Here is a 57,671-nt window from a genome sequence, read left to right as displayed (position 1 = left end):
CCTGTCGTCGGATAATCCAATGCTTGACCTTCCCATGTAACAATTCCGTCTTTCACGTAAATATTCCAGCTACATGAACCAGTACAGTTCACACCATGTGTTGAACGGATGACTTTATCATGTTGCCACCTTCTGCGATAAACGTTCTCCCAATCTCGATTACCTTCTTGTAATTGACTATGTTTATTAGAATACGTTTCTTTTGGTTTTAAATAATTTAGTCGTTGCCAAAGTGGAGACGGCTTCTTCCCCATTGTGATCCCTCCAGTAAAATACTCATTCTTTCTACGTACATTAAAGCATTTCATTTTATTCCACGTTGTGAAAAACATCACACCTTTGTTTACTGTCAAATTTTGGTCAAATTTGTACATAATCGTTTATTCATAAAAACGTCACAAATTATGTGATGTTTTTCACTTAATAACAAAAAAGAAAGGATTAAACTGTAGTCATAAACAAACACTAGGGTTAAATGAATATTATTTATAAGAAGGAAGGATGTATTATGAAAAAACCTGGATTGCAATTAACTTTGCAAACATCAAGCTTGTTTATAGGATTTATGGTATGGGTATTAATTTCATCACTTATGCCCTACATTACAGCGGATATTCCATTAACGTCCGGACAAGCATCCATCGTAACGGCAATACCTGTCATATTAGGATCATTCATGCGTATTCCAATTGGTTTTTATGCAGACCGATTTGGGGCTAGAATTATATTTTTAATCAGTTTTCTTATTTTACTATTTCCTGTCTTCTATCTAAGTATTGCTAACTCTTTTTTAGACTTAGTAATTGGAGGACTCATACTTGGTATTGGTGGGGCCGTGTTTTCCATCGGGGTTACGTCGCTTCCTAAATATTACCCAAAAGAAAAACATGGATTTATCAATGGGGTTTATGGTATAGGTAACATTGGTACTGCGATTACTTCGTTTGGAGCCCCTATATTTGCTGAATCTATTGGCTGGCAAGGAACCATTCGTATATTCCTAATCATATTACTTTTATTTGCTGCTTTAGTTTTCATTTTTGGTGATAGAAAAGAAACCAAAGTGAAAAAATCAATGATGGAACAAATTAAAGGCGTATATAAAAATGCAACTTTATGGTTCTTAAGCTTATTCTATTTCATTACATTTGGGGCATTTGTTGCTTTTACAATGTTCCTCCCAAGCTTTTTAGTAGATAACTTTGGCTTAGATCCAGTTGATGCTGGGATTCGGACAGCAATCTTTATTATCATTGCTACATTGTTAAGACCAATAGGAGGACTATTAGCTGATAAATTTAATGCTTTCATTATTCTAATGTTTGTTTTTATAGGTGTTGCTTTTTCCGGAATTTTACTTTCTTTCTCTCCAGGAATTGCTTGGTACACTGTTGGAGCATTAGCTGTAGCTGTTACAGTAGGTTTAGGAAACGGTACGATTTTTAAATTAGTTCCTCTCTACTTTTCCGAACAAGCAGGTATCGTAAATGGTATCGTTTCTGCGATGGGTGGTATTGGAGGATTTTTCCCACCATTATTACTTACAGCAGTAAGTAATCTAACTGGCCATCATGCCATTGCTTTTATGTTAATGTCTGAATTTGCTCTAGTAAGTTTTGTGATTGTTATCTTTATGTTTTATCAAGATCGTGTAAATGTGGAAGGAAAAATTATTGAAGGCGTTGCTGAAGGTATGATGATCACAAATAAAAATAAAATCATTCAACATGTGAACCCTGCCTTCACTAGAATTACGGGCTATAGTCAAGAAGAAGTAGCTGGAAATACTCCTAAAATTATTAGCTCTGGAAAACATGATAAAACTTTTTATCAAGAAATGTGGAAATCCATTCATGAGAAAGGTTTCTGGGAAGGAGAAATCTTTAATAAACGTAAAAATGGTGAAGTTTATAAAGAACTTTTATCCATTAGTCCTGTTAAAAATAATGTTGGTGATATTATCCATTATGTCGGAGTATTTAATGATATCTCCTCTCAGAAAACTGATGAAAATAACGATAAACAAAAATCCTGAGTTTTGATTAACTCAGGATTTTTGTTTGGAAATGGTAGTTTTTTGGGTAAATTACTCAGCTATTGCGAACCTAAAAAAAGTAAGGGAAGATCTCTATGATAAAGATCTTCCCTGTTTTTTAGTTATGTTGTCCTCTATAGTTATCTCTTGATCGGTATTGTTGTGGTGATCTCGCTGGATATCTTATTGGAAAACTAAAGATATGAACTAAGCGTGTAAATGGGATTGTTGCAAAGAAAGCAAATGCCGAAGCTACATGGATTTTTAAAATCCATGGTATCCCAATCATTAATTCATACTTAGGCATAAAAACAAATAAACTACGAAACCATGGTCCAATGGTTGCCCGATACTCATATGCAACTACAGTAGTATTGTAAATAATTGACATATATGTTCCAGTACCAGCTACAAATAGTAAAGCAAGAACAGAGAAAAAATCAGCAAACGTTGCTTTAATCCGAACTGGATCAATGGTAATTTTTCTAATTAATAAGATCACAAGCCCTACTACTACCATTAATCCAGCTATACCACCACCCCACATAGCTCCAATATGGTATAAGTGGTCTGAAATACCAATTCCTTGGTAGAACTCCATTGGAATGACCATCCCCATGACATGTCCAATAAACGCGAAGATAATCCCATAGTGAAATAAAGGTGATCCGATGCGCAACCACTTTTTCTCAAGAAAATTGGTTGATGGTGCTGCCCATGTTAGTTGTCTAAACGTGAAACGATAAAGGAGACCTAAAATCATGATGGTTAGTGCAATATACGGGAATATGACCCACCAAAAAATTCCGGCCATCTATCTCCCTCCTTTATATTAAATGGATACCTCTACCAATTAGAGTAGATGTAAAGATCCTAGTGAAATTTATTCTTTAAAACAACCTTTTGAAATAATTAGGTTTATTTGTACATAATAGGGTATGGTAGTTCTTCTAAGTCTGCTTCTTCTCTACCTGCTTCTAATTGCTTCATTTCCTCTTCAGTAGGAGGTGAGAATACGTACTTCATTAACATAGAAAGAATTCCAGCATATGGATTTTCCTTCTCTATGTGTTCTAGCATGTAGTTAATAGCTACTGAAATGCGTTTTTCTAAACGTTCCACTTCCTTTGTTTTTGGAGATAATGCGAGAAACTCCAGCAACATTGGAATGTAATCTGTCAATTCTTCTCCTACTCTTTCGAAGCCTGCTTGACTAATTATTTTTTGTAACTTAATTAATGCAGCTCCGCGCTTATTGCTATCCCCTAGTTCATGAGCAGTTAAATAGAGACCTAATTTTGATTTTAAATCAAAGGTTTCAACATACAATTCTTGAACGTCTATGGATTTCACTTTTCCTAACGGTGCATAACAATTTTTTAATTCTTCTTTTACCGTTTCATCATTAATCGTTTCATCAATGAGTTCATCCATATCCTTCATTAGTATGTGAAAATCTTCGCTAGGATATCCAAGTAATCGAGAAGCCATCACTAGAATGACTCTTTTATTCTCGTTCATAGATTGTCTCTCACTTTCATCATGCCGAATCTTGGATTAACCCCTTCTTGCGGCGCCAAATCCTCTAAACTACATGTTCCTTGTTTATAATAAAGATCATCATCCATTTCCCTTCGTCCAGTTGGAATGACATACCGCTCATCATATTTTGCCACACCTAAAAGTCTGGCCATTTCTTCTAATTCTTCTGGAGAAGTGTTCGCCGCTTTGACTAACTCGCTCTGACGAAATTCGTCAATCCCACCAACAGTTTTACCACGCATGTAGACACGCATAGCAGACAATTTCAATAACACTTTTCGAACTACTTCTTTATCGTCTGCAGCTAGAATGGATGCTAAGTACTCTATAGGAATACGCATTTGGTCTACTGCTGGAATATAACCGTCCGTATCTAGCTCCTCCTCATTTGTAATGTGGTTCATGATTGGGCTTAATGGAGGAACATACCAAACCATTGGCATTGTCCGATATTCTGGATGTAATGGTAGAGCAATCTTCCATTTCATCGCCATTTTATAAACCGGAGATTCTTTAGCCGCTTCTAGCCAAGAATCATTTATACCAGCTTCTCTAGCCTTTTTTTGAATTTCTGGATCAAAAGGATCAAGGAAACAAGAAAGTTGTGCCTCATACAAATCTTGTGGGTCTTCAACTGAAGCAGCTTCCTTCACTTTATCTGCATCATATAGAACGACTCCGATATATCGAATTCGTCCAACACATGTTTCAGAACAAATAGTTGGCAATCCAGCTTCTGTTCTTGGATAACAGAAATTACACTTTTCTGCTTTATGCGTATTCCAATTGTAGTAAACCTTATGATACGGGCAGCCATTTTGACAGAAACGCCAGCCACGACATGCATCATGGTCTACTAATACGATTCCGTCTTCATCACGTTTATATAAAGCGCCTGTAGGACACGAAGCAACACATGATGGGTTTAAACAGTGTTCGCAAATTCTTGGTAAATACATCATAAATGTTTTTTCGTATTCCATTTTAATATGTTCTTGCAGTTTTTCTACATTTGGATCAAGGGGAACAATTTCACTTCCCCCTGCTAAGTCATCATCCCAGTTTGAACCCCATTCTGGCTTATCCATATACTTACCTGTAATTTCCGAATAAGGTCTCGCAACAGGAAGATTCTCTCTCTTCGGACTATGAATTAAATTATCGTAATCATAGGTCCAAGGCTCATAAAAATCTTCCATTTCAGCCATATTTGGGTTGTAGAAAATATTGGCAAGCTTGGAAATCGGTCCTCCAGCACGTAGCTTAAGTTTGCCGTTTTCTAATTTCCATCCACCCTTATAGCGATCCGTGTCTTCCCATCTTTTCGGATACCCTGGACCCGGTCTTGTTTCCACGTTATTAAACCACATATACTCTGTCCCAGGACGGTTTGTCCACGTTGTTTTACAGGTTACAGAACAAGTATGGCATCCAATACACTTGTCCAAGTGCATAACCATGGCAACTTGTGCCTTAATTCTCAAGCCAATCAACCTCCCTAAGCGGCCTAACTATAGCCATCGTATCGCGCTGATGACCTGTTGGACCATAATAGTTAAAGCCGTAACTCAATTGTGAATAACCACCGATCATATGAGTTCCTTTTAATGTGATTCTCGTAACACTGTTATGGGTTCCACCACGTTTTTTATTAACGGCAGTTCCAGGCACCCCCATTGTTCGATCTTGCGCATGGTACATATAAACCATACCTTTTGGAATACGATACGTCAGAACAGCACGGGCAGCAATTGCTCCATTTCGGTTATACACTTCAATAAAGTCATTGTCTTTTATACCAATAGAATGTCCATCTTCTTCATTCATCCAAACAACTTGCCAGCCTCTAAATAGTTGTGCCATGTGTTTTGCTTCCGTAAACATCGTATGAATTCCCCATTTTTGGTGTGGGGTTAAATAGCGAACCGTAATAGACTTTCCATTTTCTTCTACACCTTTATCTGTTTTAATAAATGGACCTTTATTTAATGGTGGTAAATATAATGGAAGCCCCTCACCGTAATCTAACATCACCTCGTGATCTAAATAGAAACTTTGTCTTCCTGTAAGTGTGTGCCATGGAAGATTGTATTCCGTATTCACTGTAAATGGCGAATAGCGTCTTCCATCCTTTTCCATCCCACTCCACATTGGGGTAGAAATCGATGTTCGTGGTTGGACAGTTATTTCTTTTAAGGTAAAATCTTCTTCTTCTCTTGCTTCTGCAATTTCAGTTAACTTCTGACCTGTCTTAGCTTCCATCGATTTCCAGCCCTCTACAGCACGTTTTCCATTAGAAGCACCAGACATTAATAAAATCGCATTAATCGCTTTTTTATCTGTTGATAGATCTGGATTTCCTTTTCCAATACCTTCGCGTTTGGAAACCCCGAGTCTACTCTTAAGCTCCTCAAAGACCTTTTCACCTGGTATTTTGACGCCTTTTCCACCATAACCGTTCTTTAAATTGGGACCAATAGTTGTCATTTTTTCATAGGTACTTGGGTAGTCACGCTTAATAACGTGCAAGTTTGGCATCGTTTTTCCAGGTATGGCTTCCACTTCGCCCTTTCGCCAATCTTTAATTTTACCGTGAACTTGAGCGATTTCATCAGGTGAATCATGTGCAAGTGGTTTCATCATCAATTCTTCTGTTTCTGGTAAATGTTCTTTTGCTAGATTAGAAAATTCTTTAGCAATCTCCTGGAACGTATTCCAGTCACTTTTCGCTTGCCATGGTGGTGATATGGCAGCATTAAATGGATGAATAAATGGATGCATGTCCGTCGTACTAATATCAAATTTTTCATACCATGTGGCTGCTGGTAAGACGATATCTGAGAATAATCCTGAACTTGTCATACGGAAATCTATCGCAACAAAAAGATCAGTTTTCCCTTCTGGAGCCTCCTCAGAGACGTTTACCGTTTCTGGTTGCCAAGAATTCTTTGTATCGGTCATAACCTGGTTTTCGCCACCAATAAGGTGTTTAGCAAAATATTCATGACCTTTTCCACTGTCACCAAGAAGGTTTGATCGCCAGTTAAAGAAAACCCTTGGGAAATTACGAGGGTCATTCGGATTTTCAATGGCCCATTCCAAATCTCCAGACTTAATTCGTTGTACGACATGATCAATAACTTCTTTATTTGAACTCGCCCCTTGTTCTCTACTTTCCTTCACAATATCAATAGAGTTTTGTGAGAACTGTGGGAACGATGGTAGCCATCCTAACCTAGCAGAGAGAGCATTCATATCTGCCGGATGCATATATGAGTACTTACTTCCCCAATTCGTTTCCTTTTCTTCAACCTGTTCTTCATAACGGAATTGTTCGGTTGCAAAATAGAAAAATGATGTTCCGTTTTGATGTCTTGGTGTAGCTCCCCAATCATTCGCAAAAGCAACCACGCTAAAACCTTCTATAGGACGTACTTTTTCTTGTCCAACATAATGGGCCCAGCCACCACCATTCACACCTTGGGAACCGGTTAAGAGAATCAAGTTTAAAATGGAACGATAAATTTGGTCACTATGATACCAGTGGTTTGTTCCACCACCCATTGCAATCATAGACTTACCTTTCGTTCTGGCAGCATTGTCCGCAAACTCTTTTGCTATTTTAATGACATGGTTTTTATTTACACCTGTTATGCTCTCTTGCCATGCTGGAGTATACGGTTTCGGATCATTATAATCTGTAGGATAATCCCCTGGAAGATGCCGATCCACACCAACATGTGCCATCATTAAATCATAGACAGTTGTAACCTTTAATTTGTTCCCTTTTATATCCGTTACATATTTAATTGGAACACCGCGATGAACAGTTCCACCTTCTTCTTCCGCAAAGTAAGGAAATGAAACTTGGGTAACCTCGTCTGAGTCATCAATGAAACTCAATTTTGGATCAATTATGGAACCGTCTTCCTTTTGGAGTTCGAGATTCCACTTACTACCATTGTCCCATCTATGGCCTTGGGTGCCATTTGGAATTTCCATTTGGTTTGTTTGTTCGTCCCAAACCACTGTTTTCCATTCACCTAATTTTTCCGTACCATTTAAATCTGATGCTCTTAAGAAACGATCGGTACGATACTCATCTCCATGTTCACGTAAAATAACAAGAAATGGCAGATCCGTAAATTTCTTAACATAGTTAATGAAGTACGGTGTCTGTTGGTTAACATAAAATTCTTTCAAAATAACATGTGTCATTGCCATCGCAAGAGCTCCGTCTGTACCAGCTCTAGCGGGAAGCCACATATCAGCAAACTTCTCATACTCTGCATAATCCGGACTTACCCCAACCACTTTTGTTCCGTTATATCTTGCCTCTACCATAAAATGAGCATCTGGCGTACGCGTTTGCGGTAAATTGGTACCCCAAATAATAAAATATTTCGTATTATACCAATCAGCACTTTCAGGTACATCTGTTTGATCGCCCCAAACTTGTGGAGAAGCTGGAGGAAGATCTGCGTACCAATCATAGAAACTCAGGATGGTACCACCAATTAAAGAAAGAAATCTTGTTCCCCCCGCATAGCTGACCATGGACATTGCAGGAATTGGACTAAATCCTACAACCCGGTCTGGTCCATACTTTTTAATCGTATAAATGATGGAACTAGCTATCATTTGGCAGATATCTTTCCAATCTGCACGAACGAATCCACCTTTTCCACGTGCTTTTACATACTTCTTACGCTTTTCAGGTTCATTTTGAATGTTTTCCCATGCTTTTACAGGGTTCTCAGCTACAGCTATTTCAGATTTCCATAATTCATATAGATCACTACGAACATATGGATATTTCACCCTTACTGGGCTATATGTATACCATGAGAAACTGGCACCCCTTGGACAGCCACGTGGCTCATATTCTGGAAAATCATCACCTGTAGATGGGTAATCCGTTTGTTGCGTTTCGGATGTAATAATCCCGTCTTTCACATAAATTTTCCAACTACATGAACCTGTACAATTTACACCATGCGTAGATCTCACAATTTTATCATGTGCCCATCTGCGACGATAAATATCCTCGGCATCCCTTGAACGTGGACTTTCCTCCGTCCAACCATCGTTAATTTTTTTTCCACGTTTAATATACTTGAAATGTTCAAGTAATTTATTTTTTTTCGCCATTAGAATAGCCTCCTCCAAGCATGGATTCAATTGGATTGAATCGTTCACCAACCATTCGGAAATTCCCTTCTCCCGCTTCCATTTCTTCTAAAAAAATCCCTAAAGTTGGTGCGTTTGCGGCAACTAGGATTAAACGTTCTATCGTGTTTAAATCATCAATCATGTAAATGGCTTCAACTATACCAGGAGCTATATCACCAAACCGCATTCGCAATACTTGCAACAAATCTTCACGATCCTGGACAAAATCAGCTTGATTTTCGAATAAAAACATTTTTTCTCCTCCTTCATATGGAGTGCCGGTTATTTTAAGCAAAATTAAAACAATTAAGGTGCCATTTTATTAAAATAGTCATCAATCATCACTTGCTTACACGCTTCCCCAACTTCTTCCACGAATGATTCTAAGACTTTTTCATCTTCTAACATTTCATTCGTTAGAAATTGATCTTTTTCATTGTTGTAATGCTCACCAAATCTTACAAAGAGATGGATTCCATTTTCTTTTGTGATTGCACCTGCTTGAAGGTCATAGGAATGAATATGGTATCTTTTTTCTAATTCAGATGTAATATACCGATAAAGTTTAGGGGAAACCGAAATTAATGACCGTACTTGATTTTGACTCTTTTTCGTTTTATTACTCAAAACTATCACCTCTTACGGCCTAATGGTGGGGTAGTATTCTCTCTTCTTCTTGATTATGAAAGGCATCAACATGTACTAAAGTGTGGAGCATTTCCAGAACACCTTGATTAAATCCTTCCGTTTCAAGTGATTGTTTAATTTCTTTAACTAAAAAACGTAATATGTCATGATCCCTAGTTAGTGCAACAACGTCATTTTTTAATTCTGGAGATTCCTCTACAAGCTCCTTATATAACCCTTCTTCTTCCGCATCTGCATGACGTAATGTTCTTGTCTCCCAATGTTCAACAGCTATATATGCAATTTCTAACGCCTTGTCCGTTTGATTATTGTTTACTAATTTACCAAGGATTCCATTAAGTTCCCTTGCCTCTTCTAAAGCCGCCTCATGTATAGCGGAATGACTATCCACATGCTTTAATCCCTTACCCGACATATGCTTCCCTCCCTTTAGATTAATCACGTAAATGATATACATAATCCATTATGAGTTTCCTTTTCCTTTTTTATACAAAAAAAGAAGTTATTTATAAGAAGACATTTCTCAATTCATTTTTGAATATCTCAGGGAATTCGACAAATTTCACGAAATAAAAATAGCGACTTAACTTGAATATTAAGTCGCATTTTTTCTTATCTTATTCCGTTTACCTTTTGCCTTTTTTCCTCATTACTTTAGGTATATATACACAGTACGGTTCACTTTCCATATAATCTCCTGTTGCATTATATGCTCTAGATCTTGAACCACCGCAAACATGTCTAAATTCGCAAACCCCACATTTCCCTTTATATTTGTCTGGATTTCGAAGATTTTTAAATACCTCGGATTCTCTATAAATTTCTTGTAGTGGGTTAACACGAACGTTTCCTGCCTTAATTGGCAATAATCCACTAGGGTATACATCGCCAATATGAGAAATGAATACAAATCCATTCCCATCATTTACTCCTTTAGGTGCACGACCTAATCCATCAATCTGTCCGGTTTTTCCCTGATTTACAGCATCTTCATAAAAGATATGTTCCTTATCACTCATTCCCTTGTGTTCACGCATCTTTTGTTGGATCACTACTCGTCTGTAATGTTGACCAGCGGTTGTTTTAATATCAAAAGGAACTCGCTTGGATAATTGATATAACCATCTAAACACTTTTTCATGTTCTGCAGGAGAAATCATATCTGATTCTTTTCCTCTACCTGTCGGAACAAGGAAAAACACACTCCATAATACGCAGTTTAGGCTCTCGACCATTTCTGCCATTTCCTCTAAATAATCAAGATTATATTTAGAAATAACCGTATTAATCTGTAAAGGCATCTTTAGTTCATGCAAATATTGAATTGCTCTCATTGTTAAATCAAATGATCCTTCAGTCCCACGAAAGTGATCATGGATTTCTTTACAGTGACCATCGATACTAAATGCCCATCTAGCAAGACCAATATCTTTTGCTTTTTTCATTGCTTCTTTGGTAACATTTGGTGTTGCGGAAGGCGTCATGGAAACACGTACACCTTTTTTAATGGCATGTTCTGCAATATCAAATACATCTGGCCGCTCCAGTGGATCGCCCCCTGTGAACACAAGCATGGGATTATCCATGTCATAAATATCATCAATTAATTTCTTTCCTTCTTCAAAAGTTAATTCGAGTGGATGTCTATGGTGTTGAGCTTCTGCACGACAATGCAAACAATGCAATGCGCATGCACGTGTTAATTCCCATATTACAATAAATGGATTTTGATTATAATCTCTATTAAACATAATTTCCCATCCTTTAGTTACACGTATCTGTGAATATAAGTCCCTGTCTAACTCAAGGACTTATTCGGTGTTATTTTTTCTTAATTTTCACTTGCCACAAGTCGGGGCCTTCTTCTAAATACTCCCAACTAAATTGATTTTTTCTTTCCATTAAAAATTGATAATATAATGGTTTCGGATTGTGGTCATTGGACAGATGCATTATTTCACCAGATTTTAATTGGTCAAACGCTTCAAATATTTTGGGATGTCGAATTTTTGGTTCAATGTCTGGTGCATGAAGTTTAATGGTATAGTGTTTTTCGTTCATGTGAATCCCTCCGTTTCTTTTCATAATCATTTGCTATATTTTGGAGTAAACTAATTTTGGAATTTAGGTACTCCTCCTATGAAGAAGACTTCCATCGGTGAGGGGCTCCTTCATCCCCCATTGATGGTTAGTTGCACTTATCGGACCTTTACGGGCAGTTGATCTCCTTCTTTCCCAAGAAGCTTTAGGTGAGAGTCTTACTGCACGTTTAGGGTGGCATAAATTTAAGATACAATATAATAGCTCCATTCATTGTGACAAAACGCACTTATGAAACGTGATTTTACTCACGGTTAATATAGAATGATATTTCTCACAACATAAGAATTATCTTCGTGATAGGATATTTATAAAGAAGACTTCTATCAGTGGGGAGTCCTTCATCCCCGCTAATGGTTACGGGCAGTCGATCTCCCACCTACCTTCTTTGTTCCCCAGGAGCTTAAGGTGAGATAAAATTTGACATAGAAAGGTGGAGTGAAATGTATCCTGAATCGATAAAAAAATTACTACAGCGTTTCCCACTTTTTAAAAGTTTAGAGGATCACGAAATAAATCATGTAGTTGAATTAGCAAGAAATCGTAACTACCCACATGGAACACACATATTTATGCAGGGGGATCCATTAGAGAATGTTTATTTTATTCATCAAGGTAAGATTAAAATTTATCGAACAGACATCCATGGAAAAGAGCAAATTATTAATGTTTTAAGTGCTGGAGAAATGTTTCCTCACCAAGGATTCTTTAGAAATGATAATTACCCTGCACATGCGGAAGTAATGGAGGATGCTCATTTAATCTATATTCCCATTCATTTATTTGAAGATTTTCTTATTAATAACCCTGAGGTCAGTGTTAAAATCTTCCGAGTATTAGGTGATAAAATTGTAGATTTACAAAATCGATTAGAAGATAAGATTCTTCGCAATACATATGAACAGATCATCCTATTATTAATTCGGTTAGGGAAAAAACACGGTAGAATGAATGGAAATGAAGAAATTACTCTGCTAACACAGTTTACCAATAAAGATCTTGCTAACATGATAGGCTCTAGTCGTGAAACGGTTAGTAGAACATTAACCCAATTAAAGAGGAAAAAGTTAGTTTTTACGGATACAAAAGGAAGAACCGTTCTTGATACAAAGAGATTAAAGGAAGAATTGTTTTAATAATAAAGGTATTCCAATCCAAAAGGAATGGTATACCTTTATTCATTTTCACTTTCTTCTAGGCTATAATCTTTTATAAATAGAGATTGAACAAAATAAATGAAGAGACATAAACCTATTAGTAAAAATGTCCAGCCAAGTGCTTTTTGTTCTACGATGAGGTAATTGTTACATATTTGTGTAGGAATAGCGATGTATAACCAAGCCATAGCACTTGATATTAAAATCAAACAAATAAAAATGATATTTTTTCCTAAAGTATTAAGATTACTCCAGCTATCCCGTAAAGGTATTCCTGCTAAAAATGGCAAGCTGATAAATTTAAAAATCTCAATAGTTGATATCGCAAGTGCTTCATCCATCGCACGAGGAATCATCCAGTAGATTACGATAATCATAAATAGCATGATTCCTGGTATTCCATTATAATTCCAGTTCTCAAAAACATTAGGAAATCTATCTTTTAAATACGGTGTAAATAGCATTCCAACTATTACGAGAAGCGGTATTTGCATATGCATATGGACGACCATAATAGATTCAGATAATGTAATTACCGGTGGGAGCATAAGAAATAGATACAGTACTAAACCATATATAGCTTGCTTCATTACTTATCACCTACCTCATTTTCAAGAATGCTCATTAGCTTGCTTGCTGCTTCATCCACCTTTTGGTAATCCATTACATCTACTAATTTCCCTTGTGGGTTGACAAGATAAAAGGCAGAGTTGTGAGTAAAATTACCTTGATTATCGGGAATAACAATAACGCCAAATTCATCTAGTAAACTATGCAATTCTTCAGCATTTGGTACTCTTGCCATTCGCCATGTTTCCCCGTCACTTCCAAAAAGGCGACGATACTTTTCTAAGGTTTCAACATCATCACGCTCAGGATCAAAACTAATACTTAAGAATACAATATCTTCCCCTATATATTTTTCTGGTACTTGATCATAGACATTAAATAGATTCATCTCTAATTCTGGACATACAGATGTACATGTTGTGTAAACAAATGTTATCATTACGTATTTCCCTTTGAATTCAGAAAAGGAGTATATATTTCCCTTACTATCCTCTAATGTTACATCTGGAAATACCGGTTGTTCCTCTACCAATTTCATGGTTCTTGCCGATTCCGTAGTAAAAGCTTGAAATCCATCTGTTTCAATAAAAAACAGAACAACTCCAAATAAGACAACTACACATAAGGATATTGTATTTTTATTTTTGATCATCCGATCACACCCTATATTTTTTAAGGAAATTAATGCTTCAAAATTTTATCTTTCTTTATCTCTTTATAAAAATGGAGAGGTTGGGACAAAAATGTTTTATAAAAAGAGAAATCCGAACTTTACAGAAGTTATGGAGTAGATAAACCGCTTCGGAAATATACTCCGCTAATTCTGTGGGATTCTTCGTCATTTGAGTTAAACATTTCGTTATGTTCCAACCTCATATCCTCACTCTTTAAAAAGAAGAATGTTTGTTTACCAAGTCCTAAATGGCGGGGATCCTGGTGGTGCATTAACGATAATATCCATTAATGGCACTACATATCCCATAGCTACAATTGCCAAAAACATAACAATCCATAACCCCCAGCGCTCTGTCCATTTTGGAGTCGGCATTACATTTTCTTCAGCTTCCGCAATCGGGAATTCAGTTTCTCCTTTTGGTGCAAAGAACATTAAGTGGATTGCGATATAAAACATGAGGATAACTCCAATGATAAGTAGTGTTCCTCCAATAGCTAATAAGAACAAATACGGATCCCAACTTAAAGCAGTTGCTTGATCACCATAAGTAGAAAAAGAACTTCTTCTAGGCGCCCCTAATAATCCAACCCAATGCATAGAACCAGACATAAAGATCATACCAACTGTCCAAATAATGGTTTGATAAATACCTAATCGATTGATTCGCGGTGTTAATTCACGCTTGGAAAGATGTGGAATTAACCAATAGGCGATTCCAAAGAAGGTAAGAACTACTGTAACACCAACTGTTAAATGAAAGTGACCCGTTACCCATAACGTATTATGGACAACTTGATTTAACTGATTATTTGTTTGTGCAATTCCACCTGCACCACCAAATATAAATGCAACCATCGCAATAAATGGTGCTAAGAAGCGGACATCACCCCAAGGTAATTTCTTGAACCAACCTAATAATCCTTTTGCTCCTTTTTTTCTTCCTGTCCGTTCAAATGCAGCAAACATTGCAAAGGCCGTCATCAAGGATGGAAATGCAATTGATAGGCTCATAAATACATGAATAAATTTCCAAGTTTCTGTAATACCAGGATCAATAATTTGATGGTGAAACCCACCTGGGATATTTAATATAACTAACAAAATAACAACTAATCGAGTTAAGCCATCACTAAATAATTTACCGCCAATAACCTTTGGTACAACAACATACCACGCTGAAATAGCAGTTAAATACCAAATATTAACTAATGTATGACCAAAGCTCCAAAACAGCGTACGGCTAAGCATAACATTGACGGTTTCCGTCCAACCGAAAGCCCATGGAATAAGCATGAACACTTCAACAGTTACTCCAATACTTCCGAAAAATAGTAGTACAAATACACCAGTTGCAAAAAATGCTAATAATGGAGTATGTTTTCCACGATGATTTTTTCTCCAATTGGCGATATTTATAAACGCTCCAAATGCAGCAATCCAAATACCTAGAACAACAAAAACTAAACCAATATAAAACCACGGGGAAGCTTGCATTGGTGGATAAAAGGTATATAAAACGGATGCATCCCCCATAACAATAGTTGTTGCAACAAAGGCAACCCCAATCATCATCATTCCAAATGCAATCCAACCCATTTTCCGAACTTTAGGTAATAGGCCGCCTAACGTATGGGATAGAGCTGCATAAAAATAGCCGACTGTAAATAATGTTGTAAAGACTAATAATAATAAAATGCCATGTGCTGTTAGCGTTTGATAGTAGTCAAACCAACTTGGTAACTCCAGCAATCCTGCTCGATTTAATCCTTGAAATAAACCTAGAAAACCTCCAATTAATAATACGAGAAATGCTACTGCGAGATACGTTAAGCTGAGTCGAGCATCATCTTGATGAAATCCAGCAACATAGTTTATTTTTTTTGAAAGATTACGTTTTTCCACTAATTCCATCCCTTCCCCTCCTTTATTTAACGGTTATCGTCGTTGCCATCAACTGATGACCTGCTCCGCAATATTCATTACAAAGTACAAGGTATTCACCAGGTTCATCGAATTTTTGCGAGATTCGTTGAATATAACCTGGCGTTACCATTGCATTAATGTTCGTTCCAGCAACTTGAAAGCCATGAACGACATCTTTAGAAGTTAACGTAAAATGAACTTCAGAACCCGCTGGTATTTCAATTTCATTTGGAGTAAAACTAAATGCTTGTAGTGTCATAACTACTTCATATTCATTTTCTCCTATTTCAAACACACCTGGATTATCAAATGGAGCATGTTCATCTACCTTTTGTGGATCTAATGTTTCCGTATTACTTGGTGGTGCCATTCCTTGGGCAAACGCTTGGTATCCAGTAAACACCATGGAAAGCACAAGAATAGCTACACCAACAATTAACCAAATTTCTTCAGCACGATGCATTTTCATCAGGTTAACCTCCTTCATTTAGATTCGAATCATATAAAAAACGATGAGTAAGACGATAAAAGCTACAATCGTTCCACCAACAAATACAATAGAAGAAAATAATGCACCTTTTAATGAATTTTCATCTTTATAGAGATCATTTTTCGGAATAACACCTTTATTTCTTTCCACTTTTAATCCCTCCCTTATCCTCTTATCTATATTGTAGATTGAAATGATAGAGGGAAAAGTGAACCAAATCACAACTTTCATGTGATTTACCGCACACTTGTGAAATTCATTCATTTTTTTGGTAATTTGAAACTTTATTCAGTAGGGGGGTTTGTGTGGGGGGGTGGGTACTTTGTCTGTTGGTTGGTACTATCACGGACATTTCGAGGTATTTTGAATGCAACTTTGTTCGTGACAACCTCTCATGGACATTTCAGGCTATTTCGAATGCAGTTTTGTCCGTGATAGCTCATACACCTGCTTCTGTCAAGTAGACAGTACCAAAGTGTCTCAAAAAACTTTTCACAATACCTTTGTTTCCGATAGTTTGAGCTATGATCATATACGCCACCCTTGCCAGGCATTTGGGTTCGTGGTGGTGAATAAAGTGGCGAATCGGGAAAAATAAAGCTATTAAAGCTCCCTATTCGCACACAGAGCGTACCACGAACCATCTCTTCTAAGTTCTCGCTGGTCGGGGGCCCCTATCCCCAACACACCGAATCACTAAGAAGAGGCATGCCAGGCAAGGGCAAGCAGCTCCGCTGTGGTTCCCTGCGGTGCATTTTTAGCTTGCGTAACGCTTGATATATTTTACAGGACTCGTTTGTAATTTTGTGTTGATTCGATTATGATTAAAGTAATGGATATATTGGTTTGCCGCATTTTGAACTTCGAATACAGTCTCTGTGTTTTCAAAAAAACATTCTATTTCACACTTGTAATGACTAAAGAAGTTTTCAATGCATGCGTTGTCCCAGCAGTTGCCTCTGCGGGACATGGATGGGGTGAGGCCCATCTCTTTGACACGCATTTGATAACCAGCGTTTGTGAACTGTGTGCCTTGATCACTATGTAAAATGGCACCTTTCACAAACTTTTTTTCTTTTAAACGATCTAACGCTTCGTATACAAGCTCTATATCCTGACGTTGACTAATAGAATACGCCACAATCTCGTCATGAAATAAATCTTTAATCGCACACAAATAAAGATTCTTGTTTGGCCCCTCTATCACTGGTAAATAGGTAATATCAATCGCAAACTTCATTCCGGGTTTCTTTGCTTGAAAGTTTCGATTTAATATATTCGGTACTTTTTTATTTATCTCGTTACGCTTAACAAAGCGCCTTTGGCGGATCTTACAACGAATACCATATTTCCGCATGATTTTAGAGACACGCATCTCTCCAACCTCAATGTCATATTCCTCCTTTAATGCCATTTTCATTCTTTTTCTTCCCAATGTACCACGGTGTTTATGATGTAATTGGATGATATAGTTGTATAATTCTTCGTCCTTTTGTGCCTGCACACTACCCCCTCCACGTTTTTTCCATTTGTAATAACCAGATCGTGATACATCAGTCAGTTGCACTAACATCGTAACAGGATAATCTTTCTCATTTGCTTCTATAAAGGCAAATTGTACCTCTTTCTGCTTTCTCACATCCTTTCCAGCTCCAAAAGCTTTTTTAAATATTCGATTTGTAATGCTTGTCGTTCGATAAGCTCATCTTTGGTTTCCTCTTCTTTTCGTTTCTGTTTACCTATGCTTTTCATACCTCTTGTATCTTTTAACGCTTCATAACCTCCTTCACGTACCTTATTAACCCACCGATTCGCTACTCGAGGTGCACTAATGTTATATTCCTTTATCAAATCTCGGATTGCATACCCCTCAAAATACTTTTCAACCACTTTTTTCTTTAATTCATAACTGTATCTTTTTAGTTGTCTTGTCATATTCATCCCCTATTTTCTATCTAATTCTATATATAAGATTATCAAATGAATAGGACACTTTCTAAAATTGTCTACTTTATAGATACAATATCATCATCTCATGGACATTATGAACTATTTTGAAGGCAGTTTTATCCGTGATACCCTCACGGACATTTCAAATTTTTTTGAATGCAGTTCTGTCCTTGATACCCTTCCCACAGACAAAGCTGCTACTTTAGCGCATAACAAAAAACAGGTGAAGAATCTAGATTCTCCACCTGTTTTTCCGAAAGTATACTTTTTCATCATGAAACGGTTACGCCGTTTACTTTTTCCTCCAGTTGAATCATTGCCTGTACAACTGAATCGCTTGTAATCGCTCCAGGTAGGACGTGAATAGATTCTTCTGGTTTAACAGCTTTTTCAGCAACTTGAATTAAATTCTCTTCATCTATTGTTTGTACACCTAGATATTTAAGTGAATTGGGTAAATGTAATTTTTGATAAAATGGTAATATCTCATCGATTTCCTTCCATTTATCTTCTAAAATGAGTTGGATTAAAATACCATATGCAACCTTATCACCATGAAGCGCTTGATGTGTTTCCTCGAGAGCAGTTAATCCATTATGAATGGCGTGGGCACCAGCAACCCTTCCATAATGATCACCAAATCCTCCAACCATTCCACCAATCATAATAATGGTTTCAGCAACTTTAATAAAATCATCATTCAAGACACCACTCTTCACCGCTTCAATCGCATGTTCTGAATGCTCAAGCAAGTTTTCTTTACACAGTTTCGCAGCATGATAAGAAATTTCCAACGCCGCTGATTTTGTATTCATTTTCCCTATTTGTACTTCGGCTTCATACCATTTTGCTAGGGTATCCCCGATTCCTGCAATAAACATATCAAGTGGTGCATGTAATAATATCTGTGGTTCTATTAACACGAGACTTGCATTTTCAGGGTATAAATCAAAACGTACAAAGGAACCATCATCATCATAGATCACACTAATCGGTGTCCAAGGAGCACAATTTGATGCAAGTGTCGGGATTAAAACATATGGGGTATGTGTGAGATGGGCTGAAGATTTTACAAGATCAAGAACCTTTCCTCCCCCAACACCAATGACAGCATCCACTTCCGCTTCCGTTATAACGTTAGATAAGGTATCGATTTCATTTAAGGAACATTCCCCATGATATAGGTATGCTTCACTTGAAATTTCTGAAAAAGAATTCCAGTAAGGCTTAACAGCTTCCCAAGACTTGGTTCCATGAACAATCAGTACCTTACGAAATCCACGCTCGATTAATTTATTTTCTAATCCGTTTAAAATTCCTTCTTCTAATATGTATTCACTTGGTGCTCCATGCACAGATATTGTATTTGTCATTATGCTCTCTCCTTTGTATATGAAAAAGGAGAAGGCTTAAGCCCCCTCACTCTTAACCATAAGAATAATCATTACTCAGTCATCCAGCTTGGTTTTCCAAACCCTTCGAATTCCTCATCAATCACTTTTTCAAATTCGTCTGATTCTACTACCTGAACAAGGTCCTTCGCTAGTTGACTATCTTCATTTTCAGCTTTAACAGCTATAACATTTCGATATTGATCTAACATATCTTCTAATGCTAAAGCATCAAGTAAATCCATATCTGCCGCTAAAGCATAGTTACCTGGTACCGCTGCTAAGTCAGCACTATCAACTGCACGAGGTAATTGACCAGCCTCAATTGGTTGGAATACTAGTTTTTTCGGATTTTCTTTAATATCTTTTTCTGAAACAGTTAATTCATCAGCATTTTCATCTAGTTTAATTAATCCTTCATCTTGAAGTGTATTAAATGCTCTAGCCCCATTCGTTGGGTCATTAGGAACTGCAACAGTTGCACCATCTTCTATTTTATCTATAGAATTATATTTGTTAGAAAATATTCCCATTGGTGCAGTTGGAACAATTTTCAATGCGGATAAATCCATATCATTCTCAGCTTCAAAGTTTTCCAGATAGATAGTATGTTGGAATAGATTTGCATCGATATCACCATTATTTAATGCGTTGTTCGGTTGGATATAGTCACTAAATTCAACCACTTCTACGGAATAACCCAAATCCTCTAGGCCTGGTTTTAACGCTTTATTTACCATATCACTGTACGGGCCAGGAGTAGCACCAATTTTAATTTCTTTTGAATTCCCTGTAGAACTATCGCTAGAACTTTCTTCACCATTACCGCCACCACAAGCAGCAAGCAAAGAAATAGCGATTAGAGCGATTAGTATAAAAATTTTCTTTTTCATTTTTCTTTTCCTTCTCCCTTATATTATTTATTAACAGCCTTGGCAATTTTGTCGCCAATAATCTGTATTAATTGAACAAGTACAATCAATATAACAACGGTAGTAATCATGATGGTGTCATCATAACGGTAGTATCCAAAACGAATGGCAAGGTCTCCAATTCCTCCACCACCGACAACACCAGCCATAGCTGATGTACCAACTAAACTTACAACAGTAATCGTAATCCCTGAGATAATCCCAGATTTTGCTTCAGGTAACAATACATCTTTAATAATCATCCATGGTGTACCCCCAGCTGCAATAGCGGCTTCAATCACACCATACTCAATTTTTCTAAGGGATGTTTCTACTAATCTCGCAAAAAACGGGATAGCCGCAACCGATAATGGAACCGATGCAGCTTTTGGTCCAATCGTAGAACCTGTAAGTTTAATTGTTAATGGAATAAGTGCCACTAATAAAATGATAAATGGAATGGACCGTATCATATTGACGATAAATCCTACAATCTGATTTACAAATCTGTTTTGCAAGAATAGTCCTTTATCTGTTACAAATATTAAAATTCCAATTGGCAATCCGAAAATCACTGCTACAAGTAATCCAACTGATATCATATAAAGTGTTTGAAGAAACACAGTGTTTAGCTCGGGAATTAATTCGATAATATGATTCACATCAAATTCCATCTTTTATCACCTCCACATGTGCTGAACGATTTTCAATATATTGGACCGCCTTGCTTACTTCATCCTTTTCCCCATTAAGCTCCATGACAAAAATTCCTAGCGGTGCGTCTTGAATATAGTCGATAGATCCATGCAAAAAATTACCTTTCACTTTAAATTTCTGTACCATGTCGGAAATAATACTTTCCCCGGCAATTTCCCCTTTAAAAATAACTTTCACTAATGTACCCGTCACCTTTTCTAGTACGGGAGCTGGTAAATCAAATGAAATAACACTTGAAATAAATTCCCTCGTTAATTCATTTTTAGGACTTGCAAAGATTTCATACACATCACCTTCTTCAACGACTTTTCCAGCTTGCATGATCGCCATTCGATGACATATTTCCTTTACTACGTCCATTTCATGTGTAATTAATACGATCGTAATATTCATCTCTTTATTAATCTTCTTTAATAATTGAAGAATCGATTTCGTTGTTGTAGGATCTAAGGCAGATGTTGCTTCATCACATAAAAGAACTTTTGGATCATTAGCAAGTGCTCTAGCAATCCCAACCCGTTGTTTTTGTCCACCACTTAATTGGCCTGGATAAACATCCCGCTTATCACTTAACCCAACCATCGCTAATAATTCCTCTACCCTTGACGCAATTTGATTGGAAGGAACTTTTGCTGCTTTTAGCGAAAAAGCAATGTTTTCAAAAACCGTTTTTTGACTAACCAGATTAAAGTCTTGGAAAATCATACCGATTTTTAATCTAGCTTGTCTCAGCTTTTCACTTTTTAATTTAGTTAAATCAACACCGTCTACTGTTATATTTCCTTTAGTTGGACGTTCTAATAAATTGATACATCGTACAAGGGAACTTTTACCAGCACCAGAATAACCAACGATGCCATAGATTTCACCTTCATTAATGGTTAGTGAAACATTGTTAACGCCACTAACTTCTCCTTTTTTCGTCTGATATACCTTTGACAAATGATTAATGTTTATCATCTATATCCCCTCGCTCTTTTTACAGCCAATATGACATATTTTTACGAAAAAAAATACTCCATTCATCTGAAAGGAGCATCGACACAAACAATGTATCTTCCGCTTATCTTCCAGAATGTGATCATTCTGTTGGACTTGGCACCTTCCCATAAGGGGGTTGCCGGACGTCATTGGGCCAATCCCTCGGTCACTCTTGATAAGTTATATGAAAATTATTAAGTTAAAATTTATTATACGGCTAGTTAGTAAAACTCGGGAGTTTGACACCCTAAAATAAAAAAAACGCGCAAAAGCCTTGGTACGGCTTTATTTTTTTGTCAAATTTTTCATAATTTTATTGCGTAACATTTCGTAATATACTATAATTAAGGTAACATTAGCTGCTTTGGGGGTAATTTTATGCGTATTAAAGTGAGTCGTTCTAAAAATTCCAAGTCTTATTTTGTAATTAAAGATATTTATCGGGGCAATAAAAGGACAACCAAAGTTGTTGAAGCCTTGGGAAATGACAAAGAAATTTTAGAAAAGCATCCTGGTGTGGATCCCTATACCTGGGCAAAAGAATACGCTAAAAAGTTAACACTGGAAGAAAAGGAACGAAACTATAAAATCGTCACCAAATACAGTCCTGCCAAGCAAATACCATTGAATAAACAGACGCTATTTAATGCTGGTTACCTCTTTTTACAATCTATTTACCATGGGTTAAAACTGGATAAAATTTGCCAGAAGATATCTCAGGAGTATGAATTCAAATATGATCTGAATGAAATACTTTCGCGCCTTCTTTATTTACGGATTCTACATCCGACCTCTAAAAAAGGAACGTTTGAACATTCGAAAGACTTACTTGAACCTGCACATTTTCAGTCACATCAAATTTATCGGGCACTTGGTGTCCTCGCCGAGCAATCAGATTACATAGAGGAAATGGTGTATAAAAACAGTCTAAATGTAGTGGATAGAAACACACAGATTCTATATTATGACTGCACAAACTTTTTCTTTGAAATCGAAGAAGAAGACGGTTTAAAACAATATGGAGTTTCTAAAGAAAATCGCCCCAACCCAATTGTTCAAATGGGACTGTTCATGGATGGGTCAGGCCTTCCACTTGCTTTTAGTATGACACCTGGAAATAGAAATGAACAAACAACCTTGAAACCGTTGGAACGTCGTATTTTAAAGGACTTTAACCTTTCAAAATTTGTTGTATGTACAGATGCCGGTCTATCTTCAAATAAGAATCGGATATATAATACTCGAGGAAAACGCGCCTTTGTAACTACGCAGTCTATCAAAAAACTGAAGAAATTTTTGAAGGAATGGTCTCTGGATCCTGAAGGGTGGCGAATACCAGGAAGTAATAAAAAGATAAATTTGAATGACATTCGCAATCTCGAAAATGACCAGAGAACGTACTACAAAGAGCGTTGGATCAAGGAAAATGATCTAGAACAAAAGTTAATTGTCACCTACTCCCCTGTTTATCAGCGTTATCAATCATCCATTCGAGCTAAACAAGTTGAACGAGCGAAGAAAAAGATGGAAAATCCAAGCTCGTTGAATAAACATAATCAGAATGACCCAAAGAGATTCATTAAAGCGACACATGTAACAGACAATGGTGAAATTGCGGATAAGACGCAAGCAACTCTGAATCAGAAACAGATTGATAACGAATCCATGTATGATGGATTTTATGCCGTATGTACCAATCTAGAATCAACTATTGAGGAAATAATTAAGATAAATCATGGGCGATGGGAGATTGAGGAGACATTCCGAATACTAAAAAGTGAATTCCAGGCTCGACCAGTTTACTTGCAAAGAGAAACCCGAATAAAGGCACATTTTCTAACATGCTTTTTGTCCTTATTGATCTATCGCATTCTAGAAAAAAAGTTGGATGAAAGATTTACATGTCCTGAATTAATTAGTACGTTAAGAAATATGAACATGCTAGAATTGGATGGAGAAGGATACATACCTGTATATACTCGAACAGAAATTACGGATGCATTACATGATGCATTTGGCTTTAGAACTGACTACGAAATAGTTACTCAAAAAAATATGAAAAAAATTTTTAAACAAACCAAAAGGGAAAAATAGTACGCAGTTTTATGCCTTAAAAAAATCGCCATAAACATTGATTTAGCAGTGTTTTTGGCGATTTTTAGTGTCAAACATGAGATTAAGTTAAAATTTATTATACGGCTAGTTAGTAAAACTGTCAATGAAGATTCGACATTTTTCTACAATTCCTAATTCATTAGTAACTTGGTAAAACAAAATTCTAACAACAACTATATGCTAATAAAGCATGTTAAAACCTGAGCTTCTTCATCATTGACTGGCACAAAGAGATGAGGTTTTTCCCCCTTGAAATAAGCACTATCCCCTTTTTCCATATAATAATTTTCCCCATCATAAAATAGATAGATAGACCCTTCCAAGATATATATAAACTCATCTTGTAAATGGGTATAAGTCTCCGTACGTAAATTTCTATGTTTAGGAGTGACATGAACAATGGTTGGTTCAATACTACTGAATTGAGAACGGTTTGCTAATAGCTCATAGGAATACCCCATATGTACATCACCAATTTGGGATTTCCTTTGTGATCTCTTCTGCAAAACTAATGAATCCTCTATTTTATCATCTAAAAGCCATGATAACGAAACATGTAATGCTTCACTTATCTTAGATAAAGTAGCTACAGCAGAAGCAGTTTGTCCGTTTTCAATTTTGGATAACATGCTTTTAGATATTCCACATTCGTCTGCAATTTGCTGTTGTGTTTTCTTTTGACGTAATCTTAATTCTTTTATTTTATGACCCAAATTTTTTAAATCGATAGAGACTCAGTCCTTTCCATTTAATCCCTACGAATACCAATGTTTTAATCATAGAATAGTACTTGATTCATAGTCAAGAAACTTCATACAACACGCTTCATTAAACGCATTTAAAAAGATGCTATTTATCGCTTAAATAAATAACATCTCCTCTCATTTAAAGACCACTTGCCAATAATGATCTACTAGGTAAAATCTTACCTAATTGATTTTGAATATACAAGGATGCTTCTTGTATTCTCTTTTCGTTAATACCGGTTTCAACCCCCATCCTATGAAGGAGATATAACACATCATTCGTCGCAACATTCCCTGCTGCCCCTGGTGCATAAGGGCATCCACCTAATCCTCCAATGGAACTATCAAATCGATAAATTCCATAATTCATAGCTGTCATAATATTCGCGATAGCCATTCCCCTCGTATCGTGAAAATGGAGAATAACTTTTTCAGTAGGATATCTTTTCAATATGTCATCCAGTAATGTTTCTACCTGTGATGGAACAGCAGAACCAATGGTATCCCCCAACGAAAGGTCATCAACACCGTACTCTAGTAATTTTTCACATATTGAAATTACAGCATCTGGTTTCATGTTCCCTTCATATGGACAGTCAAATACAGTTGATATATAAGCCGTAACGTGTTTGCCCTCTGCTTTCGCCTCTTCTATTACTTGTTTTAACACTGGGTACGTATCCTGTATCGTTTTATTTATATTCTTTTGATTATGTGTTTCACTCGCTGACATAAAAACAGATGCGCCATCAATTCCTGCTTCAAGTGCATATTCTAATCCTTTTTGGTTTGGAACCAAAGCAGAATAAACGACATTCGGATTTCGACTTATTTGTTTTCCAACCTCACGTGCATCTGATAGTGCTGGAATCATCTTTGGATTAACAAATGAGCTAAACTCTATTTCTTTTATCCCTGTATTTGATAACATATTTATCCAAGCAATTTTGGACTCAGTAGATACCCATTTTTTCTCATTTTGTAAACCATCCCGTGGCCCAACTTCCTTAATTTGTACAAACTTAGGGAGCTTCCCCATCATTAAGCCTCCTGTTTTTTAACATTTTCATAACTTAAAATGTTGACATTCCATTGATATTCTATGTTATGAGGTCATCAGGCAATTGGTGTTACATAGGTCTTAGTCATTCATTTCACCTTAAGTATTACAGTATATTCACTAGCGTTTATTATTATTCAACATTGTTGAATAAAGTATAACCGATTGTCAAAAGGAAAGTCAATGAAAGCAGAATCATATACTTATGTAAAAAAAATAACCCAGTCACGTTAAGAACTGAGTTACTAATTCAGCTATTTACCAAGGTTTTCTTGAACTACTTTTTCCATTCCCTTTTCCTCTTCTTCCCATCCTTTACAGACATCTACCCAATTCTTTGCGTGGGAATAAGTGAATATTTCATCGTTTGTTAATTCAATTGCACTATTTGTACTTCCGCACGCTGGATAAAGTGTGTCAAATCTTTTCATGGATATATCTAAATACACTTCCAAATCATTTTTCAAACCAAATGGACAAACACCGCCAATTGCATGTCCGGTTTGTTCTAATACTTGTTCTGGGGATAGCATTCTTGCTTTAAATCCAAACGTTTTACGAAATTTTTTATTATCAACTTTAGCATCTCCCGCTGCCACAACTAAAATAGCCTGTTCTTCTTCTCCTCTAAAGGATAACGTTTTTGCAATTCTTGCAGGTTCCACCCCGATTGTATCAGCCGCTTCTTGGACAGTGGCACTGGACGAATCGAATTCTAATATATCTTGTTCTCGATTAAATTGTTTAAAATGACGTTTCACACTTTCTATTGACATTCCTCTAACCTCTCCTTTAACCCTTATCCTAATCCGTAACATCATTTATACTGAAATTCGATATAATAGTCAAACTATTTGCCCCCTTCTGCAAATTACATATGTTGAACTTCTTACCATATTTATTAGAGTGGCGTGTTCTGCCCACAATCCCGTTTATGCTTCACTTCTATCCAGCCCATAAAGTATGTTATTTTAATCATAATAGAAAAAAGCAATCATCTAGGGAGTTAATTAAATGAAGGATATTATTATAAAAAAAATCAAGGAGATAGAGAAAGAAAAAAATATTAAAGTACTTTATGCTTGTGAGGCTGGTAGTAGAGCCTGGGGGTTACATGCAATTGACAGTGACTATGATGTCCGCTTTATTTATATTCATCCTACCGATTATTATTTAAGTATCGATCCAGTTGGAATTGGTAAGAAGAGGGATACTATTGAAGTCCCAATGCATTCTACCCTTGATTTACATGGTTGGGAACTTACAAAAGCATTGAGACTTTTCCGGAAATCAAACCCCGGGCTTCTAGAGTGGTTAAATAGTCCAATTGTTTATGTTGGACCATCCGATACTATTAAAGACATGATGGATTTTCAATCACAACTTTTTCAACCAAAGCCCTGTGTCCATCATTATATAAATATGGCAAAGAGCAATTTACGTAAATTAGACGAAACAACCGCAAATACCATTAAACTTTATATTCAAATTGTTAGGCCAATCTTGATAGCAAAATGGATTATAACTTATAGTACCTTTCCACCTATTCATCTTACAGCACTTGTTCATTTACTTTCGCCAACTGAAAAAAATGCTATAGAATGTTTAAGGGAAGTTAAAACAAAGCAACTATTGGAAGCGAATCTGCCAGTTGGAGAGCTTCAATCATTTATACGCAGGGAATTAGATTTTCTAGATAAGTCTGTCTCACATATGAAAACGAAACAAATACAAGTAACCAATAAATTAGACACATTGTTTCGTATGACATTAAAGAAAATATGGGAGAATTAAAAGGTGGCTTGATCATACTGAATCAAGCCACTTCTCTACATTAATTTAGAAAGAAACATCGTTGCGATGCCAAAATACACAAAAAGAGAAATAATATCATTAATGGTTGTAATGAGTGGCCCTGATGCAACGGCAGGGTCTACATTAAACTTATATAAAATAAGCGGAATAATCGTTCCCGATAAAGTACCAATAATTAACGTAACTAATAAAGAAACACCAACAACTAAACCCAATGTTGCATTCCCCTGCCAGAACAAGGCAATTATCGCAATAAGAATTCCACACGTTACACCTATGATAATTCCAACCCATAGTTCACGCATGACTAATTTTATAACTTCTTTAACATTCAAATCATCTTTTGTAAGTCCTCTCACTACAACTGCTAAGGATTGTGTTCCCGTATTCCCTGTCATTCCTGCAATCATTGGCATAAAGAATGCAAGAGCAACTACTTTATCCAACGTTTCTTCAAATCCAGCGATAATACTTCCTGAGACAATTCCAATAAATAATAAGAGAATAAGCCAAGGAAGTCTTCGGAATGCAGCAACAAATGGTTTGGTATTAAAATCAATCGCCTTACCAGATGCTGAAAGTTTTTCAATATCTTCATTAGCCTCTTGATAAATAATGTCCATTACATCATCTACTGTTACCACACCGACAAGTTTATTATTTTCTTCAATTACTGGTATGGAAATAAAATCGTATCGATTGATTAATTTTGCTACTTCTTCTTGGTCAGTATGGACGTCTACTGTCACTACACGGGAAAACATAATATCTTCTATTTTCTCGTACATGTCAGCAAGAAGTAGATCTTTATACGATACAACTCCTACTAATTCCTTTTTTTCACCTATCACATACAAATAGTTCAAGTATTCCGCTAGTTCCGCAAAGTGTTTTAGCTTATCAACTGCTTCACGTACTGTATATGTTTTGGGAATCCATACATATAGGTTGGTCATAATTCTCCCAGCCGTTTCAGGAGAATATTTCATCATATTTTGAACAATCGTGGATTCCTCTTCCTTCATTTCTGAAAGAATTTCTTCGACTTTTTCTGGTTCTAATTCTTCTAATAGAGAAACAAGATCATCATTATCCATCAAATCGAGGACTTGAGTGGAACGCTCAATCCCTAATTTTTCTAGAACAAGCAACTGGTCTTCCTTATCAAGTTCTTGAATCATATAGGTCAATTGCTCTGTAGGGAGATACATTATAAATTTGTTTTTATGCTTATTCGGTAAATTCAAGTATTGTTGTGCGATGTCATATGGCTGCAATTCATCCATTATAGATAAAAATTGTTCCTTTTTCCTATCCTTTAAGGTTTGAATAATCGCAAGTGTTGTTTCATTTTCTGTCATCTCAAGAGACATAACAATTGCCTCCTTCCTTCAGTTGTCCATTAACATTATAGCTTTAAATAAATATGTGTAAACCAAAGTCATGTAATATTACATTTTTATTACATTTGTTATATTCCAAACGGAAAATTCCTGACATTCCAATCAATGGAAATGATATCGAACTGGATGAAACTTCCAACACCTCCCCTACTATAGATCAGTACTAGAATAGGAGTCAATCCATTTCTCATGGAATTTTTTGGATCATGCGAAGTTATATTACAACTAGTAATCTAGTATATATTCTAGAAAAATAGGAGGAGTATGAATAAGATGAATAGGATTATGAAACTTCTATTAACTATATCAATGATTGCTAGTTTATTTACGATACCAATGAGTGCAGATGCTGCTTCTTACAAAATACAAGAAGGAGATTCATTCCATTCTATTGCGAAGAAGTTTAGTACAACGATAACAAACTTACAAATTGCCAATAAACGTTCTGGTAATGTTTTATATGCCGGAGAAACCATCCAAGTTCCAGACGATATTCCTTTGAAAGACAAAGAATTGATGGCTAAGCTTGTTCATGCAGAAGCAAAAGGAGAACCGTATGCTGGCAAAGTAGGTGTTGCTACGGTTGTTTTAAATCGTGTGGATCATAAAGAATTCCCTGATACGATTCGGGAGGTTATTTATGAAAAAGTAGGTGGGGCTTACGCGTTTACACCCGTACAAAACGGCAAAATTAATGGCAATTATACAGATGAAGATATGAAAGCAGTAAATGAAGCCATTGCATATCGCGGGCAAAGCGATGGATCCATCTATTTCTACAATCCGAAAACTTCCACAAGTAAGTGGATCTTTTCAAGAGAAACAACCGTTACTATAGGGAACCATCGTTTTGCTAAATAGATGAAATGGGGTTACATGTGACATATATCACAATAGTTAGAGGTATCATTTGATATAATAATATTGAACATAGGAAATATTATATATCAAATCCCATTCAATGGAGGAATAAAAAATGGAAAACGAAAAAGCAGATAGATTACGTATCATGCTTCAAGAAGCATTACAACCAATTTTAGACCGTTTAGATCGTATCGAGAATGAAATAAAATCTTTAAAAGAGCAAGATAAACAATAAAGGATTAGAGAAGGAGGACTTCTCTAATCCTTTTTGTTATTCATGTTTAAGGTCCTGAATTTTCTTCGTTAACGTTTTAAAACGTTCATCTAACTCTGGATAGGAAGAATCATTGGGGGTTAGAAGACTAAGTTTTCCCAACACTTCTTGTCTTTCTGTTTCTAATTTTAATACCAACTCAGCCTTATCTTCCGGTTCCTTTGATTCATTAGTTAATTTCTTATGAACACGTTGATTCGAAATAATCAATTGACTATCCGTTATTTTATCAAGAAAATAACGATCATGAGAAACAACGATTAATGTGCCATTATACTGTGCCAACGTTTCTTCCAATTGTTCTCGAGAAGGTAAATCAAGATGGTTTGTGGGTTCATCCAAGATAAGCACATCTTTCTCTTCTAATATATAGACCAAAAGCTTACACTTCACTCGTTCCCCCATACTCATGAACTTAATCGGTTCATTCCATTGCGATGCTTCAAACCCTAAATGCTTCATGGCATTTTGGACTTTCCCCCTATTCTCAAATGTTTCTGTATGGAATAGCTCTTCTGGCGTTTTTTCAAGGGGTAAATCAAAAACTTCTTGGGTCAAATATCCAATATTTGCAGAAGGGGAAATCCATATTTCTCCATCAGCTTGTTCCGTTCCCATTATCATTTTCAGTAATGTCGTCTTTCCACTTCCATTTGGGCCAATAAGTGCCACCTTTTCCCCGTATTTTATATAAAAATGAACACCTGTAAATAGTGTTTTCCCATCAAAAGATTTTGATAGACTTTTCACCTCTAAAAAACGCTTCCCAACCTTCGTGTTTGCAGTCATAGAAAATTGAACGGTATATTCAGGTTTTACAAAGTCAACCTTTGCTCTATCTAACTCCTTTTCAAGTCGCTTTTGCTTGGATTTAATTTGGGAATCCATTCGTTTTGCCTTTTTACGATGGTATTCTTTAGAACCCATCTTGGGACCTTCCTGTTTCGTTGATTGAGCATGTGCTTTCGTGGACCAAGAAGATAATTCGTTCATTTGTCCCTCAATCCGTTTCCTCATTTTTTGCTGTTTTTCATATGCACGTTGCTGAGATAATCTTTTCTCTTTGCGATATTCTATAAAACCTGAGTAGTTCCCAGAATGCTCTGTTAATAATTTGTCTTCTAAAGACCAAATTTTCGTTGCAACAGCATCCATAAAATGACGATCATGGGAAACAAAAATAATAGTACCTTCGTAATCTTGCATGTATTGTTTTAATAATTCCATACTTTCTTCATCTAAATGATTCGTAGGTTCATCTAATAATAGCAGCTCTGCTTGTTTTGAAAGACCATTTGCTAGTCGTGCTTTCAATCTTTCTCCACCACTTAATTGCCTAAAGTCATTTTCCGGTACATTCCAGTAACTTAATAATTTTGCCTCAGAAGGGGATGAATGATAAGCGGAAAAAGATTTCGTTTCTTGTTCCACCATAACTGTTCTTATATTTTTATGAATAAAGGTAATCTGCCCTTTTGTTGGCTGAATTTCACCTTGTATTAATTCAAGTAATGTCGTTTTACCAGCACCATTCTTTCCAATCACACCAATAATATCGCCTTCGTGTACCATAGCATTTACATTTTTAAATATTTCCGTATCCTTTATTTCATATGTCACATTCGTTAATTTCAAAATTTCTCTCATACGATCGTCCCTTTCCTTGTAAGGGAGGATTCCACCATATAAAGCTTTATCATTTAACTTAAAATATTGAAAAAATCCTCCCAATATCATTGGAAGGATTAGCCATGCCTTTACATAACAAATAAAAAGACTTCCATCAGCGAAGGCTTTCCTTCATCCCCCACTAATGAGCAGTTAATCTCCCACCTAACTTCTTTGTTTATCCAGAAGCTTGGAGGAGGGAGTGTTACTTCCCGTTTAGATGGGATAAATCTACTTATTATGTAAAATAGAAACGCTCGATTATAAATGGGCAGACTAATCCTATTTATTCCTGGTTGAAATCAAAATTATTTCATTTCAAACGTTTAAAATAAGATTAATTTTTCATTGTCCACCCATCAGTCCTCTCATTTAATTCTTCTTGTAGTATATCACATGACTGAAAAAGGGTCACTAAATTATATTTCTATTTCAAGACAAATTTCGTTTTACTATAACCTTCTTTTGTTTTTGCAACTTGTAAAACGGCTGGAAACATGTTTTTCAATTCCTGAACATGAGAAATAACCCCAATCATGCGACCGGTTTGTTGTAATTCAATTAAGGTATCAATGGCTTTAAATAAGGATTCCTCATCTAATGACCCAAAACCTTCATCAATGAACATGGTTTCAATGGAAATATTCCCTTGGAAACTTTGGATGACATCTGACATTCCTAATGCAAGACATAAGGAAGCATTGAATTTTTCCCCACCTGATAATGTCTTGACATCCCGGGTTTGTCCAGTATACGTGTCGAAAACATCGAGTCCAAGTCCACTTTGTTTTCCATGGGATTCTTGGCGGTCACTGCGAATTAAATAAAATTGCCCATTGGATAACCGTTTTAATCGATGGTTTGCTGCTTCAATAATTCTTTCCAAATATTCAATCTGCAAATAACGTTCGAATGAGATCCGCTTGTCGTTTTGTCCACGTAGCATGTCATGCAAATCCGTAATCATAGACAAATCTTTTTCAAATTTAACTACCTGCTCATGCCCATCTAAAATATGAATTATTAATTTATCTGCCTCTTGATAATATTCCTTGGAAAGATTTAAACGAGTTAGCTTATTTTCATATTGCTGTTTCAGCTGTTCAAGTTGTGACTCCAACTGGATTAAATCCTGCCTTCTTTTATCCTTTAAAGAAAGCTGTAATTCATGAACCTGGGATTTTACGGTTGATAATTCTTCATTAAATTGCTGAATGGCAACTTTCCATTTCTGTTGCTCAACTTCGGACATTTTTGCATTTTTATACGCTTCTAAACTAGCGAAAGCCGCTTCTTCCAGTTTCGTTTTAAATTCAATTTCAGCTTTCTGCTTTTTCTCCTTTGTTTCTTCTAGTTGTTTTATCGCATGATGCAAATTAGCATCTGTCTTAGTATCCTCTTCTTTTGCCTGTTCTAACTGCTTTTGAGCTAATTCCCAACTTTTTTCTAATTTTTGTTTATGATTAGCCGTTTTTTCAATTTCACTCTCTAAAACAGTTAGATTTCTTACGTCTTCGGGAACGTGATTTAATCTTTCCTCATAGCGAGTTAAAGCTGTTCTATATTCCTCTTTATACTGTGCATGAATATGATCTAGCTTTTCTTTTTTCGTTTGAAGCTCTCTGATAACAGTTAATTCTTTTTCATGATTCAATCTTAAACTTCTTAATTCCTCAGCTAACTTTAATAATTGATCTACCTCTTCTTTTACCCTTTTACCTTCTATAACCACTTCATCATAAATACGAATAGCTTCTTCTTTTGGAATGTTAAATTGCTCCAGTAATTCGGATTCCATTTCTTTCATATTGCTTTTATTAGCGGCTAATACTCCATCCGCTTTTCGATAAAGCTCCGCTGAATTATCTAGGTTTACTCTCAAAGATTGGAGCTCTTCTCTAGTTACAACTTTCCCACTATTTACAGCCTTTTGTGGGTGCTCCTTACTTCCACAAACCGGGCAAGCTTCCCCATCATGTAAATGCTCTGCCAAAACAACTGCTTGGTTATTTAACCATATTTCTTCCTGTTCTTGATAGATTTGCTTTAACTGATCATAGGCCTGCTTTTTATTAACAACATCCGCTTCCAACTCATTCATTCGCTTCTGTAATTTTTTGTAATCTAATAAAGCTTGTCCTTTCACCTTTAATTCCGATAATTTTTCCTGTTTATCTTGCAATAGAGTTGTTTTTTCATCCAGTTCTTTTATTTTTTGGTAGTGATCATCACTCATTTTTTGCTTTTGAACAACATCTTTATTAACTTTCTCAAGATTAATAGAGGCTGTTTCTACTTGTTTCTTAAGTCCATCAATATGCTGTTTCGTTTTTTCCATTTCTTGCACCATTGGCAGAATATCTTTAAGATGATCCAGTTTTTTAGTTACTTGTTCACGTTCGTCTTTTTTAGCTTCCTGCTCTCGAAATACGTCACGTGCTTGTTCGAATTGTTCAGTAGATTTACTTTTGGCCAATTTTGCTTGTTTCAAAAGATTCGATTTATGTTCTTCATCTAGCCGCCAATCATTCACTTGCTTTTCGTATATTTCAATTGCAGCTGCTCGTTCTGCCACTTCTAGTTCACGTTGTTTTATTTCAACGTTAGGTTTCTTTTCTTCTAATTGCTGTAGTCGAGCCTTTTTCTCATCTAACTCTTGGAATCGTTCATTTATTACTTTTGCTTGAAAATACTCAGATTGTTTCTTGTTATGCATGGCATATGCATCATCATACTCTTTTTGATCGTTTTTTATTTGCTTAATGTAAAATTCCATCTCTTCTTTTAAGCCAGCAATAACTTGATTAACATTGAAATGTTCTTCTGAGATTACTTGAAATAATAAGGAATCCTCTCGATTTGGTAGATTAGATGATATACCTTGAATATAATGATCGATAGCTTGTTTTGCTTGATTATATGATTGTTTAACAGTTTGCTTCTTTTCGTTTAGTTGCCCTACTAGTTGTTGATAAGATTCTGTTTTAAAAATCCGACGTAATATTTCTTCTTTATTTTCTGTCTCTGAAGTAAGTAATTTACGAAATTCCCCTTGCGGCAACATCACGATTTGCTTAAATTGATCCTTCGTTAATCCGATAAGAGTCTCTACTTTTCTATCAATTTCTGAAACGATTTGCCGATCGACACAAGGAATTTCTTTATCTCCTATAATTTCATAAAACTCGTATTTATCCCCAGTTTTCGTCTTATTTCCTTTTTTAACATGGCCTAATTGACGTAAAATACGATAGATTCGACCATGTAATTCAAATATAAGCTCAACAGAAGTATGCGTATTATCTTCCGCAAAATCACTACGGAGCATTGTCTGGTTTTCACGATCTGAACCACTTGCACTACCATATAACGCAAAACAAATACCATCAAAAATGGTTGTTTTTCCAGCACCAGTGTTTCCAGATATGACAAATAAATGGTTTTGATCCAATTCTGTAAAATCGATGGTTTCACTATATTTATAAGGGCCAAAAGCCGTCATCGTTAACTTTAGTGGTTTCATTGTATGACTAACCTCTTTCCATTAGTTTCTAATTGGCTCTCTCTTTTTGACCGTTTGGCTTTCACTATCCGCTTTTAACATTTCGTCTAACACTTCTTTAAATAGTTTTTCCGTTTCCTCTGAAGGTTCTTGTCCTTTTACTTCCTTATAGAAAGCTTGAAATAGATCAAAGTCACTCAAACTACTACGATCGACATATTCCCTTTCTTCATTTGGAAAGAGTCCAGAAGAGACATTCTTTCTTTCTACGTGCATCGCATTCGGATAAACGGAGCGTACTTTTTCCATTGGGGATAATACCGGAGCTGTGTCTAGTAAACGTACGAATACATAATCTTCATTCACCGGATGTTTTAGTAAATCTTCCATCGTTGCTTCCACCGTACGAATATCCCTTCTTGGAGTTAAAAGACGCTTATCAAGACTTACGTTCCCATCTTTATCCATATCAACCACTAAGAAGCCTTTTTTATGATTTTCTTCTGAAATCGAATATTTTAAAATCGATCCGGAATAACGAACCGTTTCATCCATTACGTAGTGCGCTTGGTGTAAGTGGCCTAAAGCTGTATAATGAAAAGCTTTAAAATGGTGAGCATCTACATATTCCGCACCACCTATAGATAGGGGTCTTTCTGATTCACTTGTATTCTCTTGTTCTTCTCCAAATGGTGTAACAAAAGCATGTCCAACATACACATGACGTACATTAGGGTCTAATGAATCGTTCATATGCTCGATAGTCTTCCTTGTTGCATCATCATGACTTCGTATTTCATCGTCCTCAAGAATTGTTCGTACGACACTTGGGTCACAATATGGAACAAGATGGAAATGTACCTCCCCATGCTCATCATTCAAAACAACTGGAGTGAAGTCGTTTGTATAGTTACCAATGATATGAAATCCTTTTTCCTTCATGATACTACTGCCGAAATTCAATCTACCTGGACTATCATGATTACCCGCAACAGCAAGGACAGGGGTATTAAGCTTTATTACAATCGTTTCAAGAACTTCATCCAATAAATGGACAGCTTCAGTTGGAGGTACAGCACGATCATATAAGTCACCTGCAATGATAACCACATCGGGCTTTTCCTCTTCTACCGCTTCAACGAACTGCTTTAATACAAAACGCTGATCATCCGTCATATACACCCCTTGAACTAATTTTCCAAGATGCCAATCTGCCGTATGAAAAAACTTCATTATTATCCATGCTCCCTTCTATTCTCATTTAACATATATTTCATTCATTTTTTTAGTTTTATATTTTCATTAATATAGAAGACTCCTATCAGTAGGGTTTTTCCTTCATCCCCTACTAATGGTTAGTCGCACTTATCGGACCTTTTCAGGCAGTTGATCTGCCACCTACTCCTTTGTTTCCCCAGAAGCTTGAGGTAGGATAAACTATAAATCCTTCGTTCTATTATACCATTTTTCAAATTCAAATTAGATTAGTATAGCCTGGTTTTAAAAATGCTAGGATGAGTTTAGCTATTTTGGAATTCCCGTTTAATCCTGTATGATATGGGTATACGTTTAAATACAATTGGAGGTTATCATCGTGACTCAGACATTACAATTTGAAGCGGCTTGGGACAAAACGATAGCAAATAAAGACAGAGAAAAAATAAAGCAGGAATTTATAAGGGTAAAAGAGAATCTTTCAAAGGAAGAAAAAATACAATTTACCACTTTGGGACATGCAATCAATCATAAAGGGGAATTACTAGTAACGGTTCTCGTTCATAATACCTCCAATTCGGATTTCACTTTTCACCATGACACGATTCAGTATCATGCAAATGGTGAATTAATTGCCGGGCATATCTTCACCATTCCTAGATTAGTTATTGAAAAAGAAACAAGTATACCTTGGACATTTATTTTTCCTAAACAACAAATATTAAAAAAAGAAATTCCTTCAAATGGGGTAATACTAATAAATAAGACTTCCATCAGTGGAGGATTTCCTTCATCCACCACTGATAGATAGTATACGGACAATTGATCTCCCACCTACCTTCTTTGTTTCCCCAGAAGCTTGAGGTGGGATAAAATAATGAACGTTTTTTTCGACTCATATTATAAATGTCTTTTAATAACAATAAGAATATATTATATCGCTTTTGAACGGGGTTGATTGAAATGAATAAGGAATCGGAAAATCAAATAAAAGATGAATTAGCTGAAAGGCAGAGATTGGAAGACGTCATTCAGGTTATTAAAAAGAAAAAAATAGCACTGAAGGAGAAAGCCTCGGGTCTAAGAGAGAGTATTATCGATCTTAGAAAGGATTTTTGGGATGATGTTACGGTAAACCTAGACGAACCAGACGATATAATTGAAACACAAGCTAGTTTAAAACAGCAAGCTGAATTTTTAGCTGAACGTGAACGGTCACATGGAAATATAGATCATGAGAGAAAAACATTAGATTCGTTACAAGACTCACCTTATTTTGGCAGAATTGACTTTAAGGAAAACCAGACAAAGGAAGAGGAAAAAATCTACATTGGTAAGGCTTCTCTGATGGATGAAAAGGATGAGAATTTTCTCGTATATGATTGGCGTGCACCTATATCAAGCATGTATTATGACTACGCTCCAGGACCTGCTCAATATGAATCGACGGAAGATACCATAAATGGTGAAATAACATTAAAAAGGCAATATATTATTAGGCAAGGTCAGATGAAAGGTATGTTTGACACCGGCCTCACAATCGGAGATACCCTACTTCAGCATGCTCTTGGTAATAGTGCTAACACAAAAATGCAAAGCATCGTTGCAACGATCCAAAAGGAACAAAATAAAATTATTCGTAACGAACGGAGTAATCTTTTAATTGTGCAAGGAGTGGCTGGAAGTGGAAAAACGTCAGCCGCATTACAGCGCGTAGCCTATTTAATGTATCGTTTTCGTGAAGAGTTAAATGCAAATGACCTTCTCCTTCTTTCACCAAATCCACTATTCTCAAGTTATATCATCAATGTACTTCCGGAATTAGGAGAGACAAATATTGGCCAATCTACCTTCTTACAATTTTTAAGAAAAAGGATTGAAAAAAACATTGAAATTGAATCTCCTTTTGAACAAATCGAGTACACCCTTACAGAACGACATAAGGATAAAAACGATATACGAGTTATAAATATGGACTATAAATCAAGCTTATATTTTAAACAGATGATTGATTCCTATATTTCTTATTTAAACCATACTGGAATTCTTTTTAAAAACATTAAATTTAGAAACGAAATTATCCTATCAAAAGAGGAAATTACTCGATATTTTTATGCACTTGATTCTAGCATTTCTATTCCAAATAAATTGGAACTTGTTTCTAAATGGCTTTTAAAGGAAATTCGTCATATCCAACAAAAGGAAGTTTCTGAAGACTGGGTTTTGGAAGAAATGCAATTATTAGACAAAGAAGATTACCAGAAGGCATTCACTTATAGTCAGGATATGTATGGTGATGAAGATGACCCGCTTCAAGAAGAAATGTTTTTGCGTAAAGAAGTGATTCAGCGGGCATTTGCCCCAATTAAAAAACAAATTAAACGATTGAAGTTTGTCCATGTGCTTGCCACGTACAGGAACCTTTTTGAAAAATGGGAACCAAATCTAAAACCAAAGAATTGGGAAACAATCGCTACATTTACTGTAAAACATTTAAACAAGCGCTATTTAACGTGGGAAGATGCTACACCATATGTATATTTCAAAGGAAAAATTCTTGGACACGATGCAGACCGTTCTATACGTCATTTATTTATTGACGAGGCACAGGATTATTCTGCTTTCCAATTTGCATTTATAAGACATATTTTCCCTTATACGAGAATGACACTTCTAGGCGATGTTAACCAGGGAATATACGCTCATACGACAAGTGAAAATCCTCTTATCCCGGATGCGGTGGAAAGTAACCATGAACGAATTACCTTAACAAAAAGTTATCGATCAACAAAAGAAATTGTAGAATTCTCAAAACACTTTGCTCCCGGTCATTCCATTATTGAACCTTTTGAACGGGAAGGAAAAAAACCTACCCTGCTTCAAACTGAAAATAACTTAGTTCAAACATTGTTATTGGAAATTGAAAAACTACGTAGATATGGTCATGAAACCATCGCACTAATTTGTAAAACAATGGAGGAAACAAATCAGATTTATGAATTACTACGGAAAGAAATTGATTTATATCCAATTAATGAAGAAACTTTTTCTTTTGAAAAAGGCATTTTGGTACTTCCTGTCTATTTAGCAAAAGGGATTGAATTTGATGCAGTTATTATTCCAGATGCATCAAGTAATCAATACAATCGGGAATCTGAGCGAGCGTTATTCTATACAGCATGCACTAGGGCCATGCATGATTTAACAATGGTCTCACCAGGGGAACCTTGCTTGTTTATTAAAGAAGCGGATAACGATACGTTTAAGGTGGGATAGTCTCCCACCTTTTTATTTACCAACAGATGAGCCCTTTACAAAAATCATCACTAGTGTTGCATAAAGTTTTCAGGAAAAAGTCAAGCGAAACCTTTTGTGTCAATATTATTAATAATAGGAATTTTCACTATAAAAATCCATAAAAAAACCTTATAATTAGGGTATAGTAGTCCTGTCCAAATCCCTAACTATAAGGAGCTCACATGGACAATCATACCATAAAAACTGTATTCAAGGAATACATTCATCCATTAGATTCGAAAGTAATACAAAAAATGCTTGATCACGCTCAAATTGATAAATATGTCAAAAAGCTTGATGTACTTACATTTATGAATACATTTATTTATGCGCAGTTGAAGCAACTAGATAACCTTCAGCGGATAAGTGACACGATAAAACGCAAGAAAACTGTCCAAAGATTAGTTGGCATAGAAAGCATTAGTAAATCACAGCTTTCCCGAAAAAATGGGGATATACCATCCGAGATTTTCCAGGTTATCCTACATCATTTAATTCAAAAACTTCACCATATACTTGGACCAAAAACGGCAGGCAAAGCACTTGGAAAGCTTCATCTGATTGATTCATCAACGATTTCGATGTGCCTTAGTCAATATGAATGGGCAGATTTTCGAGATACAAAATCGGGTGTGAAAATGCATACTTCCATTACTTTTTGCGAGGGCATTTCTTACCCAAATGAAGTCATTCTCACACCTGCAAGACCTGCAGATGAAACACAGCTAGATTCATTAATCGTATTAGATAAAAACGTTCTTCATGTATTTGACCGAGGCTATTTCAATTTTAAAAAGTTTGATACCTACTGTGCAGAAGGTATTCGATTTGTCACACGAATTAAAACGAACACGGTCGTACATGTCATCGAGGAATTACCGATTGATTCCTCTTCACCGATCACCCGTCATGCGGTAGTAAAGATCGGAAAGATGAAGAACCCGCTGCAACTCGTTGAAACTGTAGACAGTAAAGGAAATCAGATTCGAATTGTGTGTAATGATGCTAAAGTCAGTGCACAGGAAATGAGTGATCTCTACCGCAACCGCTGGCAGATAGAATTATTTTTCAAATGGGTCAAGCAGCATATGGTTATTAAAAAACTATATGGAAAAAGCGAAAATGCGGTATATAATCAAATCTATTTGGCAATGATTTCTTTCTGTTTAACCCTTTTAATGAAAAACAAAATTGGCTATAAAGGGACCTTGCTGGAAATGTTGCGTTGGATACGGGATTTCTGTTCTCACTCCATCACAACCCTTATCTCTAAAGTATTCAAGGAACCTGAGCGATCATCCCGTGGCCGACGAAGGCTTGATCACGAAAAGGTCTTTCAAGTAACTGTTGCACAATACGAATTAGGAGATGTTTTGCTCTTAGACGATTTAACCTATGACCCGATTATTTAAAAATATTATATAATATTCAAAAAATGGATGAAGGACTACCTTTAGATCCCTGTTATCTTTTTTTCATAAATTAAATATAATATATATCAGAAAATTTCAACATTCAAATCAAAGACACAAATTAAATGGTTGACTTCTATAATTATTTTTTATGCAACGCTAGTGAAAAATCATAAAGTATGTTTTATTCATAATAGAAGAAAAATTGCATATCCGAAAGTTAGCACTAGGGGAGCTACGGTGTGTGGCTGAGAAGAGAAATCTGACCCTTATTACCCGATCTAGATAATACTAGCGTGGGGAAGTGCGGTTCACTGTATGATTCAATGAAACTTAAATACATACATGTAAACTGCATTCCCATACGGAGTGCAGTTTTTTTATTATTATTTTAGGAGGAGATTTTATGAGCAACTATTGTGGGACAAGTAGAATTGCAGGATGTCAGTTTAGTCTACATCCGATGAGTGACCGGTTTGTAGATATTATTCTATCAACACTGGAAGAGGTCGATACATCAAAAGTATGGAAGAATACAGATGATGTGAGCACATGTATTCGGGGGAAAATGGTTCATGTTTTTGATGTAACAAAGGCCATTTTCCTTCATGCAGCAAAAACGGGAGAGCATGTTGCTATGAACGGAACCTTTTCTATTGGTTGCCCGGGGGATTCAGATGCCGATGTGTACATGGATGAAACAGATACCCCGTTGAACGAAGAAAAGGTGAAGTCCATCTCCCAAGTCGCTGGTTGTAAATTTTCTCTTTATCCGTTAGGAAGAGAAGATTATATGGATAAAATCTATGAACAAATCGATTTATCCAAACACCGTAACGTTAAAGTAATATCTACCCATTATGCTACAAGATTGGATGGAGATGTGCATAATCTCTTTCAAGCATTATATGAATCTTTTAAACTTATTCAGGATCAAGTTTCTCATGTTACGATGACATTTAGTCTTTCTGCGAATAGTCCAACGAATCAAGCATAAGGAGTTTGTAAAATGACAAATCAGTGGAAATTAAAAGAAATAGTTCTTATGTCCATATTAGGTGTCGTATTTGGGATTATATATTTAGCCTTTTTCTTAGTTGGTCAGGTTATCCAAAATATTCTTGCCCCATTTGGTCTAGCTCCATTTGGTTATGAGATTATTTTTGGAATATGGTTTATTGTTTCTATCGTGGCGGCTTACATATTGCGTAAACCAGGAGTTGCCTTTACCGCAGAAGTAATTGCAGGAATTACCGAAGTGTTACTAGGAACTACTGCAGGACCGGGACTTATTCTTTCTGCTGCGGTCCAAGGTGCAGGTGCAGAACTCGCATTTGCTTTGACAAAATGGAAAGATTATCGATTACGCGTGTTAATATTTTCCGGTATGTCCGCAGCGCTGATTAGTTTTGTATGGCACCTATTTTACGCTGGAAACATTACATTAACACCATGGTTACTTGTTGCTACATTAGTTGTGCGTGTAATCAGCGGAGCACTCCTTGCAGGGGTTCTAGGGAAATGGATAAGTGATCAACTTGCAAAAACAGATGTACTACGTGGATATGCATTAGGAAAGGAGCTGCAAAAACGACGTGAAACAGGAGCAGCGTAGACCTCTACTTCTTATCGAAAACTTTTCATTTGACTATGAAAGCTTAGACCAACCAATAATTAATAGAATCCAATTTTCGTTGAATAAAAATGAGACGACTATTCTTATGGGGTCTAGCGGTTCTGGGAAAAGCAGCCTCGCCCTTTGTTTAAATGGATTGTACCCTGATGCCGTTGAAGGTGTTTCTTCCGGTGAAATCTATTATCGTGGAAAAAACATACGTGATTTCAAAAAAGGAGAATTAAATCAGGAAATCGGGATTGTTTTTCAGGATCCTGAAAGCCAATTTTGTATGATTACAATAGAAGATGAACTCGCGTTCACGTTGGAAAACATTAAGACCCCTCCTTCCGAGATGGCTCGGCGCATCTCGGAGGTATTAAAATTAGTCGGAATGGATGGGTTACAGAATAGAAAAATTCATGAGTTATCAGGTGGACAAAAGCAGAAGATCGCCCTAGCATCTGTTCTTCTGCTTGAACCTAATATGTTAATTTTAGATGAGCCTACAGCAAATTTGGACCCTGTTTCTAGTCTTGAGTTTATTCAGTTAATTAAATGTGTTCAGGAAAAACATCAATTAGCCGTTCTTATTATTGAGCATCAAGCAGATGATTGGCTAGATATCGTAGACAGAGTCCTTGTGATGGGAAGAAGTGGCGAACTGATTGCGGATGGAAATGTGAATTCTATCTTTATGGAAAAGAAAACATTATTGGAGCAAGAAGGCGTATTTTTACCAAAACGATTTTCCAATACTGCTGATTCCTTTCGCAACTTCAACCATCGTATCCTCCCTTCAGAAGATGTGATTTTAACTGTAAAAGACATGAGTTTCTATCGAAAGAAACAAATCATTTTGAATGAAATAAATTTAAACATACGGAGCGGGGAATTCATCGCAATTATTGGAGAAAACGGAGCTGGTAAGTCTACACTACTACAATTAATGGCTGGATTATTAACCCCATTTAAAGGAAATATTTACTTTTTCGATAAACCAATGGAACATTGGGACCAAAAAGAACTTAGAAAACGAATGGGATACGTTTTTCAAAATCCAGAACATCAATTTATTACGGACACCGTGTTGGAGGAGTTAACATTTGGCTTGAAATTAAATGGATATTCGGAGAAAAAAATAAATTCTACAGCAACCAAACTTATGAGGGAATTTCACCTAGAAAAACATCGATTTAGTAATCCTTTCTCCTTAAGCGGTGGGCAAAAACGACGTTTAAGTGTTGCAACAATGGTGGATGAGACACCAGATATTTTATTTTTTGATGAGCCAACGTTTGGTCAAGATGCTCGAACAACAAGGGAATTCATGAACATGATTGAACGACTAAGAGAAAGTGGGACAACCATTGTCTTTGTTACCCATGATATGGACATTGTGGATATAACAAATCGCGCAATTGTATTACACAAACAGAACATTGTCTATAATGGCGAACCTGAAAAGCTCTGGCAACAGGAAAAGATTTTGAAAAAAGCAAGATTACGCTTGCCTTATCGAATCCGAAACAATCATGAAGAAGGTGCTGTTTAATGATCTCGTCTATTAATCCATCTATAAAGGCAATAGCGGTATTAATACCAGGCATTTTACTTAGTTTTACTTTTGATGTATTTACACCACTTTCCTATTTTATATTTATTCTATTCGTAACCTTTACTATGGGGGATATCTCGGTTATAAAATGGCTCAAATTCTTCAGTCCGTTCTTTCTCGTTGCATTAAGCTTTGCTTGGATGACGATTCTTTATACAAATCAAACCTTTTCCTATGGAGAAGTTATGTTTACATTATGGAGGTTTGAAATAACTACTGGCAGTATACTTACAGGGACTAGTCTCGCACTTCGGTCTCTTTGCTTTGTGGCATTGTCTCTATTATTCGCTTTAACAACGGATTCCACTAAATTTATGCTTAGCCTTATGCAACAATGTAAAGTACCACCTAAAATCACATATGGTATTTTAGCTGGATATCGGTTTTTACCTTTATTTCAACAGGAATTACAGATATTAAGACAGGCACATCGCATCCGTGGTGTAGGAAGAACAAAAGGGTTAAAAGGAAAAATAAATCAATTCCGTAGATATGCAATTCCGCTACTAGCTAATGGGATTCGCAAGGCGGAACGAGTAGCTATTGCTATGGAATCAAAGGGGTTTACTGGAGATACAGATCGTACCCACTATCATCAGATGACCATCGAAAAAAAAGACTGGATCTTTTTTTCCTTTATTGTCGGGGGATTTATTATAATAGTTGTATTTTCGTATAATTTGGGGTATCTAAATATATTCGGAAAAAGGGTTTAGGAAATGGCTGGGACATTACTAAATGGGGTACAGCCAACATTTCGGAAATTTTGTACGCTAAGCAAATTTCGACATGATAAAATTCGATTTTCCTTACTTTAAGGGGTCCAACAGTAAAATGTTCATATCGGTTTTGTTGGTATCCCTAGTTAGCCTAAGATAGGCTAGAATATGTAACAAAAAAAGGAAGCGCTTTGCTTCCTTTTTTAGATTTTTAATCCCGTTAATTATCATCTTGTTTTCTTAACAATTTTTCACAGAGTTCCACACAAATACCTTGTGAGCTAAACCTTTTCAACAGTTCGCTTAAATTGACTGACAAACCATTATCTTGTAATATTTCTTCAAACTGTTGGTAGGTTAAATCAGGCATGATTTTTGCTTTCTTTTCCGGAAAAGTCGCTTGAAATTTTTTGTTAATATCTTCTGTTTTAGACTCTAGTACAATTGCTGTGGATGTGAAAGTCAAAATTGTTTCAATGAAATCAATATCAGTATTAGATAATCCTTTACTTCCTAACCATTCACTAACAGTTTCATTTTCCATACTATTTCACTCCTAAAAAAATAACCAATCAGCACCGCGAATTGCCCAAGCTACAGCGATTGATATATTTTCAGCTACTCCTTTGCTAACCCTTGTGTTATCTTTAAACCATACAGGAAGCTGAGTACGAACTTCATTAGCTTCGTTGGCCCCTGCATTTTCAAACTTCTTCAAAAAATTCCCTATCTTTACACTATTGCTTTTAAATGTTCTTGCAGTGGCAGAATCAATAATTTTGAAGGCTCTAGCTGCATCAATAACTTCATCTCCACCTTTTAAAAGTAACTGAGAAACTTTTATAACAGCTTTTGATTTAGCTCCAAACGGAACGATTTTCCCTTCGCCAGCCTCACTCTCATTAATAGATTTTTCATAAGCAATTTGAGAAAGTATAGCTATCTCTTCTGCACTATATCTATCAGAGGCATATCTTTCAGCGGCGTTTATTGGCTCTTCATCATAGTTATCTTCCCATACTGCATCTCCTTCTTCATAAACTTCATTAATTCCTTCTGCTGCAAATACATTTGGTGCAAATGCTAATACACCACTAAATAACAGAACACTTACCATGATCGTTAACCCGAGTTTCCTTAAAAGTTTTTCCATAGGTTTACCTCTTCTCTCTTTTTTCTCTTACACTATTAAAATACTACACTAAATTTACACATTTTTCTATACTTTACAATATATCTTACTTACTATTTAAGAGGGAATAATTTCTTCGGAAAACAAGAGTAACTTTCAGGAATGAATCATACATTGAAAAAAAATTACTGGAAGGTGGTATAATTAAGAGTGTAGAAAGCAATGTTAATCTAAAAAACCCACCAATGAGCAGAGCAACCGCAGATGAACTTTTACCGGCGCTAGATGCTATCGAGCATATTCCTGATGAATTATTGGAAAAAGGATCCCCAGAAGAAATCAAAAAATATTTTATGGAGACCTTACCTAGAATTCGCACACAAAGTGTATGGAGTTGTAGTTTGGCAATTAGCGAATTGCTTGTTATGAATGCAATACCGATTGCAAGACTTACTAAGATAAAGAAATATGTTAAAGCATTGGAAGGAGCATGGGAAACTGCAAAACTACTGGTAGGTGCTACAACAGCAGGTGAAAAAGTAGCAACTCCCTCAGCCCTTATTGCGGAATTATCAGGTTTTACAAACGTAAGGAATGAATGTGGGTTTTAAAATGATAGGAGTATCATTTTGATCTGGAGTTTAATCACATCATTCATTCTTAATGTAGCGTTCTTAATTTATATTGTTGTTTTAACTAATAAGGTTAAAGTTTTAAGAAAGGAAACTGCAAAGCCTAGTGAAAACAATGATGAATTAATTGCCTTAGCACAGGAGAAATTGAAAACTCTTGGTGACATTAAGACTATAAAGTATCTAAGAGAAGAAAAAGGCATGTCAATGTTGGACGCTAAGCAACTTGTAGATGCTTTAAAAAAACAGGAGTAGCTTTTGCTACTCCTGTTTTTACGTTTCCCCAGTACGGGGTCCCACCAACGCTACCCCCTTTAATAATTTTTGTCAAAAAGCATACTTTGTGACACGTTAGAAAACAGTTAATATTACCGTGTCATAAAGTGTGTTTTTTAATTTTGAAACATTTCAATTTATTGATATACTTTTTGACATATATTGATAAATAGTTTTATAGAAAGGGGTTATTAATTTTGAAGATTGGATATGCTCGTGTTTCAGCTAAGGACCAAAACCCGGAACGACAGCTTAAAAAATTTCGGGAGCTTGGAATTGAAGAACGTTATATCTTTATTGACAAGCAAAGTGGAAAGGATTTTAACCGACCACAGTATCAAGGGATGCTTCTAATTATTCGGGAAGGGGATTTATTGTACCTTGATGCACTGGACCGATTAGGAAGGGATTACGATGGTATCATTCGGGAATGGAAGTATATTACTCGGGAGCTGAATGCAGATATTGTAGTCCTAGAAAATGAAACCCTTTTTGATAGTAGGAAATTTCGAACTATGGGCGATCTTGGAAAATTAATGGAAGACCAATTTTTAAGTTTACTTTCCTATGTCGCTGAGCAAGAACGTAAAAAAAATAAGCTGCGTCAGGCAGAAGGAATTGAAGTGGCCAAGAATAACGGTGTACGATTCGGGCGTCGTAAGTACGAAATTAATGAGGACTTCATTCGAGTGTATTCGGAATGGAAGTCTGGATTAATCACTGCGACGGAAGGAATGAAGCGTCTTAATTTAAAGCCTAATACTTTTTATCGAAGGGTAAAGGAGTATGAAAACCAAAGAAAAGCGTGAAAATCTTGCATGGAAAAGAAATTCTTACAATAGACCAACGACAAGAGGTAATGATCCCTCCTAAGCGAATGGGAGCTTGCTTCTTACTACTGCTTATCAGAACATGATTCAGAATTTTTGAATAGGGAAATTAAGGAATTTCAAAATTAATTATAAGGATTGATTTAACTTGAGTGTGAAAGAATTGCTGTCACCAGAACAGCGAAAAGAAATATTAAACCTTAATAATTTATCAGAATTTGAATTTACTTCTTATTACAGTCTATCAGACTATGATATTGAAGTTATAAATCGTCATCGAAGAGATCATAATCGATTGGGGTTTGGACTTCAATTATGCATTCTTAGATACCCCGGTTGTCATTTAACTAATGTGTTAGAAATACCCGATAACCTTATTAAATATGTAACTGCTCAAATTAATGTGCATCCAGAAGTTTATTCTTCATATGCTCAACGTGATACAACTAGGCGTGAGCATTTAGAAGTGTATGGATATAGAGATTTTAATAACGGTGATTATCGCAAGATCTCTAGTACTCTTTTAAAGGATGCGTTGGAAAATGGAAATGCTTTGTATCTAGTACGCACTGCGATTGATTTATTAAGAAAGGAAAAAATAATCCTTCCTGCAATACCAACAATCGAGAGGATGGTTTGGTTAGCTAGAACACGTGCAGAGAAAAAAATATATGCCAAACTAATAAGTAATCTTTCTGAAAGAAATAAACGTGAACTAGAAAAACTGATTGATTTAACGGTAAATAATAATAAAACTCAATTAGCTTGGCTTAGAGAAATTCCCGGACAGTCGTCACCGTATTCTTTTTTAAAGGTAATAAAAAGATTAAAGTACATTAAAGAAATGAACATTGCAGCTGATACGGGATTAATCCACCCCAATAGACTTTTACAATTAGCACGAATTGGGGCGAGATATGAACCCCATTCTTTTAGAAGATTTAAAGAAGATAAAAGATATGCATTATTAGTTGCTCACTTAATCACTCTCTCCCAAGACTTAACTGATCATGCCATTGAGATTCATGATAGACAAATGATGGTGTTACAAGCAAAAGGTAGAAAAAGTCAAGAAGAAATGCAAAAACAAAATGGAAAGTCAGTAAATGAAAAAGTTGTGCATTATGCAGATATAGGAACGGCTTTAATTAAAGCCAAAGAGGAAGGGATCGATCCTTATTTGGCATTAGAGCAGGTAATGCCTTGGGAAAAAATTGTAGAATCGATTGAAGAAGCTAAATTATTATCAAGACCAATGGACTACGATTATCTTGATTTAATAAAAACACGATATAACTATTTAAGGAAATATACTCCAAGCCTATTGGATTCTTTAGAATTCAAATCTACTAAATCAGCAGAACCTTTATTAAAAGCATTAGGCACTATACGTGAGTTAAATAATTCTGGAAAAAGGAAAGTACCTGAAGGCTCGCCTTTGAATTTTGTTCCTAAACGTTGGCAAAAGCATGTCTTTGATGATGAAGGAAACATTAACCGTCAATATTATGAAATGGCTGCTTTAACAGAACTCAAAAACTATATCCGTTCTGGTGATGTTTGGGTTGAAGGTAGTCGATTACATAAGGATTTTGAAGAATATCTAGTGCCAAAAGACGATTGGGGAAAAGCAAAAGTTCAAGGGACTAATATAGCTGTTAATGTGAATTTTGATCAGTATATATCAGAAAGATATGAAACTTTAAATACGAAACTTAAATGGATTTCCAAAAATATTGATAATATCGAAAGTATCAACATAAAAAAACAAAAGATACATGTTAAGAGATTACAAGCAGATACACCTGAAGAAGCTAGAAATTTTAGCTTATCTCTTTATAAAATGCTTCCAAGAGTTAAACTCACTGATTTATTAATGGAAGTAGCTGAATGGACTGGATTTGAGGAGTCCTTTGTTCACGCTTCTTCCAATCAAGCACCTAAAGGTGAGGAAAAATCTGTTATAATGGCAACGTTAATGGCTATGGGTACAAATATTGGATTAACTAAAATGGCAGAGGCTACTCCCGATATATCATATCGCCAGATGGCTAATGTTATGCAATGGAGATTACATGAAGATGCGATGAATCGTGCTCAAGCAACGTTAGTAAATTATCAGCACCGTCTTTCTTTGGTTTCATATTGGGGAGATGGAACAACTTCATCTTCAGATGGTATGCGTGTTCCTGTCGGTGTATCATCATTACATGCAGATTCAAACCCACATTATGGAACGGGAAAAGGTACAACCATTTATCGATTTACAAGTGATCATTTCTCTTCATTTTATGCAAAGGTAATCAACACGAATGCGAGAGATGCCGTACACGTGATAGATGGATTATTACACCATGAATCCGACCTTTCAATTGAGGAGCATTACACAGATACAGCTGGTTATACGGATCAAGTTTTCGGATTAAGTCATTTATTAGGATTTCGCTTTGCTCCAAGATTGAGAGACATAAGCGACGCAAAATTATATACCCTTACGTCTCCTGATGATTTTCCGAGTATAAAAGTCATACTACGGGGAAAGATTAACACGAAGGTTATTAAAGAAAATTTTGATGATGTATTAAGGCTGGCCCATTCAATTCGGGAAGGAAGAGTTTCTGGATCATTAATGATGGGGAAATTAGGTTCGTATGCAAGACAAAACAAAATTGCCACAGCTCTTCGAGAGATTGGAAGAATTGAAAAAACAATTTTTATTCTTGACTATATTACGAATGAAACATTAAGAAGAAGGATACATCGTGGGTTAAATAAGGGAGAAGCCATGAATGGATTGGCTAGAGCCTTATTTTTTGGTAAACGTGGGGAATTCAGAGAACGTGGCATGCAAGATCAATTACAAAGAGCTAGTGCTTTAAATATATTAATAAATGCAATTAGCGTTTGGAATACAGTGTATTTGGGTGAAGCAACAAAAGAATTAAAGAAACATGATGCCTTAAAAGAAGAATTACTCCCACATATTTCACCTCTAGGTTGGGAACATATTAATCTTCTTGGCGAATATAAGTTTGATTCAAATAGGTTACCAGCTAATATGCTAAGACCCTTAAAAAAAATTTAATCTGTATCTGAAGCCAAATTCCTTAACGTACAGGTATTTGGCTTTTTTTGTGTCAAAATTTGCTTAGCGTACAAAATTTCCGAAATGTTGGCTGTACCCCTAAATTGCTATTCATAAAGCCGAATATTTTCTAATTTAATGAAGCAATATAATAAAAAAACAAACTATTAGGAAACTCTAAATTAGAATTTCAGGTGAAAGTTCGGTTTTTTCATGACTGAAATACTTTTGTCCCAGCTCCTTCTGTTTTCCAAGCACTTTTATAAAGAAGACTTCCAGCAGAAAGGGGGATCCTTCATCCCCTACTGATGGTTAGTCACACTTATCAGACCTTTACGGACAATAACACTCCCACCTACCTGAGGTGGGATAAAGAAAACTTGAGGAGACTAGGCTTTTTCACGATCTTCTTTTGTAGGCCCCATCACACCGGGAACCGGTAGACCGGCCTGGCGAAGTAACACAGTCATTTGTCCACGATGATGTGTTTGATGATCAATGAAAAGTCTTAATACTGCACCCCTTGGAGATGTGTGTCCATGCATTTCGACTTCTTCGGCAAATTTCTCATCGGTCATATTTTCTTTTACTTCATGTTCAACCGCTAAAGCAACCTTTTTATATGCCTCCACAATTTCACTAGCTTTATGAGGAACAGCTTGAGGATCTCCTGTCTCAACGTTTAACCCAACTAACCCTAAGAAATACGCAGGAGCTGTTGCTAAATGCCAGCCTAACCATCCTAATGTACTATGACCTTCGACAATAGCCTGTCCTAATGTATCATCTGTTAATGATTCAAGAACTTGAATGGTACCATGAGATGCATGTGACCAATCTAATAAAAAGTCTTCCACTTTTCTATACATAACGATTACTCCTTCATCTTGTTAAAATTCTTTTGTAATTCTATTATACTAGAGCTACTACAAACAATTCCAATTGTTGAATCCATTTTTTTGCACTATATTATTTTTCTATATAATAATGCCATATTCCATTTTTCATTTCTTTTGATACTCTTCCACTTATCTCAAGATAATCAAGATGACCGATGATTTCGGACATTACCAAAGAAAATTGACTATGATAGCTTTTCTTATAAAACTTCCTTGCGATTTCGTCTCCAGTTGTTGTCCCTTCTTCTATTACTTTTCTTATTTTTTCTGCTTTAAGCTCAATACCATCTATTCTCTTCCTTATTAATGAACTGGGATTTTGAATGATATTTCCATGTCCTGAATAGATTCGTTCTATATCCAACTTTTGAACCTTTTCAAGGGATTGTTTATGTTGAAGTAGTGTCGGGAGTTTTTTTCCATTAAAATCAGGCTCCACAAGAGCATTACTTGAGATATGTTCGATCATTAAATCGCCTGCTATCATTTCTTTGTTTTCTAAACTGTGTAATGCAATTTGGTCTGGCGCATGCCCTGGAACTTCTATAACATCAAAATGAAGATGTTTAGCACCTATTGGAATAATTTCAGACTCGACTTGCTGATTGCTATTTCTTTCAATAGACTTTTTCAAAAAGGAAATTTGTTTATCTCCTGCGTCTCCACAACCCATTTCTTCATATAATTTCGCATAAAAGTCTACTCTCATCTCTAAAAAACGAGGATCTCTTTTCAATCGTGGAATAGCATCCTTATGCGCATATACAGGAATTGGATGCTTTCTAGTAATTGGATTTACTAGCCCGACATGATCATAATGATTGTGGGTTAAAATAATTTCTGTTAAGTCACCTGTAGAAAAGCCATTTTCCTGTAATGTAAGTTCTAATGCTTTGTAAGACTCTTTATTATTAAATCCGGCATCGACCAAGCTTAATGATTGCTCTGTTTTCACTATATAAAAATTTACTGTTTTCAAATTGGCTGGAGCATCCACCATGATAGGAAATATATTATGTACTTCTTTCATTTTTTAAAACCCCCCTCCTTTTCCTATATGTTTAAATTTCTACACGTTCCGTTTGAATTCCTTCCAATTTATAACTTATCGCATCAATCGTCCATAAAATAAAGTATCTTAAAAACATAAAACCCCTTTTGGTCAAAGGGGATAGGCGATAATTATTGGCGTTTTTTCGTCTTTTTATTATTATACTTTTCATTTGCTGTTAATGGTTCATTGGCAAATTCATGATCAAATTCCTTAGATAAATTTTTTCTCACTCTTTGCTCATCGCTAAAACTATTTTGTTTATTTTTATTAGCCATCCAAAACACCTCCCAAGAGATATTATGGCTAAAATACCTTTTATCATACTTGGTGAATCATTCTCGCCTCTCGATTCGCTGGGACTGACTTAGTATTTTCCCTATAGGATGATATGTTAATCAAAATTCCTAAAGAAACCATTGTAATAACTAAGGAAGACCCACCATAACTAATGAAAGGTAATGTTACGCCAGTTATTGGAAGTAGTCCAGAAACAGCTCCTAAATTTATACATGCTTGAGCTATAATTTGAAAGGTAATTCCAATTGCAAGTAATTTGGCAAACCTATCCTTACATTCTCTTGCAATCTGTACACCACGGAACATAATGAAAATATATGCACTAATAACTATAATCAATCCCAAAACACCTAGTTCCTCAATAATTACTGCCATAATAAAGTCAGTATGGGCTTCTGGTAGGAATCCTAACTTCTGAATACTATTACCTAAACCATTTCCCATTACTCCCCCTGTCCCAATAGCAATATAACCATTTACTAACTGATACCCTTCACCGAAAGGATCTGCAAAAGGATCAATAAATGAGACTATTCTTTGCATACGATAGGAAGAAGTAATGGAAAAATAAATGATACCTGCCAGCCCGACAGTTCCAAGCATGAATAAATGTCTTTTCTTTACTCCTGAACATATGACAATCGTTAAACAAGCAAGTAAAATAAGTCCCGCGGATCCTAGATCAGGTTGTTTTAAGATTAAAAGAAAAATAATCCCTAATATAATTAAAGGCGGCAAAACCCCATTTTTAAATTGATTAATCGTCTCTTGCTTTTTAGCGTAAAAAGAAGCAAAATACATGATCATAAATAATTTGATTAATTCTGTAGGCTGAAGCAAAATGGGGCCTAATTGAATCCATCGTTGAGAATAATTTCTCTCCGTTCCCAGTCCAGGTATTAACACCATTACTAGCATTACGATTGATACCATTACTAATAATGGACTTAGTTTACTATAGATACGATAGGGTACAAAGGTGGCAATTATAAAGAAAAATAATCCAATGATGAACCATTTCAATTGTTTTGTAAAAAAATATGTAGGGTTATCATAATGGATATAAGCAACGGCATAACTACTACTGTATACCATCATTAATCCAAAACCCGTTAAAAGTAAAGTAATTATTATTAATGAGTAATCAAATTGTTTTATTTTTCGGATTAACATGGATTTCATTGGTAGTTTCCTTTCTCCTGAACAATACTTTCACTAAACATATAATTGTTGAATTGTAACTGTACACTAATATTTGAAATTAACTTCATTGCGTTAAGAGCAAGTGCATACTTCTCAAATAATTCATCATATGCTTTTCCCACATGTTATTTGTTTTCGCCCTTCTAACTTTTCATATTTAATTGCTGGTAAACGGTTTGAACGACAAGTGCATCATCCAAGTAGCCGATTGGAAATAGATAATCAGGAAGTAAATCGGTTGTAACAATAAAATAGAGTAGAGCACCACCCATTAACCCGATTTGAAATGAAGTTCCATTTTCCTCTATAAATCTATGATACATCCATTTCAAATTTTCAATAAACGGACCAATTCCGCCTGTTTTTTTTAGTTTTTCATTAAATTGATTAAATATAGTATTTTTCCCTTCATCTGTCTGACTATAAATTTTATAGTTAACTATTTCCTGTTCCATTTTTTCCAATGTGAAATTTTCATGATACAGGTTAGAAGATTCTATTAATTGTTGGATTTTTTCTAATGCAACTTGAATATCTGAAGCTTTTTCTTCCTTCGTCGCCATATTATAACCGGCAGCTTTTATTAAAGTAGGGAGTTCTATATCTAGCCCCATAGAAAACTTCTCCAAATGTTTTAAGTTAATTTTACGTTTCCCATTCATAATTTTAGAAATGGTAGCATGATCTATACCGCATAGCTTACTCAATTTTCTTATCGATAAATTTCTTTCTTGTAAAATTTTCGATAAAAACACTCCAAATCTTTCATGATTAAAATCTTCCAAATCAATCATACCTTTCCAAATCCATTATGTTTCCATTACCATACCAAATTGGTTCCATTACGTCAACATTGGTTTCAACGGATTAAATAAAGAAGACTTCCATCAGTTGGTTTTTTTCTCTCATCCCCTACAGATAATTAGTCGCACTTATCGGACCTATACGGGCGGTTGATTTCCCACCTACCTTCTTTGTTCCCCAAAAGCTTGAGGTGGGAAAAATCAAGGCATATAAAAAAGAACAAGCGAATAAGCTTGTTCTTTCCCACTTAAAATTAATACCCTACTGCTTTTCTTTCCTCATGACTCGTTATCACTTTATAAAGAGCAGCACGTTCCGTATCGTTTAAAGGTACTAATGGTAATCTCACACCGCCAACTTGTACACCTATATGATTTAATGCTTCTTTCACTGGTGTTGGGTTTGGTGAAGTGAATAATGCTTTCATTAATGGTAAAAGCTGACGATGAAGAGATGCTGCATAAGCTACATCGCCGTCTTTAAAACGAGTTACCATTTCTTGCATTTCATTACCAATTACATGAGACGCAACAGACACTACACCAGCTCCACCTACAGACAATGTCGGTAAAGTCATACTATCGTCACCAGTATAAACGCTGAAATTGTCTGGAGCATCTGTAATAATTTTAGATACATTATCTAAATCTCCACTTGCCTCTTTAATAGATACAATATTTTCAATTTGAGCCAAGCGAATAACCGTTGATGGCTCCATATTTACAACGCTTCGTCCAGGGATATTGTATAGCATAATTGGAAGCTTTGTGCTTTCTGCAATAGCACGAAAATGCTGATACATACCTTCTTGTGATGGTTTATTATAATAAGGAACTACAAGCATAATTCCGTTTACACCAAGTTCCGTAGCTTCTTTCGTTAGCTCAATGGATGCGCTAGTATTATTTGAACCTGTTCCAGCAATAACAGGTACTCTCCCTTCTACCACTTCCATTACAAACTTAAATAAATCAAGTTTTTCCTTATGAGTTAATGTGGGGGATTCACCTGTTGTTCCAGCTACAACTAACCCATCAGAACCATTTTCAATTAAGTGATTTACTAAAGTTCTTGTTGCTTCATAATCGATTTCTCCATTTTGATTGAATGGAGTCACCATTGCCGTTAACACATTACCAAAATTCATAAACTTCACACCCTCTTTTTTATTTTTCGGCCGTACGAGTGTGGAGGACTCATTTAAAAAGCAACAACGAATTCTTAGAGAGCTCGTTGTTGCTAGAACATTTTTAGTAAAAGTTCTTAGCTAGATAGCCCCCCATATAGTCCCCTATATGACAGTTCTGTACTTCTTCAATACAGACCCAACGTTGGGATAATGAGAATCCCTCCGCTTCGGCAAATTCCCCTTTCCTTATGTTTCGTCAGATCTCATTCTCCTCTACATAAGTACTGATGGTCTTTGCACCTCTACCTTACTTTAATAAGTATAAAATAAGAGTTTATTTAATTATTACTACCAATGTATCAAATAACCACATATAAAACAAGCATAATTTAGAGTTCTTCATTTAATATTGCATGCGTTTATTTTTTATTTAAAAAAGGGCCTGCCAATTTGTCGGCTAGACGCGGAAACATATTATATAAATTACTTCCTATATTCATCCAATAAGGAATATTTAGCTCCCTTTTTGGTCGCTCCATTAAATATACAATTTTTTCAGCGACCGTGTCCGCTTGCAACATATATTTTTTCACATTTTTTACATAAGTTCCGGATTGATCCGCACTTTCAAAAAAGTTGGTTTCGATTGGCCCAGGGTTTACAGCAGATACATGAATATTTGTTTTCCTAAGTTCAAGCCTTAACGAATTGGTAAAACCGAGAACGGCATGTTTTGTAGCTGCG

Annotated in this window: 54 protein-coding genes and 3 riboswitches (2 of these 57 cut by a window edge); of the genes, 17 read left to right on the top strand and 37 right to left on the bottom strand. The window is 35.8% G+C overall.

Translation table 11 applies throughout. From position 1 onward, the window contains the following. Positions 1-254, bottom strand: the beginning of a protein-coding gene (locus tag MHI02_RS08790) for a nitrate reductase subunit alpha (RefSeq protein ID WP_060668351.1). It extends 3,430 nt beyond the left edge of the window; 254 of the gene's 3,684 nt are visible here — the first part of the coding sequence; the start codon lies at positions 252-254; the stop codon falls past the left edge of the window. Positions 255-508: 254 nt separating this feature from the next. Between MHI02_RS08790 and MHI02_RS08785 the strand changes: the two genes are divergently transcribed. After that, the gene (locus MHI02_RS08785; protein WP_128715695.1) at positions 509-2,035 is read left to right on the top strand and encodes a nitrate/nitrite transporter; all 1,527 of its coding nucleotides are present in this window, start codon (positions 509-511) and stop codon (positions 2,033-2,035) included. Positions 2,036-2,153: 118 nt separating this feature from the next. Here MHI02_RS08785 and narI read toward each other — a convergent pair whose 3' ends face one another. The 9 genes from narI to MHI02_RS08740 all read right to left on the bottom strand — a co-directional run bounded on the left by narI (position 2,154) and on the right by MHI02_RS08740 (position 11,458). Next, positions 2,154-2,849, bottom strand: a complete 696-nt coding sequence (gene narI, locus MHI02_RS08780; protein ID WP_047186291.1) for a respiratory nitrate reductase subunit gamma — start codon at positions 2,847-2,849, stop codon at positions 2,154-2,156. Between the two features lie 104 nt (positions 2,850-2,953). Then, on the bottom strand, positions 2,954-3,556 hold the full coding sequence (gene narJ, locus MHI02_RS08775; protein ID WP_047186292.1) for a nitrate reductase molybdenum cofactor assembly chaperone: 603 nt from the start codon (positions 3,554-3,556) through the stop codon (positions 2,954-2,956). Further along, positions 3,553-5,061 (bottom strand): nitrate reductase subunit beta, encoded by a 1,509-nt coding sequence (narH, locus tag MHI02_RS08770; protein WP_047186293.1) that lies wholly within the window; start codon positions 5,059-5,061, stop codon positions 3,553-3,555. The genes narJ and narH overlap by 4 nt, the downstream gene beginning before the upstream one ends. After that, positions 5,051-8,728, bottom strand: coding sequence for a nitrate reductase subunit alpha (locus MHI02_RS08765; protein ID WP_204798756.1), 3,678 nt, complete (start codon positions 8,726-8,728; stop codon positions 5,051-5,053). Before MHI02_RS08765 ends, narH begins: the two co-directional genes overlap by 11 nt. Further along, on the bottom strand, positions 8,712-9,002 hold the full coding sequence (locus MHI02_RS08760; RefSeq protein ID WP_145543267.1) for a hypothetical protein: 291 nt from the start codon (positions 9,000-9,002) through the stop codon (positions 8,712-8,714). The genes MHI02_RS08765 and MHI02_RS08760 overlap by 17 nt, the downstream gene beginning before the upstream one ends. A 53-nt stretch (positions 9,003-9,055) precedes the next feature. After that, positions 9,056-9,376, bottom strand: a complete 321-nt coding sequence (locus tag MHI02_RS08755; protein ID WP_204798757.1) for a hypothetical protein — start codon at positions 9,374-9,376, stop codon at positions 9,056-9,058. 19 nt (positions 9,377-9,395) lie between these two features. Then, positions 9,396-9,812 (bottom strand): hemerythrin domain-containing protein, encoded by a 417-nt coding sequence (locus MHI02_RS08750; protein WP_204798758.1) that lies wholly within the window; start codon positions 9,810-9,812, stop codon positions 9,396-9,398. 211 nt (positions 9,813-10,023) lie between these two features. Continuing rightward, positions 10,024-11,148: a TIGR04053 family radical SAM/SPASM domain-containing protein gene (locus tag MHI02_RS08745; protein WP_047186298.1), complete on the bottom strand. Its 1,125-nt coding sequence runs from the start codon at positions 11,146-11,148 to the stop codon at positions 10,024-10,026. Positions 11,149-11,218: 70 nt separating this feature from the next. Then, the gene (locus MHI02_RS08740) at positions 11,219-11,458 is read right to left on the bottom strand and encodes a DUF2249 domain-containing protein (protein ID WP_047186299.1); all 240 of its coding nucleotides are present in this window, start codon (positions 11,456-11,458) and stop codon (positions 11,219-11,221) included. Between the two features lie 482 nt (positions 11,459-11,940). Here MHI02_RS08740 and MHI02_RS08735 point away from each other — a divergent pair, with 482 nt between their 5' ends. Next, positions 11,941-12,633, top strand: a complete 693-nt coding sequence (locus tag MHI02_RS08735; RefSeq protein ID WP_047186300.1) for a Crp/Fnr family transcriptional regulator — start codon at positions 11,941-11,943, stop codon at positions 12,631-12,633. A 38-nt stretch (positions 12,634-12,671) separates the two neighbouring features. On the opposite strand, the gene MHI02_RS08730 is transcribed toward MHI02_RS08735, so the two are convergent. From MHI02_RS08730 to MHI02_RS08680, 11 genes are all read right to left on the bottom strand, one after another. Beyond that, entirely contained in the window at positions 12,672-13,244 is a 573-nt protein-coding gene (locus MHI02_RS08730; protein ID WP_047186301.1) for a hypothetical protein, read from the bottom strand. Then, complete coding sequence (locus MHI02_RS08725; protein WP_047186302.1) at positions 13,244-13,876, bottom strand: SCO family protein; 633 nt, start codon at positions 13,874-13,876, stop codon at positions 13,244-13,246. Before MHI02_RS08725 ends, MHI02_RS08730 begins: the two co-directional genes overlap by 1 nt. 255 nt (positions 13,877-14,131) lie before the next feature. Then, positions 14,132-15,811, bottom strand: a complete 1,680-nt coding sequence (locus tag MHI02_RS08720) for a cbb3-type cytochrome c oxidase subunit I (protein ID WP_060668553.1) — start codon at positions 15,809-15,811, stop codon at positions 14,132-14,134. 13 nt (positions 15,812-15,824) lie between these two features. Further along, a complete protein-coding gene (locus tag MHI02_RS08715) occupies positions 15,825-16,292 on the bottom strand; it encodes a cytochrome c oxidase subunit II (protein ID WP_341165852.1) in 468 nt (155 codons plus the stop codon). Between the two features lie 18 nt (positions 16,293-16,310). Next, positions 16,311-16,463 (bottom strand): hypothetical protein, encoded by a 153-nt coding sequence (locus MHI02_RS08710; protein ID WP_165589202.1) that lies wholly within the window; start codon positions 16,461-16,463, stop codon positions 16,311-16,313. A gap of 607 nt (positions 16,464-17,070) precedes the next feature. After that, entirely contained in the window at positions 17,071-17,952 is an 882-nt protein-coding gene (locus MHI02_RS08705; RefSeq protein WP_052771790.1) for an IS3 family transposase, read from the bottom strand. Then, complete coding sequence (locus MHI02_RS08700; RefSeq protein ID WP_052771789.1) at positions 17,949-18,248, bottom strand: helix-turn-helix domain-containing protein; 300 nt, start codon at positions 18,246-18,248, stop codon at positions 17,949-17,951. Before MHI02_RS08700 ends, MHI02_RS08705 begins: the two co-directional genes overlap by 4 nt. Positions 18,249-18,535: 287 nt before the next feature. Beyond that, a complete protein-coding gene (locus MHI02_RS08695) occupies positions 18,536-19,636 on the bottom strand; it encodes an iron-containing alcohol dehydrogenase family protein (RefSeq protein WP_047185772.1) in 1,101 nt (366 codons plus the stop codon). A 71-nt stretch (positions 19,637-19,707) separates the two neighbouring features. Beyond that, on the bottom strand, positions 19,708-20,547 hold the full coding sequence (locus MHI02_RS08690) for a MetQ/NlpA family ABC transporter substrate-binding protein (protein WP_047185771.1): 840 nt from the start codon (positions 20,545-20,547) through the stop codon (positions 19,708-19,710). A 23-nt stretch (positions 20,548-20,570) separates the two neighbouring features. Further along, positions 20,571-21,239, bottom strand: coding sequence for a methionine ABC transporter permease (locus tag MHI02_RS08685; protein ID WP_341165851.1), 669 nt, complete (start codon positions 21,237-21,239; stop codon positions 20,571-20,573). Further along, positions 21,229-22,242, bottom strand: coding sequence for a methionine ABC transporter ATP-binding protein (locus tag MHI02_RS08680; protein WP_341165850.1), 1,014 nt, complete (start codon positions 22,240-22,242; stop codon positions 21,229-21,231). Before MHI02_RS08680 ends, MHI02_RS08685 begins: the two co-directional genes overlap by 11 nt. A gap of 100 nt (positions 22,243-22,342) precedes the next feature. Further along, positions 22,343-22,445: riboswitch (SAM riboswitch) on the bottom strand. Positions 22,446-22,641: 196 nt separating this feature from the next. Between MHI02_RS08680 and MHI02_RS08675 the strand changes: the two genes are divergently transcribed. Continuing rightward, positions 22,642-24,357 carry an IS1634 family transposase gene (locus tag MHI02_RS08675; protein WP_047184088.1) on the top strand — a complete coding sequence of 572 codons (1,716 nt, stop codon included), beginning with the start codon at positions 22,642-22,644 and terminating at the stop codon, positions 24,355-24,357. A gap of 194 nt (positions 24,358-24,551) precedes the next feature. Here MHI02_RS08675 and MHI02_RS08670 read toward each other — a convergent pair whose 3' ends face one another. From MHI02_RS08670 to MHI02_RS08660, 3 genes are all read right to left on the bottom strand, one after another. Continuing rightward, positions 24,552-25,091, bottom strand: coding sequence for a helix-turn-helix domain-containing protein (locus MHI02_RS08670; RefSeq protein WP_244987036.1), 540 nt, complete (start codon positions 25,089-25,091; stop codon positions 24,552-24,554). A 172-nt stretch (positions 25,092-25,263) separates the two neighbouring features. Then, a complete protein-coding gene (locus MHI02_RS08665; protein WP_060668559.1) occupies positions 25,264-26,163 on the bottom strand; it encodes a hydroxymethylglutaryl-CoA lyase in 900 nt (299 codons plus the stop codon). A 275-nt stretch (positions 26,164-26,438) separates the two neighbouring features. After that, positions 26,439-26,960 carry a YbaK/EbsC family protein gene (locus MHI02_RS08660; RefSeq protein WP_047185766.1) on the bottom strand — a complete coding sequence of 174 codons (522 nt, stop codon included), beginning with the start codon at positions 26,958-26,960 and terminating at the stop codon, positions 26,439-26,441. A gap of 238 nt (positions 26,961-27,198) precedes the next feature. Here MHI02_RS08660 and MHI02_RS08655 point away from each other — a divergent pair, with 238 nt between their 5' ends. Further along, the gene (locus tag MHI02_RS08655) at positions 27,199-27,978 is read left to right on the top strand and encodes a nucleotidyltransferase domain-containing protein (protein WP_047185765.1); all 780 of its coding nucleotides are present in this window, start codon (positions 27,199-27,201) and stop codon (positions 27,976-27,978) included. Positions 27,979-28,013: 35 nt separating this feature from the next. Here the strand turns inward: MHI02_RS08655 and mgtE are convergent, their stop codons facing one another. After that, a complete protein-coding gene (mgtE, locus tag MHI02_RS08650) occupies positions 28,014-29,372 on the bottom strand; it encodes a magnesium transporter (RefSeq protein ID WP_047185764.1) in 1,359 nt (452 codons plus the stop codon). Between the two features lie 303 nt (positions 29,373-29,675). On the opposite strand from mgtE, the gene MHI02_RS08645 reads away from it, so the two are divergent. Both MHI02_RS08645 and MHI02_RS08640 read left to right on the top strand, forming a co-directional pair. Continuing rightward, entirely contained in the window at positions 29,676-30,263 is a 588-nt protein-coding gene (locus MHI02_RS08645; protein ID WP_047185763.1) for a cell wall hydrolase, read from the top strand. Between the two features lie 115 nt (positions 30,264-30,378). After that, positions 30,379-30,501 carry a hypothetical protein gene (locus MHI02_RS08640; protein WP_255449125.1) on the top strand — a complete coding sequence of 41 codons (123 nt, stop codon included), beginning with the start codon at positions 30,379-30,381 and terminating at the stop codon, positions 30,499-30,501. A 36-nt stretch (positions 30,502-30,537) separates the two neighbouring features. On the opposite strand, the gene abc-f is transcribed toward MHI02_RS08640, so the two are convergent. From abc-f to MHI02_RS08625, 3 genes are all read right to left on the bottom strand, one after another. Continuing rightward, on the bottom strand, positions 30,538-32,187 hold the full coding sequence (gene abc-f, locus MHI02_RS08635; RefSeq protein WP_204798561.1) for a ribosomal protection-like ABC-F family protein: 1,650 nt from the start codon (positions 32,185-32,187) through the stop codon (positions 30,538-30,540). A 448-nt stretch (positions 32,188-32,635) separates the two neighbouring features. Next, positions 32,636-35,731 (bottom strand): SMC family ATPase, encoded by a 3,096-nt coding sequence (locus MHI02_RS08630; protein WP_341165849.1) that lies wholly within the window; start codon positions 35,729-35,731, stop codon positions 32,636-32,638. 21 nt (positions 35,732-35,752) lie between these two features. After that, entirely contained in the window at positions 35,753-36,943 is a 1,191-nt protein-coding gene (locus MHI02_RS08625; RefSeq protein WP_145524080.1) for an exonuclease SbcCD subunit D, read from the bottom strand. A 361-nt stretch (positions 36,944-37,304) separates the two neighbouring features. On the opposite strand from MHI02_RS08625, the gene MHI02_RS08620 reads away from it, so the two are divergent. The 7 genes from MHI02_RS08620 to MHI02_RS08590 all read left to right on the top strand — a co-directional run bounded on the left by MHI02_RS08620 (position 37,305) and on the right by MHI02_RS08590 (position 45,583). Continuing rightward, a complete protein-coding gene (locus tag MHI02_RS08620) occupies positions 37,305-37,736 on the top strand; it encodes an SLAP domain-containing protein (RefSeq protein WP_047185759.1) in 432 nt (143 codons plus the stop codon). 152 nt (positions 37,737-37,888) lie between these two features. Continuing rightward, the gene (gene helD, locus MHI02_RS08615) at positions 37,889-40,201 is read left to right on the top strand and encodes an RNA polymerase recycling motor HelD (RefSeq protein ID WP_341165848.1); all 2,313 of its coding nucleotides are present in this window, start codon (positions 37,889-37,891) and stop codon (positions 40,199-40,201) included. Positions 40,202-40,404: 203 nt separating this feature from the next. Further along, the gene (locus tag MHI02_RS08610; protein WP_047185988.1) at positions 40,405-41,634 is read left to right on the top strand and encodes an IS4 family transposase; all 1,230 of its coding nucleotides are present in this window, start codon (positions 40,405-40,407) and stop codon (positions 41,632-41,634) included. A gap of 218 nt (positions 41,635-41,852) precedes the next feature. Further along, positions 41,853-41,954: riboswitch (TPP riboswitch) on the top strand. A gap of 86 nt (positions 41,955-42,040) precedes the next feature. Then, positions 42,041-42,631, top strand: a complete 591-nt coding sequence (locus tag MHI02_RS08605) for a YkoF family thiamine/hydroxymethylpyrimidine-binding protein (protein ID WP_047185757.1) — start codon at positions 42,041-42,043, stop codon at positions 42,629-42,631. Positions 42,632-42,643: 12 nt separating this feature from the next. After that, entirely contained in the window at positions 42,644-43,249 is a 606-nt protein-coding gene (locus tag MHI02_RS08600; protein WP_204798559.1) for an ECF transporter S component, read from the top strand. Further along, positions 43,230-44,804 (top strand): energy-coupling factor transporter ATPase, encoded by a 1,575-nt coding sequence (locus MHI02_RS08595; RefSeq protein ID WP_204798558.1) that lies wholly within the window; start codon positions 43,230-43,232, stop codon positions 44,802-44,804. The genes MHI02_RS08600 and MHI02_RS08595 overlap by 20 nt, the downstream gene beginning before the upstream one ends. Next, positions 44,804-45,583, top strand: a complete 780-nt coding sequence (locus MHI02_RS08590) for an energy-coupling factor transporter transmembrane component T family protein (RefSeq protein ID WP_047185754.1) — start codon at positions 44,804-44,806, stop codon at positions 45,581-45,583. Before MHI02_RS08595 ends, MHI02_RS08590 begins: the two co-directional genes overlap by 1 nt. A gap of 223 nt (positions 45,584-45,806) precedes the next feature. Here MHI02_RS08590 and MHI02_RS08585 read toward each other — a convergent pair whose 3' ends face one another. Further along, positions 45,807-46,130 (bottom strand): hypothetical protein, encoded by a 324-nt coding sequence (locus tag MHI02_RS08585; RefSeq protein WP_047185753.1) that lies wholly within the window; start codon positions 46,128-46,130, stop codon positions 45,807-45,809. 12 nt (positions 46,131-46,142) lie between these two features. Then, the gene (locus tag MHI02_RS08580) at positions 46,143-46,739 is read right to left on the bottom strand and encodes a hypothetical protein (RefSeq protein WP_204798557.1); all 597 of its coding nucleotides are present in this window, start codon (positions 46,737-46,739) and stop codon (positions 46,143-46,145) included. Positions 46,740-46,963: 224 nt separating this feature from the next. On the opposite strand from MHI02_RS08580, the gene MHI02_RS08575 reads away from it, so the two are divergent. The 4 genes from MHI02_RS08575 to MHI02_RS08560 all read left to right on the top strand — a co-directional run bounded on the left by MHI02_RS08575 (position 46,964) and on the right by MHI02_RS08560 (position 51,541). After that, positions 46,964-47,329, top strand: coding sequence for a hypothetical protein (locus MHI02_RS08575; protein ID WP_052771746.1), 366 nt, complete (start codon positions 46,964-46,966; stop codon positions 47,327-47,329). 18 nt (positions 47,330-47,347) lie between these two features. After that, positions 47,348-47,605: a hypothetical protein gene (locus MHI02_RS08570; protein ID WP_061794319.1), complete on the top strand. Its 258-nt coding sequence runs from the start codon at positions 47,348-47,350 to the stop codon at positions 47,603-47,605. A gap of 218 nt (positions 47,606-47,823) precedes the next feature. Continuing rightward, positions 47,824-48,435, top strand: a complete 612-nt coding sequence (locus tag MHI02_RS08565; RefSeq protein ID WP_047185750.1) for a recombinase family protein — start codon at positions 47,824-47,826, stop codon at positions 48,433-48,435. A 169-nt stretch (positions 48,436-48,604) separates the two neighbouring features. After that, positions 48,605-51,541: a Tn3 family transposase gene (locus MHI02_RS08560; RefSeq protein WP_328149786.1), complete on the top strand. Its 2,937-nt coding sequence runs from the start codon at positions 48,605-48,607 to the stop codon at positions 51,539-51,541. Between the two features lie 389 nt (positions 51,542-51,930). Here MHI02_RS08560 and MHI02_RS08555 read toward each other — a convergent pair whose 3' ends face one another. The 7 genes from MHI02_RS08555 to MHI02_RS08525 form a co-directional block, all read right to left on the bottom strand. Further along, the gene (locus tag MHI02_RS08555; protein WP_047185748.1) at positions 51,931-52,410 is read right to left on the bottom strand and encodes a DinB family protein; all 480 of its coding nucleotides are present in this window, start codon (positions 52,408-52,410) and stop codon (positions 51,931-51,933) included. Positions 52,411-52,510: 100 nt separating this feature from the next. Beyond that, positions 52,511-53,470: an MBL fold metallo-hydrolase gene (locus tag MHI02_RS08550; protein WP_047185747.1), complete on the bottom strand. Its 960-nt coding sequence runs from the start codon at positions 53,468-53,470 to the stop codon at positions 52,511-52,513. A gap of 152 nt (positions 53,471-53,622) precedes the next feature. After that, positions 53,623-53,769, bottom strand: coding sequence for a small acid-soluble spore protein O (sspO, locus tag MHI02_RS08545; protein WP_047185746.1), 147 nt, complete (start codon positions 53,767-53,769; stop codon positions 53,623-53,625). A gap of 43 nt (positions 53,770-53,812) precedes the next feature. Continuing rightward, a complete protein-coding gene (gene ftsW, locus MHI02_RS08540; protein WP_047185775.1) occupies positions 53,813-54,964 on the bottom strand; it encodes a putative lipid II flippase FtsW in 1,152 nt (383 codons plus the stop codon). A 173-nt stretch (positions 54,965-55,137) separates the two neighbouring features. Further along, positions 55,138-55,788: a helix-turn-helix domain-containing protein gene (locus tag MHI02_RS08535; RefSeq protein WP_052771745.1), complete on the bottom strand. Its 651-nt coding sequence runs from the start codon at positions 55,786-55,788 to the stop codon at positions 55,138-55,140. 263 nt (positions 55,789-56,051) lie between these two features. Further along, on the bottom strand, positions 56,052-56,945 hold the full coding sequence (gene dapA, locus MHI02_RS08530; protein ID WP_047185745.1) for a 4-hydroxy-tetrahydrodipicolinate synthase: 894 nt from the start codon (positions 56,943-56,945) through the stop codon (positions 56,052-56,054). Between the two features lie 117 nt (positions 56,946-57,062). Next, a riboswitch (Lysine riboswitch) is annotated at positions 57,063-57,240 on the bottom strand. Between the two features lie 106 nt (positions 57,241-57,346). Then, positions 57,347-57,671, bottom strand: the 3' portion of a protein-coding gene (locus tag MHI02_RS08525; RefSeq protein WP_047185744.1) for an SDR family NAD(P)-dependent oxidoreductase. The gene runs 467 nt beyond the window's last position; the window shows 325 of its 792 coding nt (coding positions 468-792); the start codon falls outside the window, past its right edge — the gene reads right to left on this strand; the stop codon is at positions 57,347-57,349.

This window comes from Oceanobacillus sp. FSL K6-0118, from assembly GCF_038006665.1.
Classification (GTDB): domain Bacteria; phylum Bacillota; class Bacilli; order Bacillales; family Amphibacillaceae; genus Oceanobacillus; species Oceanobacillus caeni.
The sequence above is the reverse complement of the archived record's forward strand: the minus strand, read 5'-3'. Positions and strand labels throughout refer to the sequence as shown.

Excerpts from the sequence above, each read along its gene's own strand:
- MHI02_RS08785 (WP_128715695.1), top strand. The coding sequence starts at position 509 with ATGAAAAAACCTGGATTGCAATTAACTTTGCAAACATCAAGCTTGTTT.
- narI (WP_047186291.1), bottom strand. The coding sequence starts at position 2,849 with ATGGCCGGAATTTTTTGGTGGGTCATATTCCCGTATATTGCACTAACC.
- narJ (WP_047186292.1), bottom strand. The coding sequence starts at position 3,556 with ATGAACGAGAATAAAAGAGTCATTCTAGTGATGGCTTCTCGATTACTT.
- MHI02_RS08765 (WP_204798756.1), bottom strand. The coding sequence starts at position 8,728 with ATGGCGAAAAAAAATAAATTACTTGAACATTTCAAGTATATTAAACGT.
- MHI02_RS08760 (WP_145543267.1), bottom strand. The coding sequence starts at position 9,002 with ATGTTTTTATTCGAAAATCAAGCTGATTTTGTCCAGGATCGTGAAGAT.
- MHI02_RS08750 (WP_204798758.1), bottom strand. The coding sequence starts at position 9,812 with ATGTCGGGTAAGGGATTAAAGCATGTGGATAGTCATTCCGCTATACAT.
- MHI02_RS08745 (WP_047186298.1), bottom strand. The coding sequence starts at position 11,148 with ATGTTTAATAGAGATTATAATCAAAATCCATTTATTGTAATATGGGAA.
- MHI02_RS08740 (WP_047186299.1), bottom strand. The coding sequence starts at position 11,458 with ATGAACGAAAAACACTATACCATTAAACTTCATGCACCAGACATTGAA.
- MHI02_RS08735 (WP_047186300.1), top strand. The coding sequence starts at position 11,941 with ATGTATCCTGAATCGATAAAAAAATTACTACAGCGTTTCCCACTTTTT.
- MHI02_RS08730 (WP_047186301.1), bottom strand. The coding sequence starts at position 13,244 with ATGAAGCAAGCTATATATGGTTTAGTACTGTATCTATTTCTTATGCTC.
- MHI02_RS08725 (WP_047186302.1), bottom strand. The coding sequence starts at position 13,876 with ATGATCAAAAATAAAAATACAATATCCTTATGTGTAGTTGTCTTATTT.
- MHI02_RS08720 (WP_060668553.1), bottom strand. The coding sequence starts at position 15,811 with ATGGAATTAGTGGAAAAACGTAATCTTTCAAAAAAAATAAACTATGTT.
- MHI02_RS08715 (WP_341165852.1), bottom strand. The coding sequence starts at position 16,292 with ATGAAAATGCATCGTGCTGAAGAAATTTGGTTAATTGTTGGTGTAGCT.
- MHI02_RS08700 (WP_052771789.1), bottom strand. The coding sequence starts at position 18,248 with ATGACAAGACAACTAAAAAGATACAGTTATGAATTAAAGAAAAAAGTG.
- MHI02_RS08695 (WP_047185772.1), bottom strand. The coding sequence starts at position 19,636 with ATGACAAATACAATATCTGTGCATGGAGCACCAAGTGAATACATATTA.
- MHI02_RS08690 (WP_047185771.1), bottom strand. The coding sequence starts at position 20,547 with ATGAAAAAGAAAATTTTTATACTAATCGCTCTAATCGCTATTTCTTTG.
- MHI02_RS08685 (WP_341165851.1), bottom strand. The coding sequence starts at position 21,239 with ATGGAATTTGATGTGAATCATATTATCGAATTAATTCCCGAGCTAAAC.
- MHI02_RS08680 (WP_341165850.1), bottom strand. The coding sequence starts at position 22,242 with ATGATAAACATTAATCATTTGTCAAAGGTATATCAGACGAAAAAAGGA.
- MHI02_RS08675 (WP_047184088.1), top strand. The coding sequence starts at position 22,642 with ATGCGTATTAAAGTGAGTCGTTCTAAAAATTCCAAGTCTTATTTTGTA.
- MHI02_RS08665 (WP_060668559.1), bottom strand. The coding sequence starts at position 26,163 with ATGGGGAAGCTCCCTAAGTTTGTACAAATTAAGGAAGTTGGGCCACGG.
- MHI02_RS08660 (WP_047185766.1), bottom strand. The coding sequence starts at position 26,960 with ATGTCAATAGAAAGTGTGAAACGTCATTTTAAACAATTTAATCGAGAA.
- MHI02_RS08655 (WP_047185765.1), top strand. The coding sequence starts at position 27,199 with ATGAAGGATATTATTATAAAAAAAATCAAGGAGATAGAGAAAGAAAAA.
- mgtE (WP_047185764.1), bottom strand. The coding sequence starts at position 29,372 with ATGTCTCTTGAGATGACAGAAAATGAAACAACACTTGCGATTATTCAA.
- MHI02_RS08645 (WP_047185763.1), top strand. The coding sequence starts at position 29,676 with ATGAATAGGATTATGAAACTTCTATTAACTATATCAATGATTGCTAGT.
- MHI02_RS08640 (WP_255449125.1), top strand. The coding sequence starts at position 30,379 with ATGGAAAACGAAAAAGCAGATAGATTACGTATCATGCTTCAAGAAGCA.
- abc-f (WP_204798561.1), bottom strand. The coding sequence starts at position 32,187 with ATGAGAGAAATTTTGAAATTAACGAATGTGACATATGAAATAAAGGAT.
- MHI02_RS08630 (WP_341165849.1), bottom strand. The coding sequence starts at position 35,731 with ATGAAACCACTAAAGTTAACGATGACGGCTTTTGGCCCTTATAAATAT.
- MHI02_RS08625 (WP_145524080.1), bottom strand. The coding sequence starts at position 36,943 with ATGAAGTTTTTTCATACGGCAGATTGGCATCTTGGAAAATTAGTTCAA.
- helD (WP_341165848.1), top strand. The coding sequence starts at position 37,889 with ATGAATAAGGAATCGGAAAATCAAATAAAAGATGAATTAGCTGAAAGG.
- MHI02_RS08610 (WP_047185988.1), top strand. The coding sequence starts at position 40,405 with ATGGACAATCATACCATAAAAACTGTATTCAAGGAATACATTCATCCA.
- MHI02_RS08605 (WP_047185757.1), top strand. The coding sequence starts at position 42,041 with ATGAGCAACTATTGTGGGACAAGTAGAATTGCAGGATGTCAGTTTAGT.
- MHI02_RS08600 (WP_204798559.1), top strand. The coding sequence starts at position 42,644 with ATGACAAATCAGTGGAAATTAAAAGAAATAGTTCTTATGTCCATATTA.
- MHI02_RS08590 (WP_047185754.1), top strand. The coding sequence starts at position 44,804 with ATGATCTCGTCTATTAATCCATCTATAAAGGCAATAGCGGTATTAATA.
- MHI02_RS08585 (WP_047185753.1), bottom strand. The coding sequence starts at position 46,130 with ATGGAAAATGAAACTGTTAGTGAATGGTTAGGAAGTAAAGGATTATCT.
- MHI02_RS08580 (WP_204798557.1), bottom strand. The coding sequence starts at position 46,739 with ATGGAAAAACTTTTAAGGAAACTCGGGTTAACGATCATGGTAAGTGTT.
- MHI02_RS08575 (WP_052771746.1), top strand. The coding sequence starts at position 46,964 with ATGAGCAGAGCAACCGCAGATGAACTTTTACCGGCGCTAGATGCTATC.
- MHI02_RS08555 (WP_047185748.1), bottom strand. The coding sequence starts at position 52,410 with ATGTATAGAAAAGTGGAAGACTTTTTATTAGATTGGTCACATGCATCT.
- MHI02_RS08550 (WP_047185747.1), bottom strand. The coding sequence starts at position 53,470 with ATGAAAGAAGTACATAATATATTTCCTATCATGGTGGATGCTCCAGCC.
- sspO (WP_047185746.1), bottom strand. The coding sequence starts at position 53,769 with ATGGCTAATAAAAATAAACAAAATAGTTTTAGCGATGAGCAAAGAGTG.
- ftsW (WP_047185775.1), bottom strand. The coding sequence starts at position 54,964 with ATGTTAATCCGAAAAATAAAACAATTTGATTACTCATTAATAATAATT.
- MHI02_RS08535 (WP_052771745.1), bottom strand. The coding sequence starts at position 55,788 with ATGATTGATTTGGAAGATTTTAATCATGAAAGATTTGGAGTGTTTTTA.
- dapA (WP_047185745.1), bottom strand. The coding sequence starts at position 56,945 with ATGAATTTTGGTAATGTGTTAACGGCAATGGTGACTCCATTCAATCAA.